Source organism: Pseudoalteromonas sp. OF5H-5 (assembly GCF_021530695.1).
GTDB lineage: Bacteria > Pseudomonadota > Gammaproteobacteria > Enterobacterales > Alteromonadaceae > Pseudoalteromonas.
This window is the reverse complement of sequence record NZ_JAKGBF010000002.1, coordinates 230687-288357: the sequence shown is the minus strand read 5'-3', so window position 1 is coordinate 288357 and position 57671 is coordinate 230687. Positions and strand designations below refer to the sequence as shown.

General features: G+C 43.8%; 45 protein-coding genes and 1 tRNA gene (2 of these 46 running past the window's edge). 7 read left to right on the top strand and 39 right to left on the bottom strand.

Going from position 1 to position 57671, the window contains the following annotated elements; genetic code table 11:
- From L1271_RS24820 to L1271_RS04075, 16 genes are all read right to left on the bottom strand, one after another.
- Positions 1 to 153 carry the beginning of a secretin N-terminal domain-containing protein gene (locus L1271_RS24820; RefSeq protein WP_010605775.1) on the bottom strand. Its footprint begins 1845 nt before the window's first position, so 153 of the gene's 1998 nt are visible here — the first part of the coding sequence; its start codon is at positions 151 to 153; the stop codon falls past the left edge of the window.
- A gap of 1 nt (position 154) precedes the next feature.
- Positions 155 to 634: a hypothetical protein gene (locus tag L1271_RS04145; protein WP_235366817.1), complete on the bottom strand. Its 480-nt coding sequence runs from the start codon at positions 632 to 634 to the stop codon at positions 155 to 157.
- The gene (locus L1271_RS04140) at positions 631 to 1110 is read right to left on the bottom strand and encodes a hypothetical protein (protein ID WP_157782793.1); all 480 of its coding nucleotides are present in this window, start codon (positions 1108 to 1110) and stop codon (positions 631 to 633) included. Before L1271_RS04140 ends, L1271_RS04145 begins: the two co-directional genes overlap by 4 nt.
- 59 nt (positions 1111 to 1169) lie before the next feature.
- The gene (locus tag L1271_RS04135) at positions 1170 to 2126 is read right to left on the bottom strand and encodes a hypothetical protein (RefSeq protein WP_102056090.1); all 957 of its coding nucleotides are present in this window, start codon (positions 2124 to 2126) and stop codon (positions 1170 to 1172) included.
- A gap of 2 nt (positions 2127 to 2128) precedes the next feature.
- Positions 2129 to 2968, bottom strand: a complete 840-nt coding sequence (locus tag L1271_RS04130) for a type II secretion system protein GspK (RefSeq protein WP_235366814.1) — start codon at positions 2966 to 2968, stop codon at positions 2129 to 2131.
- A complete protein-coding gene (locus L1271_RS04125) occupies positions 2952 to 3653 on the bottom strand; it encodes a type II secretion system protein (RefSeq protein WP_010605780.1) in 702 nt (233 codons plus the stop codon). The genes L1271_RS04130 and L1271_RS04125 overlap by 17 nt, the downstream gene beginning before the upstream one ends.
- A complete protein-coding gene (locus tag L1271_RS04120; protein WP_102056088.1) occupies positions 3634 to 4038 on the bottom strand; it encodes a prepilin-type N-terminal cleavage/methylation domain-containing protein in 405 nt (134 codons plus the stop codon). The genes L1271_RS04125 and L1271_RS04120 overlap by 20 nt, the downstream gene beginning before the upstream one ends.
- Positions 4025 to 4492, bottom strand: coding sequence for a pilus assembly FimT family protein (locus L1271_RS04115; protein ID WP_268831111.1), 468 nt, complete (start codon positions 4490 to 4492; stop codon positions 4025 to 4027). The genes L1271_RS04120 and L1271_RS04115 overlap by 14 nt, the downstream gene beginning before the upstream one ends.
- Positions 4479 to 5669, bottom strand: coding sequence for a type II secretion system F family protein (locus tag L1271_RS04110; protein ID WP_010605783.1), 1191 nt, complete (start codon positions 5667 to 5669; stop codon positions 4479 to 4481). Before L1271_RS04110 ends, L1271_RS04115 begins: the two co-directional genes overlap by 14 nt.
- Positions 5666 to 7330, bottom strand: a complete 1665-nt coding sequence (locus tag L1271_RS04105) for a GspE/PulE family protein (protein WP_235366810.1) — start codon at positions 7328 to 7330, stop codon at positions 5666 to 5668. The genes L1271_RS04110 and L1271_RS04105 overlap by 4 nt, the downstream gene beginning before the upstream one ends.
- Positions 7311 to 7721 (bottom strand): type II secretion system major pseudopilin GspG, encoded by a 411-nt coding sequence (gene gspG / locus L1271_RS04100; protein WP_010605785.1) that lies wholly within the window; start codon positions 7719 to 7721, stop codon positions 7311 to 7313. Before gspG ends, L1271_RS04105 begins: the two co-directional genes overlap by 20 nt.
- 65 nt (positions 7722 to 7786) lie before the next feature.
- Positions 7787 to 8503 carry a thioredoxin domain-containing protein gene (locus L1271_RS04095; RefSeq protein ID WP_235366805.1) on the bottom strand — a complete coding sequence of 239 codons (717 nt, stop codon included), beginning with the start codon at positions 8501 to 8503 and terminating at the stop codon, positions 7787 to 7789.
- Positions 8504 to 8568: 65 nt separating this feature from the next.
- A complete protein-coding gene (locus L1271_RS04090; RefSeq protein ID WP_235366804.1) occupies positions 8569 to 10371 on the bottom strand; it encodes a hypothetical protein in 1803 nt (600 codons plus the stop codon).
- Between the two features lie 422 nt (positions 10372 to 10793).
- Positions 10794 to 13466, bottom strand: coding sequence for an SLBB domain-containing protein (locus tag L1271_RS04085; RefSeq protein WP_416348732.1), 2673 nt, complete (start codon positions 13464 to 13466; stop codon positions 10794 to 10796).
- An 85-nt stretch (positions 13467 to 13551) separates the two neighbouring features.
- Positions 13552 to 14343, bottom strand: coding sequence for a DUF481 domain-containing protein (locus tag L1271_RS04080; protein WP_010605789.1), 792 nt, complete (start codon positions 14341 to 14343; stop codon positions 13552 to 13554).
- A 15-nt stretch (positions 14344 to 14358) separates the two neighbouring features.
- Entirely contained in the window at positions 14359 to 15177 is an 819-nt protein-coding gene (locus tag L1271_RS04075) for a mechanosensitive ion channel family protein (protein WP_010605790.1), read from the bottom strand.
- Positions 15178 to 15378: 201 nt separating this feature from the next.
- On the opposite strand from L1271_RS04075, the gene L1271_RS04070 reads away from it, so the two are divergent.
- Positions 15379 to 15454, top strand: a tRNA-His gene (locus L1271_RS04070).
- Between the two features lie 622 nt (positions 15455 to 16076).
- Here the strand turns inward: L1271_RS04070 and nagP are convergent.
- The 5 genes from nagP to secA all read right to left on the bottom strand — a co-directional run bounded on the left by nagP (position 16077) and on the right by secA (position 25996).
- Positions 16077 to 17366, bottom strand: a complete 1290-nt coding sequence (nagP, locus tag L1271_RS04065; protein ID WP_353477787.1) for an N-acetylglucosamine MFS transporter NagP — start codon at positions 17364 to 17366, stop codon at positions 16077 to 16079.
- A 198-nt stretch (positions 17367 to 17564) separates the two neighbouring features.
- Positions 17565 to 20156 carry a family 20 glycosylhydrolase gene (locus L1271_RS04060; RefSeq protein WP_102056083.1) on the bottom strand — a complete coding sequence of 864 codons (2592 nt, stop codon included), beginning with the start codon at positions 20154 to 20156 and terminating at the stop codon, positions 17565 to 17567.
- A gap of 325 nt (positions 20157 to 20481) precedes the next feature.
- Positions 20482 to 22554: a M13 family metallopeptidase gene (locus L1271_RS04055; protein WP_235366802.1), complete on the bottom strand. Its 2073-nt coding sequence runs from the start codon at positions 22552 to 22554 to the stop codon at positions 20482 to 20484.
- Between the two features lie 271 nt (positions 22555 to 22825).
- Complete coding sequence (mutT, locus tag L1271_RS04050) at positions 22826 to 23224, bottom strand: 8-oxo-dGTP diphosphatase MutT (protein WP_010605794.1); 399 nt, start codon at positions 23222 to 23224, stop codon at positions 22826 to 22828.
- Positions 23225 to 23287: 63 nt separating this feature from the next.
- Positions 23288 to 25996, bottom strand: coding sequence for a preprotein translocase subunit SecA (gene secA, locus L1271_RS04045; protein WP_235366801.1), 2709 nt, complete (start codon positions 25994 to 25996; stop codon positions 23288 to 23290).
- A 483-nt stretch (positions 25997 to 26479) separates the two neighbouring features.
- On the opposite strand from secA, the gene L1271_RS04040 reads away from it, so the two are divergent.
- Complete coding sequence (locus L1271_RS04040; protein WP_227387496.1) at positions 26480 to 26965, top strand: DUF721 domain-containing protein; 486 nt, start codon at positions 26480 to 26482, stop codon at positions 26963 to 26965.
- 44 nt (positions 26966 to 27009) lie between these two features.
- On the opposite strand, the gene lpxC is transcribed toward L1271_RS04040, so the two are convergent.
- From lpxC to mraZ, 16 genes are all read right to left on the bottom strand, one after another.
- A complete protein-coding gene (gene lpxC / locus L1271_RS04035; RefSeq protein ID WP_010368639.1) occupies positions 27010 to 27933 on the bottom strand; it encodes a UDP-3-O-acyl-N-acetylglucosamine deacetylase in 924 nt (307 codons plus the stop codon).
- Positions 27934 to 28021: 88 nt separating this feature from the next.
- A complete protein-coding gene (gene ftsZ / locus L1271_RS04030; protein WP_045987929.1) occupies positions 28022 to 29266 on the bottom strand; it encodes a cell division protein FtsZ in 1245 nt (414 codons plus the stop codon).
- Positions 29267 to 29287: 21 nt separating this feature from the next.
- Entirely contained in the window at positions 29288 to 30520 is a 1233-nt protein-coding gene (gene ftsA / locus L1271_RS04025) for a cell division protein FtsA (RefSeq protein ID WP_010605798.1), read from the bottom strand.
- The gene (locus tag L1271_RS04020) at positions 30517 to 31302 is read right to left on the bottom strand and encodes a cell division protein FtsQ/DivIB (RefSeq protein ID WP_010368642.1); all 786 of its coding nucleotides are present in this window, start codon (positions 31300 to 31302) and stop codon (positions 30517 to 30519) included. The genes ftsA and L1271_RS04020 overlap by 4 nt, the downstream gene beginning before the upstream one ends.
- 1 nt (position 31303) lies before the next feature.
- A complete protein-coding gene (locus L1271_RS04015; RefSeq protein WP_211867720.1) occupies positions 31304 to 32215 on the bottom strand; it encodes a D-alanine--D-alanine ligase in 912 nt (303 codons plus the stop codon).
- Positions 32212 to 33645: a UDP-N-acetylmuramate--L-alanine ligase gene (gene murC / locus L1271_RS04010; RefSeq protein WP_235366800.1), complete on the bottom strand. Its 1434-nt coding sequence runs from the start codon at positions 33643 to 33645 to the stop codon at positions 32212 to 32214. The genes L1271_RS04015 and murC overlap by 4 nt, the downstream gene beginning before the upstream one ends.
- 8 nt (positions 33646 to 33653) lie before the next feature.
- Positions 33654 to 34721: an undecaprenyldiphospho-muramoylpentapeptide beta-N-acetylglucosaminyltransferase gene (gene murG / locus L1271_RS04005; RefSeq protein ID WP_010605802.1), complete on the bottom strand. Its 1068-nt coding sequence runs from the start codon at positions 34719 to 34721 to the stop codon at positions 33654 to 33656.
- Entirely contained in the window at positions 34718 to 35893 is a 1176-nt protein-coding gene (ftsW, locus tag L1271_RS04000; RefSeq protein ID WP_010368646.1) for a cell division protein FtsW, read from the bottom strand. The genes murG and ftsW overlap by 4 nt, the downstream gene beginning before the upstream one ends.
- The gene (murD, locus tag L1271_RS03995) at positions 35890 to 37212 is read right to left on the bottom strand and encodes a UDP-N-acetylmuramoyl-L-alanine--D-glutamate ligase (protein ID WP_102056077.1); all 1323 of its coding nucleotides are present in this window, start codon (positions 37210 to 37212) and stop codon (positions 35890 to 35892) included. The genes ftsW and murD overlap by 4 nt, the downstream gene beginning before the upstream one ends.
- Positions 37212 to 38294 carry a phospho-N-acetylmuramoyl-pentapeptide-transferase gene (gene mraY / locus L1271_RS03990; protein WP_010368649.1) on the bottom strand — a complete coding sequence of 361 codons (1083 nt, stop codon included), beginning with the start codon at positions 38292 to 38294 and terminating at the stop codon, positions 37212 to 37214. Before mraY ends, murD begins: the two co-directional genes overlap by 1 nt.
- Complete coding sequence (locus L1271_RS03985; RefSeq protein WP_102056076.1) at positions 38288 to 39682, bottom strand: UDP-N-acetylmuramoyl-tripeptide--D-alanyl-D-alanine ligase; 1395 nt, start codon at positions 39680 to 39682, stop codon at positions 38288 to 38290. The genes mraY and L1271_RS03985 overlap by 7 nt, the downstream gene beginning before the upstream one ends.
- On the bottom strand, positions 39679 to 41142 hold the full coding sequence (murE, locus tag L1271_RS03980; RefSeq protein WP_235366799.1) for a UDP-N-acetylmuramoyl-L-alanyl-D-glutamate--2,6-diaminopimelate ligase: 1464 nt from the start codon (positions 41140 to 41142) through the stop codon (positions 39679 to 39681). Before murE ends, L1271_RS03985 begins: the two co-directional genes overlap by 4 nt.
- Positions 41135 to 42949: a peptidoglycan glycosyltransferase FtsI gene (locus L1271_RS03975; protein ID WP_010605806.1), complete on the bottom strand. Its 1815-nt coding sequence runs from the start codon at positions 42947 to 42949 to the stop codon at positions 41135 to 41137. Before L1271_RS03975 ends, murE begins: the two co-directional genes overlap by 8 nt.
- On the bottom strand, positions 42946 to 43269 hold the full coding sequence (ftsL, locus tag L1271_RS03970) for a cell division protein FtsL (RefSeq protein ID WP_010368658.1): 324 nt from the start codon (positions 43267 to 43269) through the stop codon (positions 42946 to 42948). The genes L1271_RS03975 and ftsL overlap by 4 nt, the downstream gene beginning before the upstream one ends.
- The gene (gene rsmH / locus L1271_RS03965) at positions 43269 to 44201 is read right to left on the bottom strand and encodes a 16S rRNA (cytosine(1402)-N(4))-methyltransferase RsmH (protein ID WP_039494187.1); all 933 of its coding nucleotides are present in this window, start codon (positions 44199 to 44201) and stop codon (positions 43269 to 43271) included. The genes ftsL and rsmH overlap by 1 nt, the downstream gene beginning before the upstream one ends.
- A 14-nt stretch (positions 44202 to 44215) precedes the next feature.
- Positions 44216 to 44674 (bottom strand): division/cell wall cluster transcriptional repressor MraZ, encoded by a 459-nt coding sequence (gene mraZ / locus L1271_RS03960; RefSeq protein WP_010368661.1) that lies wholly within the window; start codon positions 44672 to 44674, stop codon positions 44216 to 44218.
- A gap of 327 nt (positions 44675 to 45001) precedes the next feature.
- On the opposite strand from mraZ, the gene L1271_RS03955 reads away from it, so the two are divergent.
- Positions 45002 to 48097, top strand: a complete 3096-nt coding sequence (locus L1271_RS03955) for a bifunctional diguanylate cyclase/phosphodiesterase (protein ID WP_235366798.1) — start codon at positions 45002 to 45004, stop codon at positions 48095 to 48097.
- 30 nt (positions 48098 to 48127) lie between these two features.
- On the opposite strand, the gene L1271_RS03950 is transcribed toward L1271_RS03955, so the two are convergent.
- Together L1271_RS03950 and L1271_RS03945 are read right to left on the bottom strand one after the other, a co-directional pair.
- Entirely contained in the window at positions 48128 to 49792 is a 1665-nt protein-coding gene (locus tag L1271_RS03950) for an alkaline phosphatase (RefSeq protein WP_102056072.1), read from the bottom strand.
- 175 nt (positions 49793 to 49967) lie between these two features.
- Complete coding sequence (locus L1271_RS03945) at positions 49968 to 51182, bottom strand: cation:proton antiporter (RefSeq protein ID WP_010605810.1); 1215 nt, start codon at positions 51180 to 51182, stop codon at positions 49968 to 49970.
- A 242-nt stretch (positions 51183 to 51424) separates the two neighbouring features.
- On the opposite strand from L1271_RS03945, the gene L1271_RS03940 reads away from it, so the two are divergent.
- The 4 genes from L1271_RS03940 to L1271_RS03925 form a co-directional block, all read left to right on the top strand.
- Positions 51425 to 54220: a TonB-dependent receptor gene (locus tag L1271_RS03940; RefSeq protein ID WP_235366797.1), complete on the top strand. Its 2796-nt coding sequence runs from the start codon at positions 51425 to 51427 to the stop codon at positions 54218 to 54220.
- A gap of 85 nt (positions 54221 to 54305) precedes the next feature.
- Complete coding sequence (locus L1271_RS03935) at positions 54306 to 55652, top strand: DUF5690 family protein (RefSeq protein ID WP_235366796.1); 1347 nt, start codon at positions 54306 to 54308, stop codon at positions 55650 to 55652.
- A gap of 17 nt (positions 55653 to 55669) precedes the next feature.
- Complete coding sequence (gene phnX, locus L1271_RS03930) at positions 55670 to 56479, top strand: phosphonoacetaldehyde hydrolase (protein WP_235366795.1); 810 nt, start codon at positions 55670 to 55672, stop codon at positions 56477 to 56479.
- Positions 56479 to 57671, top strand: partial view of an FAD-dependent oxidoreductase gene (locus L1271_RS03925; protein WP_235366794.1) — the 5' portion only. 226 nt of this gene lie beyond the right edge of the window; only the first 1193 of its 1419 coding nucleotides appear in the window; it begins with the start codon at positions 56479 to 56481; the stop codon falls past the right edge of the window. Before phnX ends, L1271_RS03925 begins: the two co-directional genes overlap by 1 nt.

Sequence of the window (57671 nt, the reverse complement as noted above, 5' to 3'; positions counted from 1 at the left end):
AAGATTTTCACTTTCAATTGCAGCGCGCTCACTGCTAATAATTGAAGGGGTAACTTTTAATTCCTTGTTTAACTTTGGGTTGTTGGCTGCACAGCCGGAAACCAACAACACGCTAAAAAATAAGGCGTTATGATTTATTTTTGAAAATACCACTTTAAACGTCTCCAGCTTGTGGGGATACTTCAACCTCTAATAGAACACTTTTATACATTTCAATGCTGATATTATTACCATCAGATATAATAACTGAACCTGCAATAATATCATTAACTGTATAATGGAAAAATGATTCACCAATTGAGACTGGTTTTATCTCATTAATATTGTCACCCGTGACCCTAAGCAGCGCCTGAGATTTTCCACCGGTTACATATATTGCGATAGGTGAAACCTTTACCTCTGTGACTTTCTTTTCATTACTTTGTACTTTTTCGATTTTTTTGTATTCAATATTAAAAAAATCTGCGAAACGTTTTGGTTCAAACTTCTCAAACGTCACTTTTGCTTTCTGGTTTTGGTCAAGTTCGTTGTTTAAATTAACCTCTTCATACGAGCTTTGAAGGCTTATGATGTACGATATAAACAAATAACAGGCAAAAATTAACGCCGTAAAAAAAATGGCTAAGTTTCTCATAATGTTGAATACACCTGCACAAATTCAATGTTTGCCGTTGCAAACCCTTGATTAGCAATTTCTTGGAAAAAAGATACCTGTCTCACCTTTTTTCCTTTTTCTATGTCTTCTAAACTATCTAGCAGCGCAATGATCTGATTAAGCGGCCCTTCTACGTGCAAATTTCCTGTAAAAGCTGAGTAACCATCATTTATTTTTACCGCTCGTTTTGGAGATTTATTATTAACTTCTATTTCGAGTTCCGCAGTTGCATCATCAATTGCTTTTAACCAAATCAAGCTCACATTATCGTCTTTTTTCAAACGGGGAAGGTTGGCAAATGTTTGCAGTTCAGCTTCAAAGCGCTTTTGTTTCTCGTCTAATAGATCAACGGACGTTATTACCTTCTGTTGTTTGCTTATTAATTGATTAAGGCTATCAATTTCTCTTCTTTTATCAGCTACCCAATCCCACCAAGGAAAGACAAAAAATTCCAACACAAGGATCCCTATGATCGCTACTAAGCCTAACTTTGCTTTTGGTGTTAACTGCGCACTCATTTCCAATCTACCTGTATTGAGAATATTTCTTTACCTGAGTTATGTTTGATTAACGCCCTAGTAAACTTTGCTTCTGATACATGTTCCGCTTCACTATACTTTTGTAGCAAAGCAGTGGCATTCGCAGTCCTTCCTCGGAGCTGTGCGCCTGTTGGAATAATAACAACTTGATCGTACATCACCTCTATATCCCCAGTATCAATTAAAGCTAACTTATTCAATACATTCGGGTTCTCTGCAAAAAACACTGTTAATCCTTCAATTTGCGCCCCTCGACCATCCAAGGTCTTTCGTTTTAATAATGCCTCATCAACCACTGGTTCATTCGCTAACTTCAGTGCTTGTAGTGTCGATAATTTGTATTCGGTATAGAGAGAAGTAGACAACAGAGCGGCCCCTGCGAGCGCTGACAGCGCAATCCCCAACGTTTTATTACTCATTTTTTGTGTTGCTTTACTGACCTGAGTTTTTGTTCGTAAACTGAATAGGTCAGTATAAGATAGGGTGTCCGCAGTCTTTAATAATTCAGTTTGAGTGCTTCCTTCAGTACTTAAGAGTGCAAATGGCGACTCATCTTCCACCCGATCATGCTCAGGTATAATATATAAACAGTCATCAGGAATTTGCTCTTTGGCCGCTGACGGCAAGACAAAAAAAGTGAGCTTGAATTTTTTGGCGTCACTAAGCAGACGAAATTGCCAAAATACCTCACCTTTCAGCGGTAATTTAGTCGCTTTCTCTGCGTTGATAAGGTTCTTTAATTCCGGAAGCAGCTTAAGCGCATATGTTCTTTCAATTACCCAAAGCTGCTGCCGAGCAACAACACATGCTGTCCCTAACGCAAACGAGGGCTTTTTTCGTTCTGTAGATTCCAACTCTCCAGCCGCATTGATGGTGTACTTCAACCACAGTAACGCGTTGACTGAGCCTAGCTTTTTCAGATTCTCATGCATATTTAAAAAACTAACTTCTCATTACTAATAAAGTAAGGGCGTATCGAGCCAACCCCTCTGTAAAAAACAAATTGCTTGGCATAATTTGAATTGGTTCTAGACAAAATTTTTATCTTAAAACGACCACTAGGGTATACCCTCTCATTTCCACTTTCTGCGCTGCCTGAGGTGTCGCTATTGTTGGAAAAGCCAAGCACGGAGTATAAATTGCTTGGTGCAAATTGTCGAACAAGGTACGGCGAACCATACATCACAAGATTGCCTGCAACTTTTTCAAAAAGCGAATCATCACCTAAGATATAACGTAATTCTTGCTTGCTTTGAATTGTTTTGTTTGCTGGCAGAAATGCTTGCTCATAGTCACCCTTTTCAGCTCCCTCTAACCTCACTAAATCATCCTTATCCTGCCAATCGTCAAGCCTGTCCATAATAGTTTGCAAATTTTCAGGCGTTGTTTCACGTAAAATAAGTTGCCGAAATCGCTTTTCATCAAATGGCATTAATGAAACTACACCGAACAGATCCTGTACTACAATGTCGTAATCTCGATATTTAAAGGGTTTACCGTTGATATTGTCGAAAAATGTACTATCAGTAAATTGCTCACCCGAACTACTCGTTGGCCCAAGTACACTCAGTGGTGTTGTAATTAATTCAAATACTAACTCGGACTGGATGGAGTGTACCTCAAGTTCAACATTGCTTCTATTTTTCAAAATCTCAGTATAATTATTGGTTAACTGCCCTTGAGTAGAAAAAAACATCATAATAGCTGCTAGGCAGGCTGAAATCATAAGAACGATTAGCAGTGCCGCACCGTCATTTTTAGCCTTCAAATGCATTTTGAGTATTCCGCTCTAGGTAGTTAAACTCTGGTAGTCGTACTTTAAAAGACTCACTTTCACCGTTGTTTGTATCAAACAATATTTCAATAAAAATCGGAGTTATCCCTCGCTCCCTTCCATCATAATTGCTATACCATGTTGGCTTAGGTTTTGTTGGAGGTGCAAAATATTCAGAAAAGTAGTTATAAAACTCAAACTGGTCTTTCCAACCAAAATAGCGAAAACGTACATTCTCCCCTTCAAAGAGTACAGTAGGGTTTTCGCACCGATCATTCCCTTGTCTATAATCCGGCAGTCCTACGCTGCCGAATGGCAACTCGCAATAGCTTATCCCTTGATCCGTAGAGAACAAACTAACGATGGAAAGAGGGGACTTTGTGAGCAATGAAGCTTCGGTAATAAAAGTAATTTCTTTTTGACTGCCCACAAAAAACGGCATATCGCTAGGCTTATCATAAACGCTAACGAAGTAAGGTTTCACTCCTTTCATTTGCTGCCTCAACACTTTTAAAGAAGCTAAAGCTCGAACCTCTGCCTTGTCGACCTTCTTACCCATTTGTTGTAGCGCAAACCGATAAGAAGAAACGGATATAGCAATGACAATACTAAAAATAGTCATCGCAACAAGTACTTCAACTAACGTGAAAGCTGTTTGCTTTGGTTTAAAATTGCCAAAATACATCTTTAAACTTCGCAACCTCATATTCATCTAGAGCATCATAAACCGTGGCCTCATACAGGACGATTTCACCCACTTCGGAGGACTGCCCATTCTCATCTGAAATCACACGCTGCGCTTTCTTCTTTTCTAAAACTTCAACTCCCCAGTTGAAAACCATACCATCAACAACAAGCTCCCCTTTGTTTTTGCTTAAATATTGATATTGGTATTGTATTTCGTCCAAAGCTAGCTCAACCACTTTGGCGCGAACAAGATTCCTATCCAGACGACTCTCAAAAAGGAAATACGATCGCATAACATAGGTTAAGCTCGTAATAGCGATGAATAGTAAAATGGACGCAATCAGAACTTCAATTAGAGTCATACCTTTATTAGCTTTCACCATTTGACCCTTTTATTAGTTCCAAGCTGCTATGGCTAAATGCGATATAGGAAAGAGGAGATATTTCAAAGTCCTTTTCATTGAGTTTTACATGTTTGAAGTGCACCTGTTTTACAATTCGAACACTCTGACTACTTGGTACTTCAGAGTCAATATCGTCCTCGAGGCTAGATGGCTTGTCATCTTCACCCGAGCTCACCTCTGATGTTTCAAGCTTAGGCAAGGTAATGGTTAACGAAGTCTCTTGGCTTGAAATCAACAGACGCTGGTTGTTGTAAAAGGCGTATAGTCTCGCATACTCAAGCAAAGCCGTTACTTGCCGTTTCTCTGCCAAGTATCTTATTTTATCTAACTGTCCCCATAGATTTGGCAACACAATGGAGCTTGCAAGCCCTATAAGCGCAAGCACAATCAAAAGCTCCACCAAGGTAAAACCTTTTTTATTAGAAAGAGACATCGTTCATAGACACAATACTTAATAACATAACGATAACGACTGAGCCAACAATGCCACCCATTATCAATATTAAAAGCGGCTCCAATAGCGCTGTAAATTTCATTAACCATTGCTCGAAAGACTGTCGACTTCTCCGTGATATTTCTGAAAACGACATTTCTAAATTGCCGCTCTCCTCACCAACAGTGATCAGAGAAAGCGAAATTTCATCGAAAAGCTTCAGCTTAGCTACCGCTCCAGAAATACTTTCACCACTGGAAACCTCGACTTTTGTTTTCTTCAACTTATCGCTCAATTGAGGGTTGATAACTGTCTCACTTGCTAATTCAAGGCTGGACGAAAGGCTAACGCCACTTTCCAACGTAAGCTGCAAGGCAGTAGAAAATCTAATTCGATCTGAAAACGTAATTAGACTTTTAGCTATCGGGAAACCACTTAAGAAGTTTAGTAGCTTAGTTCTCAGTTGATGTTTTTGCAGGGCTAATGCAACTCCGATTGGAATACCAATGAGTGCAACAAATATAACGCCTTGATATTGAATAACCCAGCTCGACATATTTAACAGCAATTGAGTGTACTCAGGAACTTGATCCACCCCTTCAAACATTGCTGACATACTTGGTACTACAAAAGTAAAAATGCCCCAAATAGCTAAAATACAAACAATCAAAATAAAAATTGGATAGGTAGCAGCCTGCATTACCTTGCTTTTAAGTTCATATTGAAAGCGTAAATTCTGGCTCAATCTTTCAAATACTAAGGGTAGTGTTCCTGTACTTTCACCAATCTTTGTCATTTCAACGAATAGCTTAGGAAAAACATTAGGCTTATCTGCTAGCGAATCACTAAGAGAACCGCCATGCTTCAAATCAGATAATACCTGACGCCAAACTCCCCCTATCGCTGAGCTACTGCTTGCTTGAGCAAGTACGGCTATCGCTTTATCAATTCGTAGGCCATTATGTAACAGTGTCGCAAGCTGACTAGTCGCTTCTTCAAGTTCTTTCAAGCTGACTCGGTTACGTTCAAAAAGCGTACTATTTTCTTTTACTGATAACACAAGTTTAAAGTCTTCTTCCAATTTAGCTTGCGCCGAAGCTAAACTGGTGGCATGGACTTCACCCTGTTCCACCATACCTGACTCATTAACAACTTTATATTTGAAGGACTTACTCACCCAGCCACCCTTAACACTTCATCAATTGTCGTGATCCCTTGGATTGCTTTAAGAAAGCCGTCTTCCTTTAACGTTCTTAGATGTTTTTGTTTCATCAGTTCATATAAGTTGTCTAAAAGCTTTTCATCTTTCGCCATTCTCTTTACGTCACTATCGCAGGGTAAATACTCCAAAAAGGCTACTCGCCCTTGGTAACCTGTTTGCTCACAATGGGAGCAAGCCGACGGTTTAAATAAAGAAATAGATTTCTCGGCTAACTTATCTAAGCCATATTTTGACACTAAAAACTCAGACTCTTGCGCAGACAGAGGTTCTTTACAATGCTCGCAAAGCTTTCTCGCTAAACGCTGCGCCATAATAGAAACAAGGCCTGCATTTAAAAGATATTCTTGGATCCCTAAATCTAGCAACCGCGTGTAGGCTGACGGAGCGTCGTTGGTATGCACAGTACTAAATACTAAGTGACCAGTCAGAGCTGATTGTAACGCAATTTTTGCTGTTTCATTGTCCCGTATTTCACCAACCATGATAACGTCTGGATCTTGACGAACAATACTACGTAGACCCGTCGAGAAGTCATAGCCAATCTCTGCATTGACTTGAACTTGATTAACACCGGGAAGCTGATATTCGATTGGATCCTCTAATGTGACAATTTTAACATCAGGACTATTTATCTGACTTAGGAATGAGTATAGAGAAGTTGTTTTACCAGAACCGGTAGGACCGGTCATAAGTATCACTCCTGACGTCTTCTTGATATCAGCATTGATCTTTTCAATCAAATCTTCAGAATATCCTAGATTTGACAAATTGAAGCGTACAGCACTTTTAATCAAAAACCGCATTACTATACTTTCGCCTTCCCCTAGAGGAAGTGTTGAACAGCGGATATCTAAATCTGTCGCCCCCGCCTTCATTGCAATCTTTCCGTCTTGTGGTCTTCGCTTCTCAGCAATATCCATACCCGACAATATCTTTATCCTAGATACAACTGCAAGCTGTAAGCTATTAGGGATCGGTTCTGCTTCTTTTAAAATACCGTCAATTCTGTAACGTGCTCGATATCGACCATCGACAGGTTCAATATGTAAATCCGATGCACCAAGCCTAACGCCTTTATTGATTAGACTGTTTACCAAGTTGACAGTAGGAGCGCCTAATGCAAGCTCTTTAAGCGCGTTAAGGTTTTCAGCATTTACTGGTGTCACTTCATGCTTAAAGATAAACGTTTTACAATGCTCTTTGAGCAGTTCAATCTCTTTGCTCGATAGCACATAAAAAACCACTTCGGCATTTAGTAATCTTAAATAGTCGATGACATGCGGACAATGTGGATTGCTAAAGCCAACCTCTATACATTTTTGACTTGCATTTAAAGGTATAAAGTCATTATTCAACAAAAACTCAACATTGATTGATTCTAATGCCGCTAGTGCATCATCTGAGTACTCAGGGATCCCCTGCCACACTTTACAACCTAGCAAAGATGCATAAAGGTTTGGAATTTTTTCTTCATCTAGCCATCCAGAGTTAATCAACAATGTATCTAGCTTATCATCGGTGTCGATTAAAAATCGTTCAGCCTGTTCTAGTCTTCCAGGCTCTAAGATAACATTATTTTCTACCCAAGACTTAACCTTAGAGTTCCACGTCTGCATCTTCACCTTCACCGCCCAACTTGCCATCACGACCTAAGCTTTTTAGCTGAAAATCTTCTCTGCCTTGCTCATTTGCTTTGCGTTCGTATAAATAGGCATTATTCCATGGATCTTTGGGAATAGCTTTAGAGAAGTAAGGGCCGTCCCACTGAGGTAAATCACTTTGAACGAGATCGTCCAGACTATTTGGATAGTAGCCAAGATCGAGTCTATATGCGTCCAATGCGGTGGATAATACTTGCATCTGCGCTCTGGCACTTGCCTCACGAGCTGAATCTACTTTACTAAACATCCTTGGCGCGATCACTGAGGCCAGCAATCCGAGGATAACCATTACAATTAACAATTCAACTAGGGTGAAGCCTTTAATGGCCTTACTTTTATTAGTCACTTTGCATTCTCCAGAAATAACAACAGGGGCAATTAGCCCCCGCACAATCTACCATAGTGATTTTTTTAGTCCAGCTTTGCTGAGCTTAAAGTGTCGATCACACTGCTTAATTTTGTAATTTCGCCAGCACCAACCACAATTCGATAATCTTCAATTTTACCGTCTACTTGTTTACCAATAACAAAGGTTGGTGTTGATTTTAAACCTAACAATGCAGCTTCTTGTAAAGAAGTATCAATTGCTGCATGTACTTCTTTATCAACTACGCATGCGTCCAGCTTTTCTTTATCTAAACCAAACTTTTCTGCCATTTCTGCAGTTGTATCGTTAGATAGGTCATTGCCTAGTTCGAATAAGTAGTTCTTTACTTCTTCATATTGACCTTGCTTATCTGCACATTTGAGTGCCACAGCAGCAAATGGAGCGTTAGGGTGGATCTGTGCTAATGGGAATTCCCGCGCAACGTAGGCCACTTTACCACTATCTACAAATTTTTCTTTAAATTCAGGCCATACATTCTGTTGATACTTTTTACAGAAAGGACAGTGTAAGTCGGTATACTCCATTACCACAATATTTGCGTCTTTATTACCAATCCATTTTGCATCTTCTGCTACAACTAAAGTGTCAGGCTTAACCAATTCGGCCATACCAATACGCACAGCAATTTGTTGCTGATTTGATTTTAGCTTTTCAATTTCTTGCCTCAGCTCAGCGCTATTATCCGCTGGTTGGCAGCCTGCCAGAGCCATAAAAAATGTTGGTAAAATTAACTTCTTCATTACTTCAACCTTAAAAAAAAACCCCCGCATTCGCGAGGGTTTTTAGTAAACTAAATTAGTTTAAATTATTGTGACCACTCGTTTTGGTCAAGAACTGGCATTACACGGTCAACACCGCCAGTGATACGCTGTACAGATACACCGTGTACAGAATCTCTAGGAGCTGTAACAGTGAATGTTAGCGTGTGACGAGCGTTGCTTGATACAGCGTTAGATGCATTGTCACCTAGAGACTTAGCAGCGTAACCACCGTCAGCACCAGTGTAACCTTTTTGCGTTTCCGCTTGAGCGATTACGTCTGGAACGAAGTAAACAACTGAAGACTGAGCAGGAACCATACCTAGGTCAACTGCTAGTACTCTGCGCTTACCTTCAGTACCGTCAGCAGACTCACCAAATACGTCAACAGTTACTTCAGCTGATTTGTCGTGCTCGTTAGTTACACGTACAAAGTTACCTTCTGCGTTAACAGTGTAAGGAACTTTAAGAACCGCACCATTTACACCAACTTTGTGAGTAACAGGCTTCATATCACAGTGATCAAGATACTTGTCATCAGCAAAGTTAAGCTTGTAGTTAGTAGTAACTTCATAGTTGAAGTTCATGATCTTAGTTGAGTCTTTAGTTTCAACTGTGTAGAACGCTTGGTTGTATTGAGCGCCAAAACGTGGGTCCGTAGCAGCTGCAGGGTTAGCTTCTGCACCGTTAACAAACAAGTCTGTAGCTTCAGTATCATACACTTTCTTAGTTGCATCACCTACAGTGATAACACCTTTTGCAGTGCCTGTTTCTACAGCGATTTCATCAGCTACTGAAGTAACTACACCTGATGCTGCAGTGCGAGTATCGTAGATACCATACTGTACACTTGCGCCAGGAGCACCACTTGAAACAAAGCTAGTTTCTAGGTGATCATCTGCTGAAAGAGTGATTGCACGGTCAAGCAGAGTTGCGCGGTCATAGAAACCTGCTGGGTAGATTGCTTGTGTCTTGTTTACAGTTGAAGTACCTTTTTCGTAAACAAACTCTGTACGAGCTACGATAGCTTGGTTTAGATAGTCTTCACTTTCAGCGTTAACTTTAACTTCAGTTGACTCACTATCTTGTAGTGCATAGAACTGAGGTGAAATATCAACTAGCTTATGAGCAACAGACGTTGCACCAGTGATTGAACCACCGCCATCAGTAGTTGCGCTAGTTACTTTAAGCGTAACAGCTTTAGTTGAAGTTGTTGATGTACATACATCATTTTCAATCTTAATGCTGATAGGCTTTAGAGTAGCTGCAGTTGTAGTAGCAGCATTTTCTGATCTAGAAAGTACTAAACGGGTTCCTGCGCGAATTTCGATATCTTTAGTTAGGAAAGTAAGCGTGTTAGAACCGTCAAAAACACCATCCGCATCCGCTACCGCTTCGAAACCGTCATTAGCATTAGGATCTTTATCTTTAACTAGGTGGATTTTGTTCGCGTTACCGTGGAAAATCGCACCATCTAGTTTAAATACTAATCTAGAACTTGAAGGGATGTTTGTTGTTGGTATATAAACAATCTGAATGTCTCTTTCAGTAGCAGGAGCAGCTGATAAGTTTACATTGTCAAAGTCTAGCGCTAAATCACCAGTTAGCTCGTAAGCTACCTTTGATTCTTTTGTTGGCTCAAGGTCAGTATCAGATGCACCGCCACGCTTGCTTTCTACAATACAAGTTGCGCCAGTATAACGTGTTTCAAATGCTTTGATGTGATCCGCAGCTGCAGCACCTGTTGTGTCGTAAATTTCGAAACAAGCTTCTGTACCTGCGTAAGCGTTACCTGCTAATACAGCAGCAACTGCAGCAGGAACTAAAGCGACTTTATTAAAACGCTTCATTTTTATCTCCATGTATCCGGTGGACACTTTATGTTTTCAGTTAATATTTACACACTCTGGACACCAGAGTATAGCAAAACGTTAAATAAGTTAAAGGGCCCGACCGATACTGCACAAACATGTAGCATCAAATCTAGGCTCTACCATTATGATAAGAACTAACATTTAATTCAAGCCCCATCATAAATTAAAATTTCTACAAAGTTAATAATTTCTCACAATAAATTGCAATCAACCACAAACTGTTCATTTTGTGAACTTTAAGCGCTTATAACCTTTAATTAAGCCAGTGTTCACTTGAGTGCACACCACTTTACTCAACCATCAGAGGTTGTCAATACCTGTATGAGTAAAGTCAGTTTTTCCGTAAATAATTGTTAATAGGTTCTTTGACTTAAAGACAATTATTTAGTTGTTACTTTTTACTTGTTAAGTGTTGCAATTGAAGCAGCAGCTAGACCTAATTGATAAATAATCTGTGTTGCAGTACTCCAAAGCGTCAAGCTATCGATATGTTGAGCATCAAGCGGTACAACAATCGTATCACCAGGAGCTAGTTGGTTAGCATGACTACTCACAGCAAACCAAGTCCCTGAGCCTGGGAGCTCTACTGAACCATTAGCTTTGATAATATAGATCCGTTCATCATCCGCTTTTTGTTTTAGACCACCACTCGCTTTAATATAGTCATCAACTGATTTAGACGAATCAAATAAGTGCGTTGCTGCCAAGTTGACCTCACCAATAACACTGACAGAGTCTTGTACCGCAGGAATATATAGCGCATCTCCATCTTCTAGCTGTAATGCTTGTGTCGAGCGTTTGTCTAAATCAATAACAAGACGTCCTAACGCTTCAACTTTAGACAAATCTCTCAAAATCTTGTCCATATCTTCATATGGCATTGAGGTATTCGCAGTCGCGCTCTTCTGGAAAGTATTGGTAATAATATCGCGTCTTAGCTCTTGCGTTAAACGTTGGATTTGTGAAGTTTCTTTACGCTTAATGGACTCACGAGTAAAAATAGCCGCTTCTTTGTGTGCAAATTGGTTAAAGCCACCCACTCTTTCAAGCAGGCTATCAAGCGTCTCACCGCGTTTGATAGTATACGTACCTGGAAATTTAACTTCACCCACAACTTTAACTTGAAGCCTTTCCTGCCAATTAGGTCTAGGGAAGATGTTTACAGTATCTTTGCTGGTTAGCGCCTGTGTTGGATTCGCCAGTTCATTTACACCATTAAATTGGATATGTTCAACCTGTTTACCATCATCGTATACAACACGGGTCAACTCCACTTGCTCAAGATAAGCCGCTTCAAGAAATCCACCGCCAGCCTGTACCGCTTTTTGAAAATTAGCATTTTTTGATAAAGGATACACGCCAGGAAACTTAACTTGGCCATTTACAGCAAATAATTGCGCTGGCTCTGTTGGTGTTGCCTGTCTTTGCAGCTTGGCTAGAATAGGTGCTAATAGCTTTTGACGACTAAAAACCGCATACTCTTCGTCTTCTACTTCTTTTGGCTCTTGGAACAGCGCATCGATACTTGTGATCAGCTCAACTTCTTCCTCAAGTTCGAACAGCTCATCTTCTTTTAAGCCGATATATTTTAAAAATTCATCGCGTTCAAACTGCTCCCACAGTTTTACGTTTTCACGCAATTTCAGCTGCTCTTTATTATAAGCAAGGTCTTCCAGCAACTGCTCTTCTTCTTCTTTCAGTTGATAGCGGCTAAATACAACAATACTGTCGTTAGAAACCAGCTCAATATCTCCAGATTTACCGTTAAAGATATCTTGCAAAGAGAATTGAATGATCTCAATATCACCTTCAAAGTTTACTTCACGGATAATCAGTGAGTACCCGAAGTCGGCGATAGATAACAAATCTTCCCTTGGCGCACTAAATACATCCTTTAGCGTCTTACCTTGGTGCCATTCATAATGCCCTGGGCTAGTTACTGCACCAACCACAGTTACAGTGTTTTGAAAACGAGTTGATGCGGCATTTACGGATATTTCATCACCGTTCTGCGGCTTATAACTCGTATTTTCAGTAAAGTTGTAGTTCAGGGTAATGCGCCTTCCATCACCGTTGTAACGTGATACGACTACTTTTGACTTGTTTGCGTTCGCTTTGAAACCACCTGACATGGCCATTACACTCTCAAGCGTGTCTGACTCTTTAAGCTCAAAGATGGCTTGGCGGTTAACTTCACCTTTTACTTTAATCTTCTTAGCTGCAGGCGGGATAAATACAACATCGCCAGGCTTTAGGACTACATCATCAGAGCTATCACCAAACAGCAATAAGTCGTATAAATCAAATGTGGTAACTAGCTTACCCGCTCGCTTTACTTGAATTTTTCTAAGCGAACCACTATCACTTACACCGCCAGAAACAAATAGCGCATGGGTCACTGTCGCAAGCGGTGAAACCGTATAACTACCAGGCTTGTATGCTTCACCCACTACCATAATGCGCATAGGGTTTAGCTCACCCATAGAGACAAAAGCTTGAACTCCGATCATTTCTTCTGATATTTTTTTTGTGATCAGTGCTTTTAGCTCTTTAAATGACAAACCAATAACGTGAACCGGGCTCAGGTTTGGAATTGCAAGACGCCCTTCTCTGTCAATTTGAACTTCATGTTCTTCGTTGGTTTTACCATACAAATTGATCTTCACCAGATCGCCAATACCCAACAAATAAGTATCAGGAATTGCAGCCAACTCAGAAGGCATAAATGTTAAAGGCTCACCTGCAAAAAGCTCATAACCAAAAGGCTTTAGCTCTTCCTGCTTCGGCTTAAACTTATCTTCCTCTTCTTCCTCTTCCAGCAATCCATTTTTGTTTCGAGGTTGAATCGAAGTATCTTTTTCTTCTTTCTCTTTATTGCCTAATGTTTTGCTATCTAAAGTACTTAGATCGATGCCATAGCGCTTCGCAAGGGCTTCCTGCTGAGCTTTAGGGAGCTTTTTGAACTGTTCTATTTGCTGTTTGCTTGGTGTCATCGCAACTGATTGGTGCGATATAAGAATAAAAACTGAGAGCAATATTATTCTGAAGAACTTCACTGAAATCTCTTCCATTATAGACTTTTGTTAAACTTTGAGCATTCTACCGAAGTTTGGAAGAATTAAAAGGGCACATGAGTGCCCTTTGGGAAGATACTTGTTAGAAACTGTAAACCAAAGTAAGTGAAGTTTCTGTATCAGTATTTTCTTTGCCATCCGCAACGTCAGAGTTGTGGATAATGTTATATGCCACTTTCATTTGAAGCGAACCATTTATTTTGGTTAACAGCGCCGTTTCAGAGGTTGTCTTAGTATTTGTATCACCGTATTCAATCGCGATAAGCTGTGTAAAACGCGCATTTTCTGAAATTTGCCACTGGTAATCTAGTTTACCGACACCAATGAACTCGCTTTCAGAAGTACCAGCTAACAATTCACCATCATCGTCAAGTTCAGTGCTATCGTCTTGGTGCTCGAAGCGCTTTACACCAGGACCGATTTCAGCGTTAAGATACATATCGTCATTTTCGAATAAACGTTGACCGTAACCCACTGAAATAACTGCTTCGCTACGGTAAGCACCAAAATAATCTGAAACATAAGAACCAAACACAAATAGGTGGCTATTATCTTCGTTTAACTTATAGTTGCCTTGAACTGACGCGGAGTATTTTTCATTGGTACGAGATGTAATGTCTACACCAGCATCGTTTTCACGCGTGTCTTCTTTATAGAAGCCATCTAACTTGTACTCGTTGTTCCAGTTAGTTAGATTGTGTTTAGCTTTGATCCCGCCTTTAAGCGTTGTTGTCTCAGTGTTACCACTGGTGATTATCGCACCAACTTCACTGGTTACATCCCAAACTTTCTGTGGTTTCTTAGCTTTACCTTCTGCTGCTGCATTAGCGCTGGCAGCCATAAGAATACAACAGGTTAAAACCTTCAATTTCATTTCTAACTAACCTTTTTACTGATCTTTGTGTAGGTGAACATCCATTTGCGGGAATGGAATGGTAATATTAGCTTCGTCTAGCGCAATCTTAATATTTTCCACAAGCGTGAAATACGTTGGCCAGTACTCTTCTGTTTTAACCCAAGGACGAACAACAAAGTTAACACTTGAGTCGGCAAGCTCCAGCACTGCTACCGTATAAGCTGGCTCTTTCAAAATACGTGATTCATTGTCTAGTACAGACTTTAATACCGCTTTTGCTTCTCGTAGATCGGCGTCATAGCCAACACCAATTACAAGGTCAATACGACGTGTTTTTTCGCGTGAGTAGTTAACGATCGCACCGGACATAATGGCAGAGTTTGGCATTACAATTACTTTGTTATCAGGAGTACGAAGCTCTGTAGAGAAGATTTCTATCTTTTGTACACTACCGGCTTTGCCGCCAGCTTCAATATAGTCTCCTGACTTGAACGGACGCAGCATAATAATAAGTACGCCAGATGCAAAATTAGAAAGTGAGCCTTGCAGGGCAAGACCAACAGCCAAGCCTGCGGCACCTAAAATAGCAATGAATGAGGTGGTTTCGATACCTACCTGAGATAATGCCATAAGCAGCGTCGCGGCAAAAACAATCGCATAAGCAATATTGGCAACGAATGAGCCTACCGCTTTATCTACTTTGCGTTTACCAAATGCTTTTTCAGTGAGATCAGCACTAAGCTTAGCTAGTTTTAAGCCAACGAAGAAAATTATTAGTGCTATAACGCCTTGAAGCACATAGTGTAAGATTAAATCTGAGTTCTCATTAACCCATTTCCAAACAGCTTCCATACTCATCCCCCTTTTTATATTAAGCAGTTATTTATCATTAGATCGGCTGGATCATACATAGGATATATGAATATTTGCTGTATGCGGAAATAATCTCCGAAAAAAAACTTTTATTAAGTTTTTTCGATATTTCCCTTTGCATTTGGAAAAAACTTATGTATTATGCGCGCCACACCAGACAAGGTGTTCAAGTCTTTTGTGGCGGCTGTAGCTCAGTTGGTAGAGCCCTGGATTGTGATTCCGGTTGTCGTGGGTTCAAGTCCCATCAGTCGCCCCACTCTTTTTATAAATTCATTCCCATTTTATATTTTTACGCACACATCACTCCTACACAATAAACACCAAACATCTGCGTAGCAGCGATTTTATATCGCGACTTAAGAATAAAACCCTCGCTACATAAAGTAGCTCCTACACGACCAACACCAAACAATAAGCACCAGACACCAGCGTAGCAGCGATTTTATATCGCGACTTAAGAATAAAACCCTCGCTACATAAAGTAGCTCCTACACGACCAACACCAAACAATAAGCACCAGACACCAGCGTAGCAGCGATTTTATATCGCGACTTAAGAATAAAACCCTCGCTACATAAAGTAGCTCCTACACGACCAACACCAAACAACAAGCACTAAACATCTGCGTAGCAGCGATTTTATATCGCGACTTAAGAATAAAACCCTCGCTACATAAAGTAGCTCCTACACGACCAACACCAAACAACAAGCACTAAACATCTGCGTAGCAGCAATTTTATATCGCGAAAAAGATCTCAGCATTAAACCGGTTTTGCAGGTAAGGGAGTGATTTAGGCATAAAAAAAATGCCACCTTATTCAGGTGGCATCACACACGGGATTATTTCTACATACATAGAAATGCTTTACATTTTCTTGCTACGCTTTCTTTTTGATCTTATGACCTTTCACAGCGTAGAAGATTATAAATAGATAACAAGGTAACATTACAAGGTGTGCAATTTGCTGTGATTCCACTGTGCCAGATGTGCCCTTAGCTAAACCTAAGAATACTGGACCGAATGCACCACCGGCAATACCCATAACCAATAAACCAGAGCCTACACTGGTTAGCTTGCCAAGTCCAGATAATGCGAGCGGCCAAATAGCAGGCCACATAATGGCATTTGCTAAACCTAAAATAGCGACCATCAATAGAATATCAGGCAACGCTGATAATCCAAATAGATTTGAAATGACAAATGAGTCTGGGCTGCCAAATGAAATTGCGAGCGTGAGAAGCACACCAAGCACGGCAGATGCTGTTAACGCCCTCTCCTGCGATATTACTCTCGGGATCAATATAATACCCAAAATATAGCCCGTAACCATACAAGCCATAGTATAAGAGGTCATCACACTATATTTTTCAACACCCAGCGCTAACGCAAATGAACCAATCGTATCACCAGCAATCACTTCAACTGCAACATACAAAAACAGTGCGATCACACCAAGCTTTAGATTAGGATGAGATAGCGCTTCTCTCACTGAGCCATGTTCTTCTTCATCATCTTTTTCTATTTCAGGTAGTGGTGCAAACTTAATACCCAAGGCAAAAATACCAATAAATGCAGCCAAGCCTAAATATGGCCCGATAAGACCGTTTGCCATTGCATCGATATCAGCTTGAGTCAGCTCTTTACCTGCCATATCAGTAAAGTTACTCAGCACCAACGCGGTAAATACAAGCGGCGCAACAATACCAGCACCTTTATTCAGTATACCCATAATACTTACGCGCACAGCTGCTGACTCTTCAGGTCCAATACGCACCACATAAGGATTTACAGCAGTTTGTAATAATGTTTGCCCAATACCCATAGTAAATTGAGCAAACAAGAACAATGCAAACATTTGTGTTTTAGCCGCTGGAATATATAGCAACGCTGCACACATCATCATCGCAATTGCGATGGCCATACCATTTTTATAACCCACCTTACGGATAACTAGAGCGGAAGGAACCGCTGTAAATGTCACCGCAATATAAAAAGAGAAAAGAATAAATGAAGATTGGAGAGGAGTTAGTTTTAGTACTTGCTCCAAATATGGCATTAGTGACCCATTAAGCCAAGTCACAAAGCCAAGAATAAAAAACATGGCTGCGACAATTGCCATAGGGATCGCGTTACTTCGTTTTGTTGTATTCGACACGGTAGCTTCCATAAACATTACTCATCGTTTATTGTTTGTATGGCTTTTTGCCTTGTTATTTTTTGCTTTGCTCACTGCTTTTTTACAAAAATGACAGCGCTGACATTTAACTTTACGTTAAAATCTATTTCATTACCAGTTAGAATTTGAGCAAAATTATCACCAAAAAAGGGCCATTGCCCTTTTTTGCGATAAACTGAATACGAGGGTTTATTTCAACCCTGTGACACGGCTCGTATTTTTTTCTCCGGCTCGCGTTCTCAACAATACCTTACTTTCATCTGAGACACTCATCTGATCAGTATAAGGCTGCCAAGATTCGCCATTGTCTAAGCTCACTTCAATTGTAAGATAAGGGAACGCACTATTCGCTTCAAGTTTACCCAGCACCACCTTGGCACCAGGAACTGGAAGGTTTGGCTTAATGCCATCGTTTTGTAACTTTGCAATCTCTTTTAAAGACAAGGCTGCGGCAAAGGTTGAGAAGTCCTTGTTTAACTCTTTTTGGTTAATACGACGCCCTTCCCAATCCGCTTTATGCCAAGCACGCTCCGCAAGCGAAAGCAAACGAGGGAAAATCAATCGTAACACTTGGTCTTCCGAGCGAATGGTCTCACTCCATATTTGCCCTTGCATACCAAGGATATTTTGCGGTTTTTTAAGCGCGGGCAACTCTCGACCAACTAAGGCTTCTAGGTTCACGATAGGCTCACGGTTTCGCGTGAAGTCCGCATTCGCATAAATATTATCTGGCATATACGAAAATGCTTTTTTCGTATCTGTGTAACGAGTTGCCCAATAATAGCCGCGCTCTTCAGGGTGCGCTTCATAAGGGTGATCAAAGTACAAATGTGTACCGTGAGACAAAATAACTTGGTAATTGTTGTTTGCAAAACGGTGGGCTCTGTCTGCAACGCCCCACTCCCAAATGTTATCCCAAGTATTTACCAAAAACTGTGGATTTGGGAATTCATCACGTTTAAAGGTCGTCGTGGTGTTATACATTAAACCATCTTCCCAAGCGGCAGGGGTGATCCCACGCTTAGCAAGCAATTTTGCAACTTTTTGAGTAAAGTATGGTTTTAAATCATTAGGTCCAGCCACTCCGTTGTCGGCGACCGCAAATAGCTCATTACATGCTGGTGATTCAGTCCATGAGCCCTTTCCAACCTCATCGCCACCAAAATGGACTGTCGTTAACATAGTGCCAGCATCGCGATACATTTCCTGCAGTTCATATACCACCTTCTCCATAAAGGCATAGCTTGAGTCCAAGCAAACATTAATAGAGTTATCAGTATAGAGTTGCACGGTTAGATACTTTGAAGTGTCATCAATATCGTTCAGAAGATAGGCTTTGGCCTCTTGTGCTTTACCTGCTTCCATCAATTTGTGATAACGCGCTTCCATCGACTTAATCGCAGCACGAGCATGTCCTGGGCTTTCGATTTCTGGAATGATCTCAATATGACGCGCGGTGGCAAATTTAAGTAACTCTACAAAGTCCTCGCGAGACAGGTAACCATTTCCACTTCCCGTTTTGAAAGGACCTGTGCCCAACTGAGTCAGTAGGCACTCACGCTCTTGTAAATCAAAACAACGGAATGCGCCGACTTCCGTTAACTCAGGGAGCCCAGGGATCTCTAGTCGCCAGCCTTCATCATCTGAGAAGTGCCAATGGAACTTATTTAACTTATAACGCGCCATCTGTTCAATTAATTTAAATAACGCATCTTTACCATGATAGTTACGGGCATTGTCGTAATGCATACCACGCCAGCTAAAACGCGGAGAGTCTTTGATCTCTACGTGAGACAAGGTAATTTCATTTTTACTATCGGCAGGAAATAGCGCAAGCAAACTTTGAATACCGTAAAACACACCAGCATTATCAATACCCGTGATTTCAATCACATCATCATCAATATCTAATGTATATGATCCGGCTTGGTTGTAGTCATAATCGCGCCCTAGACTTTTCGCAACTTTAAGACGGATCGTCGGGATATTTCCTTCTGGCACGTGATTAGCTTCAGCTTTTAAATCCAGTCCATACTCTGACAAGTCTTCTTGAAAAACGGCGACTTCTGACTTCAAGCGTCCGGCAAAGCGGATCTGCCAGTTTTTGTTAAGGGTGATTTCGCCACGATTAAAGTCGATGTGCTCAGGCTTTGGAATGATACGTCTTAGCGCATCTTCTTTTGAGACCGAAATATTGCTTTGATTACGTTCAAAACGCAGCGCTGCATTCGCTATCTGCGTGTAATCGGTAGGTGTATTGTATCTTTTCAGTTGGTTCTCACGCTCAAATGGCGCAACGAACTGTGTCATGTCTTCTGTATCAGTATTTGCAAAAATGACCGGCTTATTTTTACCTGACACAATAAAGGCACGCGGCATAAAATCGCTGTATGCAGCAACCCAAGCCGAACCATCAAAAGCTAACTTGAGCTTTTCACCGGCTTTTAAGCCAGCAAACGAATCGGTAGGAGTTATACGATGAAGGTCGCCATTAATATGCTCAAAGCGCAAACCTTCAGCGGTTTCCGTTGAAATATGACGAACTGAGTGCAAATAGATTTGCCAATCACTTTGTCCTTTTGGTAGATCAACTTTTGAATTGTTAGTCAGTGTAATAGCACCGCTAAAGCCCCCAGCACCATTACTAAAGTTATTTTCTACCGCAAATTCAAAATGCGTGTCACTTGCAAATTGCGCTAACTGCTGCTGCGTAAATGATGCGTGTGTATAGAACGAGCACCCAGCAATTATCGCCCCAAGCAAAGTCGTTTTTATTCTCATCTTTTGCTCCCAGTCTTCATGTTCAATTCTAAATGAACATCATTTAATCACTTATTGTTCCTAAACATCATATAAAAGTTAAAATGACAGCGCTATCATTATTTTTTCATATCCTTGTGTTAGACAAAATGAAGCTACTCTGATTTGCCTGTAAATACCATCAAATAGCGATGAACTTGACCTTGGAAATAGCGAGTGTTTGCAGAAAGTGCTGAAATGGATGTGATATTTAGTGAGAACTTCAGAGGGCTGTAATTAGATGTTGTAAAAGCGGCGGATTTACTGCAGGAACACAATAAAACCGCCACGAATTCAAAATGTGAAATTACCAGATTTTCACTCTGTCTTCTGGTTTAAGATACATCTTATCGCCTTCTTTCACATCAAATGCGTTATAAAACTCTGGCATATTCGGCAGCACACCAATCACTCGATAATGACTTGGTGAATGCGGATCTGTCATTAGACGATTACGCAGCTCTTCATCGCGGTATTTGCGACGCCAAATTTGTGACCAGCCCATAAAGAAGCGCTGCTCCCCAGTGTAACCGTCAATAACAGGCGCTTTTTGATCACCTAGTGAAATTTGGTACGCTTTATAAGCGACAGTTAACCCGCCTAAATCACCAATATTTTCACCCAGTGTCAGTTCACCGTTTACACCCGCATCTTCAAACGGTTTAAAACCATTAAACTGCTCAACCAGCTTTTGGCTACGTGCTTCGAATTGTGAAAGGTCAGACTCACTCCACCAATTACGTAGGTTACCATCACCGTCGTACTTCGCACCTTGGTCGTCAAAGCCGTGACCTAACTCGTGACCGATAACCGCACCGATTGCACCGTAATTTACTGCATCATCCGCTTCTAGGTTAAAGAATGGCGGCTGTAAAATCGCAGCAGGGAATACAATCTCGTTATTCACTGGGTTATAGTACGCGTTCACCGTTTGTGGTGTCATCAACCACTCGCTACGGTCCACAGGCTTGCCTAATTTATCGATCATCTCCTGATTCGCAAATTGACTATAACGTACGTAGTTACCGACTAGATCATCAGGATTGATCTCAAGTGCGGAATAATCTTTCCATTTGTCAGGATAACCAATCTTTGGCGTAAACTTATTGAGCTTATCTTTTGCAGCTATCTTAGTTTCAGCACTCATCCACTCAAGGCCATCAATCGCTTGATCAAATCCTTTAATAAGGTTTGCGACTAATTCTTCCATTCTAGCCTTAGCTTCTGGTGGGAAATACGACTTAACGTATATCTTGCCTAGCATTTCACCCAGTACTGAATTACTTGCATCCACCGCCTTTTTCCACGTTGGCGCTTGTTCTTCTACACCCGTCAATGTTTTACCAAAGAAACCAAACTTAAGGTCAACTACATCTTTACTTAGTAACTCAGCGTAGTCATTGGTAAAGTGGAATGTTAAGTAGTCTTGCCATGCTTCTAGCTTTGAATCTGCAATGATTTTAGACAGCGCTTCAAAAAAACTTGGTTGGCTTACAATAAGAGAATCCGTTTTAATACCAAGTGCGCTTAAAAATGCTGATGTATCAAAGTCAGGCATTAATTGATTAAACGCATCATTGCTTAGCTTGTTATAGGTTTTAGTCGCGTCGCGGCTTTCAACACGTGTCCATTGCGCCTCGGCAATTTGCTTTTCTAACTCAATAATATTTAGTGCAGCTTGGCCTGGATTTTTATGACCAGCCTTAGCTAACAATTGTTCGATATAGCGCTGATACTGCTCGCGAATTTTACTAAACTTTTCGTCATCTTTCAGGTAGTAGTCGCGATCAGGTAAACCAAGCCCTGACTGGAACATGTAGAGTGCATTTTCACTTGAGTTTTTAGCGTCATTATTAACATACCAACCGAATGGAGTGCTAGCACCGGTTAAACGCATTTTAGCAAAGATAGCTGGTAGCTCCGATTTACTCTTCAAGTCTAGAATTTCTTTCAGATAAGGCTTAACAGGGTTTAAGCCCAACTCGTTTCTCGCGCCCTCGTCCATATAACTTTGATAAAACGCACCCAACTTTTGCTCATCGCTACCTACTTTAGCTGAGCCATTGCTAGCAGCATTCTCAAGCACTTTACGCAGCGCTTTTTGTGACTCATCATAAAGCTGAGAGAAAGAACCATAATTTGATTTGTCTGCTGGGATTTTGGTTTTCTCTAACCAATGACCATTAACGTGAAAGTAAAAATCATCTTGTGCACGCACTGATTTATCAATATTTTCCAATTCGATACCAGAATTCAAAACCGCCTTTTGTGCTTCGGCTTGTTCCGCTGGTTTTTGTTGTTGTGTTTGCGGTTGTTCGCTACAACCAATCAATCCCAATGCAAGTGCAACACTTGCAGCGGTCAATGATAGTTTTTTCATTTTTATTCCCCTGATAGAGTTTCGCTTGTAAACGTCGTATCCCATTCATCTAGATAAAATAATGCTCAAATTACATACAAATGAATTGAATATAGACATAACCTGATGGCTTGAAAAGAATTCCTTCTAACTGTGTGTCCTCTCAAACTTCAGAGCAACGAAAGTCGTTAGCTGATGTTTATTTACACGTAAGCGGTCATTCACTAGTCTACCGATGCACATAGTGAATGACTATGACTCTGAGTGCTTAATTTAGTAACAAAGTTTGTCACTAATTTTTGCGCGTTTGTAATAATTCAACAATCGCCTTATTGGCCTCAGGAAACGTGAGCTCATGCAACTGTTCAACTGCAACCCACTGAGAAGGCTGCCCTTCTGCGCCATGAGCTTCACCAGAAAAGTCCTCAACATGATGAATGTATAAGCATACGGCTTTATCAGCATAGTCATGCTCAATACGCATTAGCTCAGATGAGTTATAGATCTCAATGCCTACCTCTTCTTGCAGCTCACGTTTCAATGCCGAAAAGACATCTTCACCGGCTTCCATTTTCCCGCCTGGGAATTCCCAAAGCCCACCTTGATGTTGATCTTCACCTCTCAAGCATACAAAGATTTTCTGATTTTTTTCAATCACACCAACGGCGACTTCAACACGTTTTTTTTGCATCATTTACTCCATAAAAAAAGCGACTTAGCGTCGCTTTTTATACAAATTTAGATTTAGGGCCTGTTATTTTAGTTTTCCGCAACACTGCTTAAACTTCTTGCCTGATTGGCAAGGACAAGGATCATTACGACCTACTTTTGGCTCATTTCTATGAGCAACAGACACGCCTTCTGGTGCATCACCACCTACGCGCTCAACCTCTTCGTGTTGATATTCACGTGGTGCTTGCTCACTCTTACGATGTTGCTCTTCAACTTTCTCAACATCTTCCTCAGCACGAACCTGAACTTTACTTAGTACGCTAACAACGTCAATCTTTAAGTTTTCAAGCATTTGTGAGAATAACTCAAACGACTCACGCTTATATTCTTGCTTCGGATTCTTCTGTGCATAACCACGTAGATGAATACCTTGACGAAGATGATCCATTGCCGCTAAGTGATCTTTCCAATGCTGATCTAGGCTTTGTAGCATAACTGCCTTTTCAAAGTGGCGTAATACATCTGGGCCTACCATCTCTTCTTTTTGTTTGTACGCCTTATCAACGTCTTCTACGATACGATCGCGTAGCACTTCTTCATATAGTTTACTGTCTTCTTCAAGCCATTTTGCAATCGGAAGTTCAACATGGAAGTCATTTTTCAAGCGCTCTTCAAGTGCTGGGATGTCCCACATTTCCGCCAGACTTTGCGGTGGAATATACTGATCAATAGTCGCATTCAATACATCTTCACGAATAGCGGTGATAGTCTCTGAGATATCGCCTTCTTCAAGTAGTTCGTTACGCTGTTCGTAAACCACTTTACGCTGGTCGTTAGCAACATCGTCGTACTCAAGTAATTGTTTACGAATATCAAAGTTACGCGCTTCTACTTTACGCTGTGCATTTTCAATGGCACGGTTAACCCATGGGTGCTCAATAGCTTCACCACGTTGCATACCTAGTTTGCGCATCATGTTCGTCATACGCTCACCTGCGAAGATACGCATCAATGCGTCATCCATCGATAGGTAGAAGCGGCTTGAACCAGCATCACCTTGACGACCTGCACGACCACGCAACTGGTTGTCGATACGGCGAGATTCGTGACGCTCAGTACCAATAATATGTAAACCACCTGAAGCCAGTACTGCATCATGGCGCGCTTTCCAAGCGGCTTTAATTTCTGCTATTTGCTTTTCCGACGGATTTTCTAATTTTTCAACATCCGACTGCCAGCTGCCACCCAGTACGATATCCGTACCACGACCAGCCATATTCGTCGCAATCGTTACCTTGCCCGGTAGACCCGCGTCCGCGATAATATCCGCTTCTTGCGCGTGGAATTTCGCATTCAGTACATTATGTTCAATTTTTTCTTTGCGAAGGAAGTGAGAAAGATACTCAGAACTTTCGATAGACACCGTACCCACCAACACTGGCTGACCACGTTCTTGGCAAGAACGAATGTCTTCAAGAATTGCTTCAAATTTCTCTTCTTGCGTCAAATATACAAGATCCGCACGGTCATCACGAACCATAGGTTTGTTGGTTGGGATAACTACGGTATCTAGGCCATAGATTGACTGGAATTCGAACGCTTCAGTGTCCGCTGTACCTGTCATACCTGCAAGCTTGTTATATAAACGGAAGTAATTCTGGAATGTGATTGAAGCCAAGGTTTGGTTTTCGTTCTGAATACGAACCCCTTCTTTCGCTTCAACGGCTTGGTGAAGACCCTCAGACCAACGACGACCTTCCATCGTACGGCCAGTGTGCTCGTCAACGATGATAACTTCGTTATCTTTTACAACGTAATCAACGTCTTTTTGATATAACTTGTGAGCACGAAGTGCCGCGTAAACATGGCTTAGTAATGAAATATTACCTGCTGAGTAAAGCGAGTCACCTTCTTCAATCAAACCACGCTCAGTCAGTAACTCTTCAACTTTGATTTGACCACGCTCGGTAAGGTGAACTTGTTTACCTTTTTCATCAATGGTGAAATCGCCATCGCCTTCCACGCCTTCTTCGTCTTCTTTTTCTTGCTGTACAAGATCAGGCACAATTTTATTGATTTCGGCATAAAGCTCAGAGCTATCTTCAGCAGGACCAGAAATGATCAGTGGTGTACGCGCTTCATCGATTAGGATTGAATCCACTTCATCCACAACCGCATAGTTAAGTGGACGTTGTACACGCTCTTCAACACTAAACGCCATGTTATCGCGCAAGTAATCAAAGCCGAACTCGTTATTGGTGCCGTAAGTGATATCCGCTGCATAGGCTTGCTTTTTCTGCTGTGGCATCATGCCTGGTACGTTACAACCTACAGTAAGGCCTAGGAATTCAAAGAGTGGACGGTTGGTCTCGGCATCACGCTTAGCTAAGTAGTCGTTGACGGTAATAACGTGAACACCCTTACCTGAAACCGCATTTAAATACGCAGGTAATGTTGCTGTTAGTGTTTTACCTTCACCCGTTCTCATTTCTGAAATACGACCTTGGTGAAGCACCATACCACCAATCATCTGCACATCGAAATGACGCATTCCAAATACGCGCTTAGATGCTTCACGCACCGTAGCGAACGCCTCTGGTAATAAATCATCTAGACTTGAACCTTGCTCAATACGCTGTTTAAATTCAGCCGTTTTTGCTTTTAGTTCATCATCGCTTAATTTGTCATATTGCTCTTCTAACGCATTGATTAAAGCGACTGTTTTTCTTAGGTTTTTGATGGTGCGATCATTACGACTACCAAAAATTTTGGTAAAAATATTTGCTAACATGTTTAAACCGTTTCACTCTGTGTATTGGCTGACCCATTTCTCTAAGCCAATGTGGTTAAGGCTGGGTCGCGCTTGTCCTGTTGGCGACAAAAGCGTTCCTAAATTCCGGTTTTCATTTTGCCAATTTAGGAGTGAGCATTTTGTATCTTGCCGAGTTAAAATTATGCCCTATCATACCAGACTCTTTGTTTCTGCAAACCTTATTGGGTAAATAATACCAAGTTCAATTGCAAGAAATCTTTACTGTTGGGCGTAAGCGTACCGTTGCAAGTGATAAAGTTTAGTTAGCATCTAACTCGACTCAGTTATTCGAGCACAGAGCTAAGCGCTTTCGACAACAAATGTTGGTACTTTTGGATTTCTCAAAAATTTGTCTCTGATATACTTAGAAGACTGAGAAACCACCAGTACGGAGTAAATTGACTCCGTATTATCCCGATATGGCGGTTATTTTTTATTTTTCAACCTATGGGAAGTAAGTCATTGGCTAAAAATCGCTACAATCCAAAACCGCTTGATGAAGTGATGGGTGGGTGGTCAGATAAACTCAATCAATATGGCCAAAAAAGCGCCCAAGCGGCACAGTTACAGAGCTGCTTGGAAGAGACGCTAGGCCCTATCCTGAGTAAGAAATGCCGTGTCGCTCACTACAAAGAAGGGACACTAACAATAGAAGCTGCTTCAGCAACGCTTGCTACTCGGTTAAACTTTTTGAAAATGGATATTCTCAGTGCATTTAGAAAAGTTGGATTACATGACTGTGCATTGGTTAAAATTACCACCAATCCAGAAGCTCAGCAGCGTCTCACCAACAAGGTGGAATCCCAATCTTCGACCTATCAAGCCAATCGCAGTATGAGCCAAGCCACTGGCGAGCATTTGCTAGCGCTGGCGCAGTCCGCTCCACCATCGCTTAAGGCGAAACTAGAAAGACTCGCTAAACACGCAAACACAACGCAAAAAAAATGACGCCTTTGCGTCATTTTTTATCAAACTGTATTAGCCTAAGAGGCTTATGCCGTTGCGGTATTGATACCCGCTTCCATTCCTGGTGCTGGCATACTGACTGGCTCTTCGAATGTTGCCCACTCCCACGCTGACTCAGTTGCCATGATTTCACGAAGCAACATATTGTTTAGGCCGTGACCTGATTTATAGCATGAGATCTTACCTAAAATGTTGTGACCTGCCATAAACATATCACCCACACAGTCTAAGATCTTGTGTTTAACAAACTCATCCGCATAGCGCAGACCATCAGGATTTAATACTTTAAACTGGTCTAAAACAACCGCATTATCCATGCTGCCACCTAAGGCTAGGTTGTTTGCATGCATGTATTCAATATCACGCATAAAACCAAAAGTACGAGCACGACTGATCTCTTCAGTAAAGCTTTGAGCGGTAATGTCTAATCCAATACGTTGGCGGCTAGCATTGATCGCAGGGTGATTGAAGTCAATTTCAAAGTCGATGTGGAAACCATCGTAAGGCTCAATTTCAGCCCACTTGTCGCCATCTTCAACACGCACTTTTTCTTTGATGCGAATAAAGCGCTTGGCAGCGTTTTGCTCTTCAATACCGCCTTTTTGAATTAAGTAGATGAATGGCAATGCACTGCCATCCATAATAGGCACTTCGGCGCTGTCTAACTCTACGATGAGGTTATCAATCCCAAGCGCAGCTACCGCAGCAATCAAATGCTCGGTAGTAGACAAGCGAACGCCGTCTTTATTTGTTAAACACGTACACAGTTGCGTGTCGCCCACAGCTTCCGGTGTTGTTTCAAAATCAACAACAGGGTCTAGATCAACGCGGCGAAATACAACACCTGTATTCACACCAGCTGGTCGGAGAGTGATCGTGACCTTTTCACCTTTGTGTAAACCTACACCTGTGGCTTTAACGACTTGTGCAATCGTACGTTGTTTAATCATATATTCGCCCACTTAAATTCTAGATAGGCGGCGGAGTATAACATAGTTCCACCAAACTGCCAATCTTTGTTTATTTTTTATACCAACTTTAGTCTGACTGCTTACGTAAAAAAGCCGGAATATCGAAGTAGTCACCTTTTTCTTTACTGTCGCTGCCTTTTGCGCTTGCTGAACTAGAAGCTTGTTGTGGCTTCTGCTCTTGCACTTGCGGTGCAGGCGCTTCAGCTGGTTGCTCAGGTTCTGCCGCTGACGTTTGCGGTTGCGTAAAGCTTGGCACATACATGCTCGTTTGTGAGCTAGTTTGTGTTCCACCTACCGCATCTGAGCCTGAAGCTTGTCTAAAGCCATTGTCTACAATACCAAATTGCGGACGACGGTCACCACCTAAGCCGGTAGCAACCACTGTCACTCTTAGCTCTTCGCTCATTTCAGGGTCAATAACAGCACCCACTACCACAGTCGCGTTCTCAGACGCTAACGCTTTAACATGGTTACCAACGACCTCAAATTCTTCGATAGTAATGTCCATGCCAGCGGTGATATTCACCAAAATGCCTTTCGCGCCAGTTAGGTCGACATCTTCTAAAAGCGGGCTAGAAATCGCGGCTTCCGCTGCTTCTTGTGCACGATCAGGACCTGTCGCCGAAGCCGTCCCCATCATTGCAGTACCCATTGCTGACATTACAGTTCTCACATCCGCAAAGTCAACGTTGATTAGACCTGAACGTGTGATCAACTCTGCAATACCTTGTACCGCGCCATAAAGCACGTCATTTGCTTTAGCGAAGGCATCTAGCAGTGTAGTCCCTTTACCAAGAACTTTAAGCAATTTGTTGTTTGGAATTGTAATAAGTGAATCTACAATTTCTGACAACTCAGCAATACCTTGCTCAGCCGCAGCCATGCGCTTTTTACCCTCGAGATCGAAAGGACGCGTTACTACAGCCACAGTCAAAATACCTAGTTCTTTTGCTGCGCGTGCAACAACAGGTGCGGCACCGGTACCTGTACCGCCGCCCATACCGGCTGCGATAAATACCATGTCTGCGCCTTCAAGGCTGCTCTTGATGGTTTCTAGATCTTCTTCTGCTGCGCTGCGGCCCACTTCTGGGTTTGCGCCAGCTCCAAGACCTGAGGTAATCTGAGTACCCAGCTGTACGGTAATATCCGCAGACGAACGGCGTAACGCTTGTGCGTCCGTATTCGCTACGATAAAACGTACACCTTCAATTTCTTGGTTTACCATGTGTTCTACGGCGTTACCGCCGCCGCCACCGACACCGATGACTTTAATGACAGCTTCTTCGCTGTGCTGCTCCATAATATCAAACATCTTCACTCTCCGACTTGAGTATTAAAACTCGCCTTGGAACCATTTTGTAACACGGTTCCACCAACTCCCCTCTGCATCTACTTTCGACTTCTGTGCATTCATCGATTGTAGTGAACGGCCGTATTGTAACAAACCTACCGCCGTTGCATATGCAGGGTCATCCACATAATCTGTTAATCCCTTAATGCCAATTGGTTTCCCTATTCTTACTGGCATTTGGAATATATCTTCTGCGACTTCTTGTGCACCTTGCATCTTGGCGCTACCGCCTGTGATAACAAGACCTGCCGCAATTTGATCTTCAAAACCTGAGCGACGTAATTCTTCTTGTGCAAGCTCAAACAGTTCTCTAAATCTTGGCTCTACCACTTCAGACAAAGTATGACGAGACATTACCCGAGCAGGACGCCCACCAACACTTGGTACTTCGATGGTTTCTTCACTTGATGCCATTTGGCTCGACGCGAAGGCATATTGTACTTTCAGAGACTCGGCATGCGAAATAGGTGTTCTAAATATTTTTGCTATATCGCCTGTGACCTGATTACCCGCAACCGGGATCACGGCAGTATGACGCAGCGCTCCGTTCACATAAATCGCAATATCCATGGTGCCACCACCGATATCTAATACCGCAACACCTAGCTCTTTTTCATCTTCAGTCAACACTGAGTAACATGACGCCAAGGCGTTAAACGTTAATTGGTCTACCTGTAAACCACAGCGTTCAACACACTTTTCAATATTCTTTGCCATGTCATTCGAACACGTAATGATATGTGCTTTCGCTTCCATCCTTACGCCACTCATACCCAGAGGGTTTTTGATCCCCTCTTGCATGTCGATGCTATATTCTTGCGGCAATGAGTGCAGCATTTTGCGTTCGGCAGACATAGGCACAGAACGTGCAATGTGAATAACATTGGCAATATCATCGTCTGTGACTTCAGCATTGTTTATTGCCACCACGCCACTTTCGTTTTGACACTGAATATGTTTGCCTGAGATCCCCAAATAAACCGAGCTTATTCTGCAATCGGCCATTAGCTCTGCTTCATCTACAGCGCGTTTAATAGACTCAGAAACGAGGTCTAAATCGTTTACCCCGCCCTTATCCATGCCGTGAGACTCTTGGCGTCCGACACCGACAATACTAAGTTGATTGTCCACAGTGATCTCCCCAACTGTGGCGACGACCTTTGATGTGCCAACATCTAATCCAATCACTAAGTTTCTTTCTGCCGACTTTGTCATGCTTCACTCTTGTTATTTTGTTGTTCTTGCTGCTCAGTAGGTTCTTTCCAACTCACTGCCAGTCCCGTGTCGTAGCGTAAATCAATGACATCGATTACTTTACCTTCAGGGCGTTCCATACGTGGATACACGTCGATAAAACGTTGTACTCGTTTGGCTTTATCTTCACGCCCTAAATTTAAGCGGATCCCATTGTCCAGCCATAGCTGCCAAGCAAATCGTTCTGAAAGCGCTAAACTTTCCAACGTAAACTGATTTACCGCCAACAAGGCTTTAAACTGCTTAAATGTTTGCCATGCTTCTTCAGCACTTCCTTCAGGGCCATATAATTCAGGCAGCCCTTGCGGCAATTTGTTACTACTCGCTTGGAATACTTCGCCATCATCATTGAGTAATGAATCGCTATTCCAATGCGCAACCGGCTGATGTTCCACTACATAGACTTGCAGCGTATCCGGCCATTGTTTTCTGACTGACACTGTCGCAATCCAAGGCAAAGACTTTACCGCCTTGTGGACTGCTTTTACATCAAGCTCAAAAAAACTATTTAAATCTGCGGTTTTAATTGCCGCCACAATGTCATCTTCATTGGTATAATGCGGTTTACCGAGCACTTTGAGTGTTTTTATTTGCGCATCATGATGTGCAACTAACCAATCACTTACCCAGTATGTTCCTCTTACCAATGTAAAAATCACCACAAAGAAGAAGCTAAGTCCCCAAAAAAGGGGCCAGTTCACTCTTGAACCGATCAGCTTCAACCCTGCCAAAAATGCTCGCATATTAAAGCGTTTGCTCCAAAATGCGAACAACTAATTGTTCAAAACTTACACCCGTTGCTTTTGCTGCCATCGGCACCAACGACTTTTCAGTCATACCAGGTACAGTATTTACCTCGAGTAGATAGAAATGACCTTGCTCATCTTGCATGGCGTCAACACGTCCCCAACCAGTGGCACCAACCAATTCAAAAGCGTGCTTTGCCATCACTTGTAATTGCTCAGTGTGTGCAGCGCTAATATCCGCCGGACAATAATACTCGGTACTGTTGACTTGGTATTTCGCTTCATAATCGTAAAAACCACGAGGCGTACGCATTTCAATAACAGGCAATGCCTCTTTAGCGAGCATAGACACGGTAAACTCACGTCCAGTGATCCATTGTTCAACGAGAACTTGATCGTCAAACTTAAAGGCATTATTTAATGCCGCAGTCAGGGTTTCTTCGCTGTCTGCCTGAGCCATACCTATGCTTGAGCCTTCGTGACTTGGCTTTACCATGACTTTGCCAAACTCAGCGATTAGCGCCTTAGCATCAAAACCCGTCTCTTTGCTTACGACAGCATAAGGTGCCGTACTTAACTTGGCAGACTGAAATAGATGCTTACAGCGGACTTTATCCATCGCAAGCGCACTACCAAGTACACCGCTTCCTGTATATGGTATTCCCATAAACTCAAGCGCACCTTGAATAGTACCATCTTCACCGCCACGGCCATGCAGTGCAATGAATACGCGATCCACACCTAGGTCTTTAAGTTGCCATAAATTACGTTCTGCTGGATCAAAAGCAATCGCATCTATACCTTGATTAACGAAGGCATTTAGCACTGCATTACCAGACTTTAGCGACACCTCTCGCTCTGCTGAACTACCGCCAAGTAATACGGCTACTTTTCCAAACTGACTACTCATAATTCACTCTGTTTTAACTGCGCTATCGATAGCCCGGTGGCGGCTAACTGCTTCACGATTTGACCTATATTGCCGGCCCCTTGCGTCAACACTAAATCACCATCTTCCATGGTGCTTGCCAACACTTTCGCCAATTCACCATGGTCACTGATATGGATCGGCTCAACGCCACGTTGACGGAGACTACGGCACAAACTTTTACTATCCGCACCAACGATAGGCGCTTCACCGGCACTATATACATCTAACAGCAGTAGTTTATCAACATCGCAAAGCACTTTTACGAAATCTTCATATAAATCGCGTGTTCGACTATAGCGATGTGGCTGATAAATCATAACCAAACGCTTATCAGGCCAACCAGACTTAGCGGCTTTTATCGTCATCGCAACTTCAGACGGATGGTGACCATAATCATCAACCAGCATCACCTCACCCACTTCATTATTGAATGAGCCGTAATGCTGGAAGCGACGTCCTACCCCTTCAAAGTTGGCTAACGCCTGATAAATCGCTTCGTTTTCAATATTGTGATCTTTTGCAACCGCAATAGATGCCAGCGCATTCAATGCGTTGTGCTTACCTGGCATATTTAGCTTCACTTCAAGTAACTCACCGTCTTTGGTTCTGACTTTAAAGTGTGATTCACTTTGTGTTTGCTTGAAGTCCAATAACTGATAATCCGCATCGTTAGCCTCACCATACGTGATTGTCGGCCTTGCAAAGCGTGGCAATAATTCTCTCACGACTGGCGAATCGATACACACCACCGCCAGACCATAAAATGGTAAGTTATGGATAAACTCGATGTAGGTGTCTTTCATTTTTTCGAAGTCACCCTCGTAAGTATCCATGTGGTCTTCTTCGATATTTGTTACCACCGACACCATCGGCTGCAAATGCAAAAACGATGCATCACTCTCATCCGCTTCTGCGATAAGGTATTCACTGCTGCCCACTTTGGCATTACTACCAGCACTATTGAGCAAGCCACCGATAATAAAGGTTGGATCCAGCTCAGCCCGCGCAAAAATACTCGCAATCAGGCTCGTCGTTGTGGTCTTACCATGTGTTCCAGCTACCGCAATCCCGTGACGAAAGCGCATCAACTCGGCGAGCATTTCGGCGCGACGAACGATTGGCGTACGGTTTGCCTTCGCCGCTTGGATCTCTGGGTTTTGGTCGTTGATTGCACTCGATACCACAACCACATCGGCCATTTTTACATTTTCAGCTTGGTGGCCGATAAAGATCTCGGCGCCCATATTTGTTAATCGCTCTGTCATCGTACTTTTGGCGATATCTGAGCCTGTAATTCGGTAACCTTCAAAGGCCAGCACTTCTGCAATCCCACCCATACCAGCACCACCAATCCCGATAAAGTGGATGGTGTTGATACGTCGCATTGCTCTTCTGCTTGAAGCTTCCATTTAATATCCTAGTTCGATAATTCTGTACAAATTTGGGCAACTTTCGCTGTTGCCTCCGACTTACCGCATTGTCTCGCTTTTGCTGCCATGGTCGCAATTTTTTGCGGCTCAATAACAAGTGGCTGCAGTGTCGTTGCTAGCGTTTCTGGCGTCAGTGCAGTTTGCTGTAATATATAAGCAGCCCCAGCCGACACTAAAAATTGCGCGTTAGCCGTCTGGTGATCGTCAACGGCATGTGGGAAAGGCACAAAAATCGCCGTTTTCCCAGCTGCGGCTATTTCACTCACGGTAAGCGCACCGGCACGGCAAATAACCAAGTCAGCCCAAGCGTATGCGGCATCCATATCATGAATGAACTCGCTGACCTCAGCATTAATGCCTGCACTTTCATATCGTTGTTGTGTATCGTCTTGGTTATGTTTACCGCTTTGATGGCGAATATTTAATCCGATACTGGCCACCTGTAGCTTTAGTAACTTGAGTCCTTCTGGCACGGTTTCATTCAGTGCTTTTGCTCCCAATGAACCACCGACAATTAATAGATTTAACGGCACTGAAACGGGTTTATCGCTAATCTCAGCAACACTTGCACGTACCGGATTCCCCACAACCTGAGCGAGCTTTTCATTGAATGCGCCGGGAAAACCCGCTAATACGCGACTTGCAATTTTCGCCAGCAACTTATTGCTCATACCCGCAACCGCATTTTGCTCATGGATCACCAAAGGGATCCCAAGCAGTTTCGCAGCAACACCTACAGGGCCAGTTACATAACCGCCCATGGCTAACACCACATCAGGTTTGCGCTGTTGTAAAATACGCTTTGCTGCAAGTATCGCTTTTAAAACCATAAATGGTGCTGTTAGTAATCGTTTGACCCCGTTACCACGGACGCCTTTCATGGCAATAAAATCAATTTCAAAACCGTAACGCGGCACCACATCGGCTTCCATTCGGTCCGCAGTGCCAACCCAGCTCACTTGCCAAGCCTGCGCCTGTAAAAATTGTGCCACTGCAATACCTGGAAAAATATGTCCACCTGTACCGCCCGCGACCACTAGAAGACGTTTTGTCATCGCCTACCTCCACGGGATGTTGCCTGCCTTGTCGACATTTTTGTCTCAAAATCTATACGTTGTAGAATGCCTGCCGCAATTGTCATCACCCAAAGGCTAGAGCCACCGTAAGAAACAAATGGCAGTGTTAAACCTTTAGTGGGTAAAATGCCAGCGCTCGCACCAATATTAACGACTGCCTGAAAGGCAAACCAAATACCAATGCCCAAGGCAAAATACCCTTCGTATTCTTTACCTGCTTTAAGGGCCTTTTGCCCGATAAAAAGCGCTCGAGTAACCAATACACCGAGTACAATAATAATGCTAAATACCCCAATAAAGCCCAGTTCTTCCGCTATTACAGCAAAAATAAAGTCATTATGTGCTTCCGGCAAATACTGTAGCTTTTGTATGCTATTACCCAAGCCTTGACCAAACCAGCCACCTTGGCCGTATGCCATTAGGGATTGTACCAATTGATAACCGGCGCCAAATGGATCTTCCCAAGGGTTTAAAAAGCCCACGACACGCTTCATACGATATGGCTCAATGATGATAAGCAGTACCACCAAAGAGACACCGGTAAGCATTAAGGTAAAAAACTGCCAAAGCCTTGCACCGGCTAAAAACAACAGGCCAACGGTCGTCACAAACATGACTACCACAGTACCTAAATCTGGTTGCATCAAAATTAAGAACGCATACACCGCAAACACAATCATTGGCTTGGCGAAGCCTTTGATGTTTTCTTGTACTTCATCGCGTTTACGTACCAAGTAGCCGGCAATATAGCTGAAGAAAAATAGCTTAGATGCCTCTGCTACTTGCAAACCAAAAGGACCAAGCGGGATCCAGCGTCTTGCACCATTTACTTCGCGACCAATAATGAGTACCGCCACTAACAGTACCAAGCCAAAAAGCAGCAAATATGGATTACTGCGTTTCCACCAAGTCATTGGCACACTTGTCGCGAACCAAAAGAGAATAAACGAGCCCACTAAAAAGATAACGTGGCGAATGGTAAAGTGAAAAGGGTTATCAAATAGTCGCTCGGCAACCGGCATAGAAGCACTTGTCACCATCACAAATCCCACTCCAATAAGCATGAGCATGCAGTACATCAAAGGTACGTCAAATAAGCTCTCGGACTGGCGAGGCGTTAGCGCCTCTTTGATATCAGCGACGTTAATCAAGCATGTTCCCCCACTAAACGGACGAACTCATCCCCACGCGCCATATAGTTTGGATACATGTCTATGCTGGCACAGGCTGGTGCTAATAGCACAATATCACCATTGGTCGCTATCGTTTTTGCCGCCAACACGGCTTCTTCCAAATTGTTGACTTGATGGCTATTGCGCAGCAGTGGCATAAACTGTGCACCGTCTTGCCCGAAACAAAATAGCGCTTTGCAATGCGTAGTGAGTGGCGTCTTGAGCGGTGAAAGATCTGCCCCTTTCGCATCACCACCCACGATCAAAATAATATTTTTGCGACCTGAAGCTAAAGAATCAATAGCGGCGACCGTCGAGCCAACATTCGTTGCCTTCGAATCGTTGAAGTAGCGAACCCCAGCAACATCGGCAACCAACTGACAACGATGAGGTAACCCCGTGAAACTCGCAAACGCGCTGGCAAATACCTGCATAGGCAATTGCATCGGCGCTAATAATGCTAATACCGCCAAGGCGTTAAATTGATTATGTCGCCCCACCATCGCCAACGTTTTTACCGCTAGCAGTGGTGTTTGTTTGTGTGCGAAATACGCCTCACCGTCAAAGGTCATTAAGTGATAATCCCCCTCAGTGAGAGATACACTGCTGCCTTGCCCATGCTGCGCAAAGGTATAATGATCTTCAGCATTAAAGACAATATGTTCAACATGCTGGTAAATACGTTGCTTCGCTTCAATATAAGCTTGAAAATCAGGATAGCGATCCATGTGATCTTCAGTAATATTGAGGATCATTGCCGACAAACAAGCCAAGCTATGAGTGGTTTCAAGCTGAAAACTAGACAGCTCAAGCACATAAACATCATGCGGCTGCTCTAACAACGACAGCACAGACGTGCCAATATTGCCGCCAAGCCCAACTTTTAAGCCAGCGGCTTTCAATACTTCTGTCGCGAGCGTAACAACGGTGGACTTACCGTTAGAGCCCGTAACGGCAATCACTGGACGGGTATTGAGGCGTGCAAATAGCTCAATATCGCCGATGACTTCAACGCCTTCGGCAATGGCAGCGGCAACGCTTTGTTCAAATAACGGGATCCCTGGGCTGATGATAATCAGATCCGTTTGCGCCAAAGCGGCATCAGCAAGATTGCCAAATACCGCTTCACATTCAGGCGCGTTGTGACTTAGCCAGTCCGAGCCCGGAGGCACTGGACGACTATCAACCACTTTTGGATTAATACCGTGCGACAGCAGAAAACGCACAATCCCCTGTCCTGTGACTCCAAGCCCCAGTACCGTGACATGCTTTTTCTGTAATTGCTCAATATACGTCATTATCTAATCTTCAACGTCGCAAGACCGGCCAAAACCAAGATAATCGAGATGATCCAAAAACGGACTATCACGCGAGGTTCAGGCCATCCTTTTAATTCGTAATGATGGTGAATAGGGGCCATTCTAAAGATCCGCTGACCTCTGAGTTTGTAAGACCCTACCTGTAAAATCACGGATAATGCCTCCATCACAAATACACCGCCCATAATGATCAGCACTAACTCTTGGCGTACTAAAATAGCGATGATCCCGAGTGCACCACCCAGCGCCAATGAACCCACATCGCCCATAAAAACTTGTGCCGGATAGGTGTTAAACCATAAGAAACCAAGACCTGCGCCAACAATCGCCGTACATACCACAACCAATTCACTTGTGAGTGGCAAATGAGGAATATGAAGGTAGCTTGAGAAATTCGCGTTACCAGTAACGTAAGCAATAATCGCGAGTGCTGAGGCAACCAAAATGGTCGGAACAATGGCGAGTCCATCCAAACCATCAGTCAGGTTAACTGCGTTTGACGTACCCACAATCACAAAGTAACTCATGACCAAATAGAACAAACCAAGTTGTGGTAATACATCTTTCAAAAATGGCACGACTAGCGTGGTTTCCGCAGCGCTGGTAGACGTAAAGTACAAAAATGCCGCCGTAGATATCGCAATAACCGACTGCCAAAAGTATTTCCAACGTGCAATTAGGCCTTTACTGTCTTTTCTGATCACCTTGCGGTAATCATCCACAAACCCAACAATACCTAAGCTGCCAATGACAAATAACGTCACCCATACATATTTGTTGCTAAGGTCGCCCCACAGTAGCGTACTGGTAAAGATCGCAGCAAGAATTAACAGTCCACCCATAGTTGGGGTACCCGACTTGGACAAGTGCGATTCAGGGCCATCATCACGTACGGTCTGACCAATCTGCATGCGCTGTAATGCAGCGATGAGTTTAGGGCCAAAATACAACGAAATCATTAAGGCCGTTAAAATGCCTAAAATCGCCCTCAACGTAAGGTAAGAAAATACGTTAAACCCAGAATAATATTGGGTAAGATACTCGGCTAGCCAAACTAACATGATACTTCTCCTGTCTCGCTATCCGACTGGCCAGCGTTTACTAATTCTTCAACGAGCAGTTCCATCCGCGCACTACGTGATCCTTTAACGATAACGGTGCATTGTCCTGATTGCTCGGCCAATACAACCCGTAACGCCTTCATTAAGTTCTCGCGAGTCGAGAAATGACGATTTGGCTTTTCAAATACATTGCTAGCGCTGCTACTCAGCACCCCCAATGAAAACAATTCATCAATGCCTTGCTGCTTAGCATACTCGCCGACTTCACGGTGATATTCGCGAGCATCTTCACCCAGTTCTGCCATATCACCCAACGCCAATACTTTATAGCCAGACATAGACGCCAGTAAATCAATCGCCGCGTTGACAGATTTCACGTTTGCATTGTAGGTGTCATCGACGACACGCAACGTGTCCGAGACTTGGATCATGTTGACACGGCCCTTTACTTCAGCCATTTTTCCAAGACCCGTTGCCACCTCACTTAAGCTTGCGCCAAGCTCGGTTGTCAATGCAGCCGCAATCAACGCATTGCCAACGTTGTGCTGGCCACTAAGCGGTAAACTAATGGTGGTACGCTCTTCTCCCAGACATAGCGTGAAGGTAGGGCGAGCTAGCTCATCCAACTCAATTGCTTCCACCCAAATATCAAGCTGAGCATTTAAGCTATAACGTTTCACTTTAGAAACAGCTAAGCTTTCCTGCCACATCTGAGCATAATCGCTATCCGCATTGATGACTGCGACACCGTCAGCTTTTAGGCCTGAGAAAATCTCACCTTTCGCTTTTCCTACGCCATCAATTGAACCAAACCCTTCGATGTGGGCTGGTGCGACGTTACATACTGTCGCCACGTCTGGACTTACTAATGCAGTGGTATAAGCAATTTCACCCAAGTGGTTAGCGCCGAGTTCTATCACCGCATATTCATCATCTTCACTTAAGCGCAATAGCGTCAACGGTACCCCGATGTCGTTATTAAAATTACCTTTCGTCGCAAGGACTTTGCCTTTTTGCGCCAAAATCGCCGCACACATTTCTTTCACTGTGGTTTTACCGACACTGCCGGTAATTGCAATGGTTTTAGGGGCGACAGTTTCAATCACTGCTCGGCCAATTTGGCCTAAAGCAATGCGCGTATCTGTAACAACAAACTGTGGTAAATCGATATCTTCATCGTGCTCAGAAACAATAGCTGCGATAGCACCGTGTGCTTTGGCCACACCCAAGAAACGGTGGCCGTCAAAGTTAGGCCCTTTAAGTGCTAGAAATACCTCTCCAGACTGTATTGTTCTGGTATCAGTATTAATATTGGCGACTGCCAAATTCTCCCCGTCGTAAGGGGTTTTTAAGACTGCTGCAAGCCAAGAAAAATCCATCTTGATCATGCCTTTTCCCCTCGTAAAATCGCTGCAACGCATTGCCTATCACAAAAATCAATGCGCTCAGTACCTATAATTTGATAATCCTCGTGCCCTTTCCCCGCAATCAGCACCACGCTGTTTTCATCAGCTAGGTCTATCGCGTGTTGAATGGCTAGCCCTCTATCTGGCTGGCAGACAGCATACTCAGGGTGGATGAGTCCTGCCTTAACGTCGTCAATGATTAAATTGGGATCTTCGCTTCGTGGATTATCACTGGTGATCACCAGTTTATCTGCATATTTCTCTGCAGCTCGCGCCATTTCAGGACGCTTACCTTTATCTCTATCACCACCGCAACCAAACACACAGATAAGATTGCCCGGAACATGTGCTCGCAAGGCTTGTAGTGCAAGTGCCAAAGCGTCTGGGGTATGGGCATAATCAACAATACACGTAGGCTTTTCAGGGGCACTAAATGGCTGCATGCGGCCTGCAACTGGCGCGAGCTGGCTGCAAGCTTCGCTTAATGCTTCAAGACTTGCGCCTTGCAATAGTAAAGTCGCAATCGCAGCAGCTAAATTATAAAGATTAAACTCACCATACAGTGGCACACTGACTTCACATTCACCCCAGCTGGTTTTTAATGTCGCCGTCAAACCATTTGGGTGTGCCGACACGGCATCAAAGAATACATATTGTTGGTAGCTATTTTTTTCACTCCAGCGACCGTAAACAACCACTGTATCGTCATTAAACTCAGCGGCCCAACTTGCACCCACTTCATCGTCAATATTGATGACTTTGTGATTTGGCGCACAGCGAGTGAATAGCAGTTTCTTAGCTTCTGCATAGCTTTGCATATCACCGTGATAATCTAAGTGATCGCGCGTCAAGTTGGTGAAAACAGCCACATCAAAGTCGCATTCGTCAACTCGACCTTGCACCAAGCCATGGGAAGAGACCTCCATCGCGACTTGATCATACTGTTGCTGTAAAAACGCCAAAATACGTTGTAAATCTACGTTTGACGGCGTGGTGTTTGCCAGCGGAATAAGGCTGTCTGGTTGACCATAACCAAGCGTACCTATCACAGCACCAGCACTACCGATTAGGCTGGCTAAATTGGCAATCATCGCTGTCGTGGTAGATTTACCGTTGGTGCCAGTAACGCCTGTGAGTTTGAGCTTTTTACTCGGGTATGCATAAAACTGCGCTGCAATTGCCGCCAACTTATCGGCAAGATTATCGATAAAAATCGCTTGCTCTGGTGCAACATTAAGCTCGCTTCCCGTTTCTGCAAGCACACATTTAGCGCCTTGCGCAACGGCACTGGCGGCATATTTAGCACCGTCTTGGGCATGACCTTGCAGTGCAACAAAACAATCACCTGGTTCAATCGCTCGACTGTCTATGCGCAGATGCTCAACCTTAACAGGGGCAATATTGACACCGTAATCACTGAGTACCTGAGCCAGATCACGCATCGTTATCTGCTCCAGAAATATAAGCCACGCGCTCTTTATCAGGCGCTACATTTAAAATTCTCAGTGCATTAGACATTATTTCAGCAAAAGCAGGCCCTGCGGTTTGACCGCCATAGTAAACATCTCCCGCCGGTTCATTAACCATCACCACAACCGCAAGCCTTGGGTCACTTACCGGTGCAACGCCCGCAAAGTAACCAACGTACTCATCACCATAGCCACCCGCCACGGCTTTTTCTGAAGTACCTGTTTTACCAGCGGCACGGTATCCATCAACTTTTACGTTGTGGGCAGTACCACCACGTTCAAATACTGACTCCATCATCTCTACCACGGCATGTGTATCTTGCTCGCTAAAAATACGCTTACCTTCAGGAATTTCATCTTGCTTCACAATAGTGAGTGGTCGCAAGATACCGCCGGCTCCAAACATGGCGTAAAGTCTCGCCATTTGTGCAGTGCTTACAGATACTGCGTAACCATAAGAGAGTGTTGCAATTTCAAAGTTAGACCAACGGCGGTTTGGATAAAATAGACCTGCGCTTTCACCAATCATGTTTGAGCCCGTTGGCTCACCAAAACCCACTTGTTGGTATAGATTGATAAAATACTCTTTTGGCAGCATCTGCGAGATCTTCGCAACTCCCATGTTACTGGAGATTTTAAGGATCTCTCTTAAGCTCAGCTCACCATTGTTACGAGTGTCTTTCACTAAGCCACCACTTAAGTTCATCCAGCCCGGATAGGTATCTATCGTGTCTGTTGCCTTAACTGCACCATAATTTAAACCAGCCAATACCGCTAAAGGCTTTAAGGTTGAACCGGGTTCAAATAGGTCAGTCATAGCACGATTGCGACGTTTATAAGGTGCGGCAGTACTTAGATCGTTAGGATTAAAGCTTGGGCTATTCACCAAAGCTAAAATTTCGCCAGTGTGTACATCAACAACTATCGCCGAACCAGAGGTAGCTTTATAGCTCAGTACCGCCGACTTTAACGCGCGGTAGGCAATGGCTTGGATCCGTAAATCAATACTCAGGTAAACATCTTCTGGCTCGACACGCTGTTCTTCTGAAAGTACTTGTACTTCACGACCTTGCGCATCTTTTCGAATGGTGCGTTTACCAGCCGTACCGGTTAATGCAGAGTCGAACATACGCTCGACGCCTTCAATACCTTTGCCATCAATATCGGTTACACCAATCATGTGCGCTGTTACTTCGCCGCTTGGGTAAAAACGTTTGGACTCGTCAAGCAAGTGCACGCCCGGCAGGCGCATTTGACGAATATAGTTGGCAACAACCGCCGTCACTTGACGCTTCAAATAGACAAAACGACGGCTTGGGTCTCCCCTAAGCCGTTCATCGACATTTTCTGGTTTGAGTCTGAGTACATCTGCAAGCTCTTTCCACCTGAGCTCATCATCGTACCAAGCTTGTTTCCGTATTTTCAGCTCAGCATCATTTTGCTCTAACGCTTTATAATCTTCACCTTCTTTACGGGCTTTACGTAACACTTTTTTGGCAAGTGCCTTATCAATGGCAAGGGGATCTGCATAAACGCTCACAACCGGCACACTCACTGCCAGCTCTTTGCCATTGCGGTCGAAGATCATGCCTCGTTGGACATTGAGTTTCTCAACCCGTACGGTGCGCTTATCATTTTCTTCAATTGCCTTATCAGGCTCAATTACTTGCAAAAATGCAGCGCGTGCAACAAGCGTCATAAAAACGGTGAGCATCACGCCGCAAACTAGAGCAAAGCGCCAGGTGATAATAGATTGAGTTTTTTGCTTTTGTTTATTCATGGCAGCACAATCACCTGTTCATCTTTACTGGTTGGGCGTTTCATCTCTAACTGCATCTTGGCTATCTCTTCTATCCTTGCATGCTGAGAGTAAAACTCTTCTTCCACAACGAGGTAACGCCATTGTAGGTCTAACTCATCGCGCTGTTGTAATAGCTCATCCTGCTGTATCAATTGCTGGCGAGTTAAATGGGTAATTTGCACTACCGCGAGTGCAGAAATCAAAATCGTAAGTAGCAAGAATGCCGTCAACTTATTAGCAATGATGTAATAGCCTATTTCTACAAATAGATTCGGTTGACGTTGCTTACTTGCATTCATTAGAGCTTCTCCGCCACTCTTAATACTGAGCTTCGCGAGCGTGGATTTTGTGCAATCTCTGCATCGCTAGGCTTAATGGCTTTACCCACTGCCTTTAAGGTGAGATTTTGTTTAAGTTGTTCATCCGTTAAAGGCAGACCTCTGGGTATCGCCTCTCCCTTACTCTGCTTCTTGATAAACTGCTTTACAATGCGATCTTCTAGAGAATGAAACGAGATCACCACTAACCGACCACCAGGTTTTAACACCTCAAGTGACGCTTGCAATGCAGTCTGAATTTCTTCTAACTCGCTGTTAATATAAATACGAATAGCTTGGAAAGTACGAGTTGCAGGATGCTTATGTTTGTCCTTGACAGGCACAGCTTCATCTATCAGTTGCGCTAATTGCGCCGTCGTTGTAATCGCGGTGTGCTCACGTACTTCAATGACTTTACGAGCAATACGAGTGGCAAACTTTTCTTCGCCATACTTTTTGATCACAAACACCATTTCTTCAAGCTCTGCTTCAGCTAGCCACTGTGCAGCGCTGCGACCTGAGTCGGGATCCATACGCATATCCAGTGGCCCGTCTTTCATAAAGCTAAAGCCACGGTCTGCATCATCAAGCTGAGGTGAAGACACACCAATGTCCAACAAGATGCCATCAACCTGACCTAAGATACCGGCTTGTTCCGCGACAGATTTAATTTGCGAGAAGCGGCTTCGCGCTATAGAGAAACGTGTATCATCAGCAAACTTTTCAGCCGCTTTAATCGCTTGAGGGTCTTGATCTATGGCTTGTAAACGCCCAGTCGACAACCTTTTGAGGATTTCACCTGAATGCCCACCACGACCAAACGTCCCATCGATATATATACCTTCAGGGTTAATTGCTAGGGCATCTAGGGTTTCGGTCATTAATACCGAAATATGCTTAAACTCTTCGCTCATTAATTTGTTTACCCCTACAAGGAAAAGTTTTCCAGTTCAGGGCTTTCCTCAAAGTTTCCTGAGTGTTCAATTTCGGTATCTGCCTGCATTTGCTGATACCAGCGTTCTTCGTCCCAAATTTCAAATTTATTGAGTAGCCCAACTAGCATAATCTTTTTGCCTAATTGCGCATGGGACCGCAATGAAGGCGCCAGTAAAATCCGGCCATTTTTGTCTAGTTGGTATTCTGTAGCATGACCTAGCAACATCCGTTGCCAGCGTCTTACTCTGGGATTGGTGTTAGAGATGCGACTTAGTTTGGTCTCAATTTCTAGCCATTCGGAGAGTGGGTAGAGCCATAAGCACGGTTCGTTGATCGCAATAGTACAAATAACGGTTCCCTGATCTTCAGACAGCAGCGGTTGACGGTACTTAGTCGGCACCGCAAAACGCCCTTTGTCATCCAAAGCTAGCGAACTTGCACCTCGAAACATGCGTGATCCTATTTCTAAGTTAGTTGATCCAGTTTGATCCACTAAAACCCACTTTTTACCACAGAAGAACAGTCTAGGGCTTGACAAGCACTTTTGTCAAGCTCAGTCGGTACCTTTAACACCTTTGAAAGCCAGAAAAATCGCGGGATTTGTGGAAGATCATGAATTTTGTGGAAAAAAGTGGAGAGATGAAAAAATGCCATTTTTTTTGACCGGATAATCACATCATACTTTCAATTTAGAAATTAAAAATTCTATCTGTTAGCCCTTGCTCAGTGATGCTTTTGCAGCTGAATTATTTATGCAAATTTGCTTGGTTGTCCTAACTTGATTCGGTATCATTCGCGCTCTCTGATCAGCTCCATAGGTGGGATTATTCTGAAATCTTCAATACAGTTTCGATTTTATCGCTTACTCGTTCTACTGTGCTTGCCATGTCTGATCATTATTTTATTTCTATTATGTGAGCAACGTCAGCAGGCATTAACACAACAGTCACAACAGGCGCTGCATTACGCCAAACAAGTTGCGGCGATCCAGCAGGTAGAGCTCGCAGATACAGAACAAGTCTTACAGCAACTGTCGACCCGTATTGATCATCTTACCGTAGAGCACGGCAAATGCCCGCCGCTGCTTTATCACGCGATGCTGCTCAGCCCCAACCTAGCTAACCTTGGCATAGTTGACGCACAAGGGAACGTACTTTGTACTACGCATCAAGCAGATCAACGCGAGATCAATATCGCCGATCGTGGTTACTTTAAAACCGCAATGCGCACTGCCCAGTTTAGTATTGGTGAGTATCAAATTGACCGCAGCATGCAGCGTGCAACAGTCAACTTCGCGCTACCAATTTACGATGATAAACAGCAATTTTTATTTATGCTTGTCGCAGTGAAAGGCTTAACGCATTGGAGCCAGACCCTTGCAAAACTGCCTCTTCCTGTTGGTACTCGGGTAATGATTGCCGACGCTAAAGCGCAAATCATTGCGCAATATCCAGCAGCAAATGCAGAACTTGGCCGTGCTGTTAGCAGTTCTTGGCCAAGCAATTTAGGCACACAGGCGACGCTACTAAACACCCCAGAAGGCAATCGCTTGGTGTATGTAAAGCAATCACTCAATAACAGCAACCGAGCGTTACAAATCTACTTTAGTTTCGATTTTGAGTCCCAGTTGAGCAGCATAGATAAGCGTTTTGCACTCTTTCTAGGAATATTTTTGGCGCTTGTGTCTATTTTGTTTTGGCAAACACATTGGCAATTAAAGCAACAACTTTTAAAACCGCTAGGCGCACTCAAGCATGCTATTGCACAACTTGAATCGGGCAAGCAAGATCGCCGTTTTAACGCAACCAAAGTGCCCAGTGAATTTGAGCATATCGCCGAGCGTTTTGCTCATATGGCGCAAACACGCTTAGCCGCTGAAGACAATGCAAATCATAGACTTGCCGTTGTAAAAGCCCTGATTAATGCACTCCCCGATAGCTATGTGCGCTTAGATCAACAGGCTCAGATCTTATCTCGTTATGGCGATTACACAGACAAAGCACAAACGCTTAGGGAATTGCTCCCAGAACATATCTATAAACGGATCCGCGCAGAGCTTGCACTGTTGAATGACAAAACCTATGTGCAACTTGAGTTTTCACCAACCAGTAATCAAGTGGTTGAATGTCGTCTATGTGCCATTGAGTCACATCCACAGGCGTTGTTGATTTTCCGTGATATTAGCCAACGTAAGCATCAAGAAGAAGCACTAAACCTTGCAGCATTGGTGTACAACAATAGCAGCGAATGTATGATCATCACGGATGCCAATGGCTTTATCTTGGACGTCAACCTTGCCTTTACGCGTGTAACTGGTTACTCACGCTCAGAGGTGCTGGGTAAGTCCACTGCCATGTTAGGATCGGGTCAACATGACCGTAGCTTTTACGAATTGATGTGGCAGCAGCTCAACGAACACGGCCGTTGGCAAGGTGAGATTGTCAACCGTAAGAAAAATGGCGAGCTTTACACCGAATGGCTGACTATTGATAGCGTTTACGATAGCAACCGTGAGATCTACCGCCGCGTCGCGATCTTCACCGATATTACCGAAGTAAAGCGTAAAGATGCGCTGATCTGGAAACAAGCACATTTTGACGAATTAACCGATCTTCATAATCGTGTGGGACTTAAAAAACACTTAAAAAAACAGGTTGCCAGCGGACAACAACAAACCGCCGTGTTATTACTCGATCTCGACAATTTTAAAGATATTAACGACACATTAGGCCATTATTACGGCGACTTACTCTTGAAGTTAGTCGCACAACGTTTAAAGAGTATGGCTCCGCATGCGTTTTTATCCCGCATTGGAGGTGATGAGTTTGTCTTTGTGTTGGAGGATGACGAACATAAAGCAAAGTGCAAAGCACTAGCAGCTCAGATCCAGTCCGCATTCAAACAGCCTTTTGAGATCCAAGATGAGCAATGCCATATCACTGCAAGTATGGGGATTGCCACCGCACCAACAGATGGTAATGGTGCAGAAGCCCTATTAAAGGCTGCCGATCAAGCAATGTATCGAGCAAAGCAGCAAGGTCGTAACGGCTATGTGATTTTTGATGACGCTTTACGCAAAGTCGCAGAATCTAGAATGCACATGCTCAAAGGTATTCGTACTGCACTGCATAACAATCAATTTGAAATGCACTACCAGCCTATCGTATCACTTGACGATAATCGCGTCGCCAAAGCTGAGGCCTTGATCCGCTGGCGACACCCAGAGCAAGGTATGGTGAGTCCCGCTGAGTTTATTCCGTTAGCCGAAGAAACCCAGCTCATTCATCATATTGGCGATTTAGCATTTTCGCAGTCTATTGACACGTTGACGCAACTACAGCACTTAGGCCATACAACACAAATTAGCATCAATGTGTCACCGGTCCAATTTGCCGCTAAAAATTGCACCTTAGCAAGCTGGAGTGACAAACTCACAACGCTTGCGATCCCCCCTGAGCACGTGGTTTTAGAAGTTACGGAGGGAATGATGATGCACAATGATAGCCGCACTAAACAACGAGTTGAACGCTTAAAGCAGCAAGGTTTTCAATTTGCGTTAGATGACTTTGGCACGGGTTACTCATCACTCGCGTATCTAAAACAATTAGATTGTCACTTTGTGAAAATTGATAAACGCTTCGTCGATGGCATTGCAACCAATGCAGACGATTTAACCCTATGTGAAACCATTATTTTGATGGCTCACCGCCTAGGCTTAAAAGTCATCGCTGAAGGCGTTGAGACCGCGACTCAGCATCAGCTATTAAAACAGGCTGGATGTGATTTTGGTCAGGGTTATTACTATTCAAAGCCGCTACCACAACGCGAATTTCTGACCTTAATGACAGAAAAAAGCCACATTGCTGTGGCTTAACTGAAGTTACTTAAAATCTAGGTGCTTGGCTTATTCAGTTAAACCAAGCGCAGTCATCATTTTGTTTGCAACGTCCACATGGTGCTGCATGGTTGAGAACTGCTTAGTTACGCCCGCAGGACCAAAAGTATAAACCGGTACTGGCGCTGCCGTATGTGTACCAGTACCCCACACTACACTTTGCTCTGAGGCAATCGCGCGAGCAATTTTTCCGGTGTAATCCTCTTTGGCGTATACATAGAAGTCACTAAAGTCTTCAAACGCTGGGATCATATCTGCGCTATTTTCATCGTATACACTCTGACCGACTTTTGCGGCATTATCTAGTGTCACCGTGTAAGCCGTCATATCTTCAATGGTCGCTTTCCAAGTTGGACCCGATACATTTTCATAGGCTTCATCAGGCGCAGCTTCTGCAAGGATATCGAAGAAAGTGCCTGTTTGCGCGTAAAGCTTGTCTAGTTGCGCAAGTGGACCAAAGTTAAATTTAGGATGATATTCTTTAGCAACACCATTTACATACATACCATCGCCAGACAGCGTTTGTGCTTCAGGACGCTCATGCTTTGAATAACTAAAGCCAAAACTACCCGTTTCATGGTCTGCAGTCACAACGACTAGCGTATCGTTACGGTCTTTTACCCATTCATGCACAGCTTCAACGGCTTCATCAAATTTAAGCAGCTCATTTAGCATCCAACCTGCATCGTTTGCATGACCCGCCCAGTCAATTTGACCACCTTCAATCATCAAGAAAAAGCCATCTTCATCTTTAGACAAGATATCAAGCGCTTTCACCGTCATTTCTTTTAATGAAGGCTGAGTACAGCTGTTGCTTTGTTGACAAGCTTTGTAAGCAATTGCGTCACTCATACCAGAGTTTGCGAATAGACCTAGTACTTTTTCGCCTTCAAAACTGCTTAATTGTGCTTTATCAAAAGCAAGGCCATAACCATGTTGCTCTTTTGCTTCAACAACTAGGTTAGTTTCATCTCCACGCTTTGAGCTTTTATATACGCTACTAGGCATGCCAAGCGCGTCGAGTTGTGCTTGTACTTCAGCATTGTCAGGCGTGCTCTTTGGTACAAATACGCGAGCACCACCAGATAACATCACATCAACGCTGCCAGAGCGAACTAATTGCTCAGCGATTTCAGCTTCGTATGAACGATGCGGCATATGGGCAGCAAATGCCGCTGGCGTCGCGTGCGTAATACGCGTATCTGAAACAAGACCCGTCGCTTTACCCGCGGCTTTGGCTTTTTCTAAGATAGTCGCTACTTTATTGCCATCGGCATCAAGACCTATCATTTCTGAGCCTGCTGCAAGGCCGGTTGCTAATTGAGTTGCCGAACAAGCAGAGTCAGTTACTAGACTGCCAGTCGCGCCATGTGGTGCGTTCATGGAAAGGCCTAAATGACCACCCGCAGCAAGTTTAGACAGCGCTGTTTGATTGCCTTTGTTTTTATAAGTTGAGTTTGGCGCGCGCTGAGCATACTCTTCAAGTAAGCCAACTTGCTGTGGTCCCATACCGTCACCGATCATAAGGATCACATTTTTTACTTGTGTCACTTCTTGCACTGGTACTTCTTTGATGACTTCAACTTCTTTGATCACCTCAACGGTTTTTGTATCGTCATCACACGCGGTAAGTAGAATTGCAGAGATAGCAACTGTAAGTAACTTTTTATTCATTGTACTGTTCCTGAAACGTAATATTTGTCTGTAAGGCGGGCACAGTCTAGGCGCGTTACATGACTTTTTTATTTCAGCAAAGTGACAAAAAATATTTTATTTCACAACAAGTTACAATATAACAGTACAATTCAGATACGAAATCATACGCTATACCAATTGTTATTTAGAGTAATCACTCTCGACCAGAAGCACTGGTAAATAATTTAGAAATGGGTCGACTAGATAATCCAAACACAAAAATGCTCAACAGCACCGTTGCCATTGCCACTTGAGTAATTTGCAAACCATTTGGCAACTCTTCGCTGAGTAGCATTAAGGTTAGCACCACCGAAGCCAATCCCTTGGGGCCAAACCAAGCTAACGTAAAGCGCTCTTTGGTTGTCAGTGCACCACCTAACAAACAGAGGAATACCGGGATCAATCTAAACATGGCAGTTGCTAACACTGCGTACACCCAAACCTGCCATTGGGTAACGTTTAGCAGCACTACACTGGCCGACAAACCAAACACAATCCAGATCATAAAAGCCGCAAATTCGGCGAGGTGCTCACCTTCTTCGATAAGCTGATCTTTAAACTCATCACGATAATATTTATCAAACAGCAAACCGCTGACAAATGCAGCAATAAAGCCACTGCCATGCAAAGCTTGAGTTACCGAGAAAACTAAAAAAGCGATGCCAACAAAGAGAAAAGGGCTGGTTTTAGACGCAAAGTAATGATGTTGATAGGCGCGTTTAAGTAACCAAATGATCACCCCAGTCAGTAACCCCGCGACAACGAGTGCAATCCCCACTTCGCGTATAAAAATCCAAGCAAATGATTCGGTCGTCGCTTGCATTCGCTCAGCTAATACTCCCAGTAAAAACAGAAATACCGGAATACATAGGCCATCATTCAAGCCACTTTCCACATTAATTGCCTCACGTAATCTGGTGGGCACAGACTTATCCTGAATGAAGGTTTTGCATAAAGTGGCATCGGTTGGGGTGATGATCACCGCAATTAAAAAGCAAGCCAACCAAGATAACTGGAACAGCTCATGGGCCACCCACGCGCCAAATACCATGGTTAATGGCAGCCCGAGTAATAATTTAACCGGTAACTGGAAGCTGTGAGATAACACCCGTAATCGCGTTTTTGCAGCATCGGAAAATAAATAAATCGCAAGCGTCAACTCAATAATCGGCAACCAAGTTTGTAGGCCATTAATATCTACCGCTAAAGCTTGTTGCCCTCCTTCAATATTACCAAGCACAAAGCCTATCGCCCCGCCCGTTAGCACAAACCACATAGGTGCGGTGAGCTCCGCCCTATCTAGTTGTCGAGCTGTAATGCTATAAATAAAAAGAGAAAGTCCAATCGCCGCAATCAAAGCATAAATCACGTTGCCATTCCTTTACTGAAAACCTGTCGCTGATAACGCGAGTATGACAAATCTTATTCAGTTAAGCCAAACATCTAACAACATCCTCCTATCTCCTTTAAAGCGAATCAAACAACAAAGAGCAGTAGGCGCTAGTTAATTTTTCACCTTTGTGTCATCGGAATGTAAAAAACCGTCATTACTCTATCTGCAACAAACTGGACTAGACCAGAAATTTAACCCAAACTTTTGAGAAAAGAGCAATGAAAAAACTAACCCAAATCGCTGCTGCCGTGTTACTCGCCACCAGTCCCAGCTTATATGCTGCAACAGGTAAACTCGTTGGTGTTGTAAAAGACCCACAAAGTAATCTTTCTGGCGCTGTTATCTCAGTAAAAGGCCAAGATGTATCCACAGTATCTGATTATCGTGGTCGCTTTGAACTACCAAAACTGGATGCCGGTCGCTACACCTTAGTCGTGAAATATATGGGTTATCAGGAAACAGAACTACAGGTTGAAGTAACTGATGGCAAAGTCACTACGTTGTCTCCAATCTTATTAAACCATCAACAAGCGATGGAAGAAGTGGTCACGGTTGGGCAAATCTTCCGTGGCGCAATGGCCGCTGCAAATAACCAAAAAAATGCCAGTAATATCAAAAGTATCATTTCTGCCGATGGGATTGGTAAGTTACCAGATAGAAATGCCGCTGAAGCCGTACAACGTATTCCAGGTGTGTCGATAGAGCGTGACCAAGGTGAAGGCCGCTTTGTTGCAGTGCGTGGTTTACCGTCACAATGGAGTTCGGCCAGCATCAACGGTAACCGCCTTCCAACCGCAGAAGAGGAAACCACCAGCCGCGCCACTGCGTTCGACTTTTTTCCAAGCGAATTGATTGAGTTTGTGGAAGTGTCTAAAGCTATCACTCCCGACATGGAAGGCGATGCGATTGGCGGTAATGTTAATTTCGTGACCAAAAAAGGCGCTGATGATTTTATCCTCAAAACCAACTTTGCTGTGGGCCAAAACGAACTGGCCGATGGTACAAATTATTCTGCCAATGTGGTGTATGGCGACCGTCTACTCGACGACAAGCTAGGTTTTATCATTAACGCCACAGCGTGGCAGCGTGATTGGGCAACCGATAACTATGAGCCGCGCCGTGGTAACGATAGCTTAGGCATTTACCGTTTAGAGCTGCGTGATTATACAGGAACCCGTGAAACTTACGGCTTAAATGGCTCGCTGGAATATCAACTTGAAAGCGGCACGCTCAGCGCCAGCGCGCTATATGGCACACTGATTGATGATGAAACCCACTATAAGCACAGGCTGCGTTTTGATAAAGACCGTGCTGAGCTGCAGCATATTCGCAACGAACTCATCACCGAAATGCAAGGCTTTGAAATTGCAGGTGAACATGACTTTGGCTTTGATAAAACGCTCTCTTGGCAGCTAGCCACGTACGAAAATGAGTTTCGCTATGGCGACAAACCCAACAGTGAAGACAATAGCTATTTTGTCGCCCGTTTTGATCAAAAAGAGGTTGGATATGTTGGACTTGAAGACCGCGATACCGGTAAAAATTATGCCTACAACCAAGTAGACGGCGGCAGTGACCCTTGGAACGCCATTAGCAATCACTTCCCCTCGGGCTTTACACTCGATCCAAGCAAAATGGGTTTGTCTTGGGTTGAGCTATACAAAGTCTACGTCAACGAAAAAGACAGACTGGTAGCCAATGCCGACTTTGACTGGCAATACAATAACCAGCTAGCCGTTAAATTTGGGGCAAAATACCGTGACAAAGTCCGTAAAGCTGACTTTGCCGACGAGTTTTACGCGTGGGACAGCGAACAATATGGCGCAGCGCCAACGCTTGCAGACTTTGCCTTAAGCGATCAACCCGGTCGCAGCGATTACTTAAGCGAAGCCAAGTTTGATTATCGCACGCAGTTGTCGCAGGTGGCTTCCACCGATGCTCTTGCCCAGTTTTGGACGCAAAATCGCAATAAGTTCAAGCTAGATGTGGGTGAATCAGCACTCATCAGCAACGGTGGAGCGCTGGGCAGAAACTTCGATGTTGAAGAAACCCACACCTCGCTCTACGGTATGGCAACTTACCAAGCTAACGACAACTGGGAAGTATTAGGCGGCTTACGCGTTACCCGCACCGATACCGAAGTGTCTGGTTACACTTATTTAGCCGACGAAGACAAAGTTGTTGATACCACCAACAGCAATGATTATTGGTCCATATTACCCGCACTACATGTTACTTATCGTGCCAATGATGATACCAATTATCGCCTTGCACTAACTCGCACCTTTGCCCGTCCTGACTTTGGCTCATTAACACCAGGGGCAACTTACCTTGAGCAAGACAATCAGCTTAACTCAGGAAATCCAGCGCTCGACCCTACGTACTCAAATAATCTCGACTTGATGGTGGAACATTATTTTGACCGCGTTGGCTTGGTCTTTGCGGGGGTATTCTACAAAGATATCCAAGACCCTATCTTCCAAGCCACCAGCGTTGGCAATTACAACAACAAGCAAGGCGTGACCATCATCCGTCCTGAAAACGGCGATAGCGCTTGGCTTGCGGGCATTGAGCTGGCATTTAACCGCGACCTTGGTTTTATTTCTGACAGTTTGAGCAACTTTGGGGTAATGACCAATGCGACCTTTATGGACTCTGAAATGCAGATCCCAGAGCGCACAGAAAAAGTAGCCATTCCACGTCAGGCCAATGAGCTTTACAACTTTACGCTGTATTACGACGACACCCGTTTTGCCGCTCGAATAGCACTTAATCATAAAGGTGCTTATATCGAAGAGCACGGCGGCGATAGCCAATCGGATAGCTACTATGGCGCCAATACCAGCGTGGACTTTACAACGTCATACCAACTTAACGAACAAACGTTAGTTTACCTAGAGCTAAGTAACCTCACCAATGAAGCATTGCAGTACTACCAAGGTGAGCAGGGTCGTCCATTACAGGTGGAATACTATGGTATCCGCGGCATGGTCGGCATTAACTACCAATTTTAATACCAATTCACTTGATTAAGCCGATTGGTATACACCGGTTGACGGGCAATCCACAAAGGATTGCCCTCGAATTACCGAGGATCCTATGATGTTGCAGATCACCCTATTTAACGCCCGCCCGCGCTGGCTAAAAGACGCCCAAGGTATCGGCTTTGTACTATTTGCCGCGACCAGTGCGTTTATGACTTACTTTTGTATGTACGCCTTTCGTAAGCCATTTTCGGTCAATACCTATGAAGCCTTTGATGACCCAAGCTGGGTTGTTAGCTTTAAAATTGCCCTGATCCTTTCGCAAGTGTTTGGCTACCTATGCGCGAAATTTATCGGCGTTAAAGTGATTGCTGAAATGCAGCATCATTATCGCGGCCGTGCGATTTTGGCCATGATTTTAGCCGCCGAGCTCGCACTGGTGCTATTTGCCATCACTCCTACGGGCTGGAATCTGGTGTGGCTGTTTGCCAATGGTCTCTCCCTTGGCATGATCTGGGGTTTGGTTTTTAGCTTTTTAGAAGGTCGTAAAACCACCGAAATCTTAGGTGCGGTACTCAGCGTTACTTTTATTCTTGCCTCTGGACTGGTCAGAACTGTGGGCAAATGGCTGGTGAGTGAACTCAATGTGCCTGAACTGTGGATGCCAGCGGCAACCGGAGCGATTTTTCTGCCGCTGCTTGTACTTAGCGTTGCTTGTCTCAATAGCATTCCAGAACCTACACAAGAAGATGAACAATTACGACAAAAGCGCGCGCCAATGGATGGCAAAGCCCGGCTGGCGTTTTTTAAACAGTATTGGTTTGGAATAACCGTGCTGGTGCTTAGCTTTTTACTCTTTACTGGCTTTCGTGACTTTAGAGATAACTTCTCAGCCGAGATTTGGCAAGCCTTAGGTTATGGGCAAGAACCCGCGATTTTTGCTTATGCCGGGATCCGCATCGCCTTTATCGTGCTCATTGCGCTTGCCGCATTGGTGTTAATTAAAAATAACCGCATCGCATTTTTTGCCAATCATGGCTTTGTCTTACTCGGGGCTTTACTACTGGCTGGCAGTACGTATTTATACCAAACCCAAAGTCTCGATCCTAAAACTTGGATGGTACTGCTGGGGGCTGGTCTTTATATCAGTTATATCCCCTATAACTGCTTTTTGTTTGACCGCATGATCTCAGCAGTTGGCTCGACTGCGAACGCCGGGTTTTTAATTTATCTGGCGGATTCGGCGGGCTACATAGGCTCAGTGGGCATCTTGCTCTATAAAACCTTTGCCACACCTGAGCTCAGCTGGCTGCACTTTTTTACCATGGCCTGCTACTGGGTAGCGTTTATCGCAAGCGCCCTCGTAGTGAGCTCAATTATTTATTTTGCCGTGAAATTAAAGCGACCACGTAAGGCGTCAACGCAACTACGCGCCACGGCACTTTCATCACATATTTCCTAGCTAGGAGTCTTAGCAACATGAAACACATTGAAGCATTAATTTTGGATTGGGCTGGTACTGTGGTCGACTATGGTTCGATTGCCCCTACCAGTATTTTTGTTGAAGCATTTAAGCAAGCGTATCAATTTGATATTTCCTTGGCTGAAGCGCGCGGTCCGATGGGAATGGGCAAATGGGATCACATTAATACCTTGCTACAAACGGACAGCGTCCGCACCCGCTGGATAACGCAATTTGGTCAGGCACCGAGTACGGCAGATGTTGACCATATTTATCAAACCTTTATGCCGCTCCAACAAGCAAAAGTCGCCGACCGAGCTGCCCCCATTCCGGGCGTGCTTGCGGTGATCAAACGATTACAACAACAAGGCGTTAAGATTGGCAGTTGTTCTGGGTATCCCAAGCCTGTGATGGACGTACTAGTGCCTGCCGCTGCCGACTATGGTTATCAGCCAGATTGTGTGGTTGCCAGTGATGAATGTGCAGCTGGCTCTCGCCCAGGCCCTTGGATGGCGTTAGAAAACGTACAACGACTTGGGATTAATCGCGTGTCTGGATGCGTAAAAGTCGATGACTCCGCGCCGGGAATAAGCGAGGGATTAAATGCCGGCATGTGGACCGTTGGACTTGCTTTAACCGGCAATGCGGTGGGGCTTAGCGAAGAAGAATGGACTTCGCTTGGTCACGAAGAGCAAAGTGCACATTCCCTTAATGCTTATCAGCAGCTTGGCGAGGCCGGAGCGCACTATGTGATTGACTCACTAGCCGACATCGAAATGGTTTTGGTGGATATTTCTGCTCGTATTGCCCGTGGAGAGCGCCCGTAATGCGCTTTCAGCCTTTTTGGTTTGATGAAGCAATCACTCAAGCCGATATTGAAGCCGCAGCAAGCGCGCCGTCTCATGGCGCGTTAGATACCCAAGTTTGTATCATAGGTGGCGGCTTTACTGGCCTTTGGACAGCCATAACGCTGAAAAAGCAAAAACCTGAGCTGAATATCGCCATTATTGAAAAAGACCTCTGTGGACAAGGTGCTTCGGGTCGTAATGGCGGAGCTATGCTGACATGGTCGACTAAGTTTGCCAGCCTAATTAAAGCGTTTGGCTTAGAACAAGCCTGCTTTTTAGTGCGCCAGTCGGAGCAGGCCGTTCATGACATTAAAGCCTTTACCAGTAAACACGGGATTGAATGTGATTGCCGCGTTGATGGTACTTACTATACGGCTTCAAATCACAGCCAGCGTAATGCCTTTGGCCCCATTACCACCCTACTCGAGCAACACCAGCTTAATGCGTGGCAAACACTGGATGAAGCGCAGTTGCAAGCAACCGGCTCTAATGCCAACCTTGCTGGAATTTACTCCCCCCACGGGGGTAGTGTTCAACCCGCCAAGCTTGTGCGTGGACTGATGAAGGTGGCAAAAACCCTTGGGGTCAAAGTATTTGAACACACCCGCTACCTAAAGCACCAAGGCCAAGACACGCTAACCATCACCACAGATAAAGGCGAGATCAGAGCCAATCAGCTGGTATTTGCCGTTAACGCTTGGCTGCCAAGCTTATTGCCGCAGTTTTCTCGCAGTGTGGTGTTGGTGTCGAGCGATATGGCGATCACTACACCAGCGCCTGAAAAGCTTGCGGCAATGAGGCTGAACCACGGTGCTCCGGTGATTGATGCACGCATTTTTGTGAATTACTACCGCACCACCTCAAGCGGTCGATTAATGCTTGGCAAAGGTGGAAATTATTTTAGTTTCAATAACCAAGTGAGAGATACCTTTCACCGTGCTAGCCGTTATCAAGCTATTCTTGAACGCTCATTTAGCCATTTCTTTGCACATCACCAGCTCGAGATAGACAGAACTTGGACCGGCCCCTCAGACCGAAGTGTCTCTGGCATGCCTTTCTTTGGTCATTTAAATGGTCAAGCTAATGTGTTTTATGGCAGCGGTTACTCAGGCAACGGCGTGGTGCAATCCTATTTAGGTGGACAAATCTTAGCAAGCCTTCTGCTTAATCA

Excerpts from the sequence above, each read along its gene's own strand:
- L1271_RS04145 (WP_235366817.1), bottom strand. The coding sequence starts at position 634 with ATGAGAAACTTAGCCATTTTTTTTACGGCGTTAATTTTTGCCTGTTAT.
- L1271_RS04135 (WP_102056090.1), bottom strand. The coding sequence starts at position 2,126 with ATGCATGAGAATCTGAAAAAGCTAGGCTCAGTCAACGCGTTACTGTGG.
- L1271_RS04130 (WP_235366814.1), bottom strand. The coding sequence starts at position 2,968 with ATGCATTTGAAGGCTAAAAATGACGGTGCGGCACTGCTAATCGTTCTT.
- L1271_RS04125 (WP_010605780.1), bottom strand. The coding sequence starts at position 3,653 with ATGTATTTTGGCAATTTTAAACCAAAGCAAACAGCTTTCACGTTAGTT.
- L1271_RS04120 (WP_102056088.1), bottom strand. The coding sequence starts at position 4,038 with ATGGTGAAAGCTAATAAAGGTATGACTCTAATTGAAGTTCTGATTGCG.
- L1271_RS04115 (WP_268831111.1), bottom strand. The coding sequence starts at position 4,492 with ATGTCTCTTTCTAATAAAAAAGGTTTTACCTTGGTGGAGCTTTTGATT.
- L1271_RS04105 (WP_235366810.1), bottom strand. The coding sequence starts at position 7,330 with ATGCAGACGTGGAACTCTAAGGTTAAGTCTTGGGTAGAAAATAATGTT.
- L1271_RS04095 (WP_235366805.1), bottom strand. The coding sequence starts at position 8,503 with ATGAAGAAGTTAATTTTACCAACATTTTTTATGGCTCTGGCAGGCTGC.
- L1271_RS04090 (WP_235366804.1), bottom strand. The coding sequence starts at position 10,371 with ATGAAGCGTTTTAATAAAGTCGCTTTAGTTCCTGCTGCAGTTGCTGCT.
- L1271_RS04085 (WP_416348732.1), bottom strand. The coding sequence starts at position 13,466 with ATGGAAGAGATTTCAGTGAAGTTCTTCAGAATAATATTGCTCTCAGTT.
- L1271_RS04080 (WP_010605789.1), bottom strand. The coding sequence starts at position 14,343 with ATGAAATTGAAGGTTTTAACCTGTTGTATTCTTATGGCTGCCAGCGCT.
- L1271_RS04075 (WP_010605790.1), bottom strand. The coding sequence starts at position 15,177 with ATGGAAGCTGTTTGGAAATGGGTTAATGAGAACTCAGATTTAATCTTA.
- nagP (WP_353477787.1), bottom strand. The coding sequence starts at position 17,366 with ATGGAAGCTACCGTGTCGAATACAACAAAACGAAGTAACGCGATCCCT.
- L1271_RS04060 (WP_102056083.1), bottom strand. The coding sequence starts at position 20,156 with ATGAGAATAAAAACGACTTTGCTTGGGGCGATAATTGCTGGGTGCTCG.
- L1271_RS04055 (WP_235366802.1), bottom strand. The coding sequence starts at position 22,554 with ATGAAAAAACTATCATTGACCGCTGCAAGTGTTGCACTTGCATTGGGA.
- mutT (WP_010605794.1), bottom strand. The coding sequence starts at position 23,224 with ATGCAAAAAAAACGTGTTGAAGTCGCCGTTGGTGTGATTGAAAAAAAT.
- secA (WP_235366801.1), bottom strand. The coding sequence starts at position 25,996 with ATGTTAGCAAATATTTTTACCAAAATTTTTGGTAGTCGTAATGATCGC.
- lpxC (WP_010368639.1), bottom strand. The coding sequence starts at position 27,933 with ATGATTAAACAACGTACGATTGCACAAGTCGTTAAAGCCACAGGTGTA.
- ftsZ (WP_045987929.1), bottom strand. The coding sequence starts at position 29,266 with ATGTTTGATATTATGGAGCAGCACAGCGAAGAAGCTGTCATTAAAGTC.
- ftsA (WP_010605798.1), bottom strand. The coding sequence starts at position 30,520 with ATGACAAAGTCGGCAGAAAGAAACTTAGTGATTGGATTAGATGTTGGC.
- L1271_RS04020 (WP_010368642.1), bottom strand. The coding sequence starts at position 31,302 with ATGCGAGCATTTTTGGCAGGGTTGAAGCTGATCGGTTCAAGAGTGAAC.
- L1271_RS04015 (WP_211867720.1), bottom strand. The coding sequence starts at position 32,215 with ATGAGTAGTCAGTTTGGAAAAGTAGCCGTATTACTTGGCGGTAGTTCA.
- murC (WP_235366800.1), bottom strand. The coding sequence starts at position 33,645 with ATGGAAGCTTCAAGCAGAAGAGCAATGCGACGTATCAACACCATCCAC.
- murG (WP_010605802.1), bottom strand. The coding sequence starts at position 34,721 with ATGACAAAACGTCTTCTAGTGGTCGCGGGCGGTACAGGTGGACATATT.
- murD (WP_102056077.1), bottom strand. The coding sequence starts at position 37,212 with ATGACGTATATTGAGCAATTACAGAAAAAGCATGTCACGGTACTGGGG.
- mraY (WP_010368649.1), bottom strand. The coding sequence starts at position 38,294 with ATGTTAGTTTGGCTAGCCGAGTATCTTACCCAATATTATTCTGGGTTT.
- L1271_RS03985 (WP_102056076.1), bottom strand. The coding sequence starts at position 39,682 with ATGATCAAGATGGATTTTTCTTGGCTTGCAGCAGTCTTAAAAACCCCT.
- murE (WP_235366799.1), bottom strand. The coding sequence starts at position 41,142 with ATGCGTGATCTGGCTCAGGTACTCAGTGATTACGGTGTCAATATTGCC.
- L1271_RS03975 (WP_010605806.1), bottom strand. The coding sequence starts at position 42,949 with ATGAATAAACAAAAGCAAAAAACTCAATCTATTATCACCTGGCGCTTT.
- ftsL (WP_010368658.1), bottom strand. The coding sequence starts at position 43,269 with ATGAATGCAAGTAAGCAACGTCAACCGAATCTATTTGTAGAAATAGGC.
- rsmH (WP_039494187.1), bottom strand. The coding sequence starts at position 44,201 with ATGAGCGAAGAGTTTAAGCATATTTCGGTATTAATGACCGAAACCCTA.
- mraZ (WP_010368661.1), bottom strand. The coding sequence starts at position 44,674 with ATGTTTCGAGGTGCAAGTTCGCTAGCTTTGGATGACAAAGGGCGTTTT.
- L1271_RS03950 (WP_102056072.1), bottom strand. The coding sequence starts at position 49,792 with ATGAATAAAAAGTTACTTACAGTTGCTATCTCTGCAATTCTACTTACC.
- L1271_RS03940 (WP_235366797.1), top strand. The coding sequence starts at position 51,425 with ATGAAAAAACTAACCCAAATCGCTGCTGCCGTGTTACTCGCCACCAGT.
- L1271_RS03935 (WP_235366796.1), top strand. The coding sequence starts at position 54,306 with ATGATGTTGCAGATCACCCTATTTAACGCCCGCCCGCGCTGGCTAAAA.
- phnX (WP_235366795.1), top strand. The coding sequence starts at position 55,670 with ATGAAACACATTGAAGCATTAATTTTGGATTGGGCTGGTACTGTGGTC.